Annotated in this window: 46 protein-coding genes, 3 tRNA genes, 1 pseudogene and 1 riboswitch (2 of these 51 cut by a window edge); of the genes and pseudogenes, 24 read left to right on the top strand and 26 right to left on the bottom strand. The window is 58.9% G+C overall.

Translation table 11 applies throughout. The features are described from left to right. The 4 genes in view from AB4O11_RS24795 to AB4O11_RS24780 are tightly spaced (each overlapping or abutting the next) and all read right to left on the bottom strand, a layout consistent with a single transcriptional unit that may run on beyond the window. Positions 1-96: the start of a sugar phosphate isomerase/epimerase family protein gene (locus tag AB4O11_RS24795; protein ID WP_099756449.1), read on the bottom strand. 822 nt of this gene lie to the left of the window's left edge; only the first 96 of its 918 coding nucleotides appear in the window; the start codon lies at positions 94-96; the stop codon falls past the left edge of the window. Then, the gene (locus tag AB4O11_RS24790) at positions 93-2,513 is read right to left on the bottom strand and encodes an ATP-grasp domain-containing protein (protein ID WP_460129040.1); all 2,421 of its coding nucleotides are present in this window, start codon (positions 2,511-2,513) and stop codon (positions 93-95) included. The genes AB4O11_RS24795 and AB4O11_RS24790 overlap by 4 nt, the downstream gene beginning before the upstream one ends. Then, entirely contained in the window at positions 2,510-3,790 is a 1,281-nt protein-coding gene (locus tag AB4O11_RS24785) for a hypothetical protein (RefSeq protein WP_460129038.1), read from the bottom strand. Before AB4O11_RS24785 ends, AB4O11_RS24790 begins: the two co-directional genes overlap by 4 nt. Continuing rightward, positions 3,790-4,542: a 2OG-Fe dioxygenase family protein gene (locus tag AB4O11_RS24780; RefSeq protein ID WP_186624549.1), complete on the bottom strand. Its 753-nt coding sequence runs from the start codon at positions 4,540-4,542 to the stop codon at positions 3,790-3,792. Before AB4O11_RS24780 ends, AB4O11_RS24785 begins: the two co-directional genes overlap by 1 nt. A 350-nt stretch (positions 4,543-4,892) precedes the next feature. Further along, positions 4,893-5,104, top strand: a riboswitch (cobalamin riboswitch). Positions 5,105-5,203: 99 nt separating this feature from the next. Between AB4O11_RS24780 and cobW the strand changes: the two genes are divergently transcribed. From cobW to AB4O11_RS24750, 6 genes are all read left to right on the top strand, one after another. Beyond that, complete coding sequence (cobW, locus tag AB4O11_RS24775) at positions 5,204-6,277, top strand: cobalamin biosynthesis protein CobW (protein ID WP_093430911.1); 1,074 nt, start codon at positions 5,204-5,206, stop codon at positions 6,275-6,277. 3 nt (positions 6,278-6,280) lie between these two features. After that, entirely contained in the window at positions 6,281-10,129 is a 3,849-nt protein-coding gene (cobN, locus tag AB4O11_RS24770; protein ID WP_460129036.1) for a cobaltochelatase subunit CobN, read from the top strand. 336 nt (positions 10,130-10,465) lie between these two features. Continuing rightward, positions 10,466-11,467 (top strand): ATP-binding protein, encoded by a 1,002-nt coding sequence (locus AB4O11_RS24765; protein WP_099756444.1) that lies wholly within the window; start codon positions 10,466-10,468, stop codon positions 11,465-11,467. Next, positions 11,449-12,132, top strand: coding sequence for a vWA domain-containing protein (locus AB4O11_RS24760; protein ID WP_460131154.1), 684 nt, complete (start codon positions 11,449-11,451; stop codon positions 12,130-12,132). Before AB4O11_RS24765 ends, AB4O11_RS24760 begins: the two co-directional genes overlap by 19 nt. Positions 12,133-12,307: 175 nt before the next feature. Next, complete coding sequence (locus AB4O11_RS24755; RefSeq protein ID WP_460129034.1) at positions 12,308-13,954, top strand: phospholipase D-like domain-containing protein; 1,647 nt, start codon at positions 12,308-12,310, stop codon at positions 13,952-13,954. Between the two features lie 377 nt (positions 13,955-14,331). Further along, on the top strand, positions 14,332-15,891 hold the full coding sequence (locus AB4O11_RS24750; RefSeq protein ID WP_460129032.1) for a TerC family protein: 1,560 nt from the start codon (positions 14,332-14,334) through the stop codon (positions 15,889-15,891). A gap of 247 nt (positions 15,892-16,138) precedes the next feature. Here the strand turns inward: AB4O11_RS24750 and AB4O11_RS24745 are convergent, their stop codons facing one another. Both AB4O11_RS24745 and AB4O11_RS24740 read right to left on the bottom strand, forming a co-directional pair. Further along, positions 16,139-16,576, bottom strand: a complete 438-nt coding sequence (locus AB4O11_RS24745) for a thioredoxin family protein (RefSeq protein WP_460129030.1) — start codon at positions 16,574-16,576, stop codon at positions 16,139-16,141. 83 nt (positions 16,577-16,659) lie between these two features. After that, positions 16,660-17,064 carry a hypothetical protein gene (locus AB4O11_RS24740; protein WP_460091170.1) on the bottom strand — a complete coding sequence of 135 codons (405 nt, stop codon included), beginning with the start codon at positions 17,062-17,064 and terminating at the stop codon, positions 16,660-16,662. Between the two features lie 424 nt (positions 17,065-17,488). Here AB4O11_RS24740 and AB4O11_RS24735 point away from each other — a divergent pair, with 424 nt between their 5' ends. The 8 genes and pseudogenes from AB4O11_RS24735 to kdgK all read left to right on the top strand — a co-directional run bounded on the left by AB4O11_RS24735 (position 17,489) and on the right by kdgK (position 24,177). Continuing rightward, positions 17,489-18,337 (top strand): transporter substrate-binding domain-containing protein, encoded by an 849-nt coding sequence (locus AB4O11_RS24735; RefSeq protein WP_265814311.1) that lies wholly within the window; start codon positions 17,489-17,491, stop codon positions 18,335-18,337. 51 nt (positions 18,338-18,388) lie between these two features. Beyond that, positions 18,389-19,051 (top strand): amino acid ABC transporter permease, encoded by a 663-nt coding sequence (locus AB4O11_RS24730; RefSeq protein WP_003225455.1) that lies wholly within the window; start codon positions 18,389-18,391, stop codon positions 19,049-19,051. A 9-nt stretch (positions 19,052-19,060) separates the two neighbouring features. After that, positions 19,061-19,723, top strand: a complete 663-nt coding sequence (locus AB4O11_RS24725) for an amino acid ABC transporter permease (RefSeq protein ID WP_460129028.1) — start codon at positions 19,061-19,063, stop codon at positions 19,721-19,723. Continuing rightward, positions 19,720-20,512: pseudogene (locus tag AB4O11_RS24720) on the top strand (amino acid ABC transporter ATP-binding protein). The gene AB4O11_RS24725 and the pseudogene AB4O11_RS24720 overlap by 4 nt, the downstream one beginning before the upstream one ends. A gap of 30 nt (positions 20,513-20,542) precedes the next feature. After that, positions 20,543-20,932: a RidA family protein gene (locus tag AB4O11_RS24715; protein WP_007912330.1), complete on the top strand. Its 390-nt coding sequence runs from the start codon at positions 20,543-20,545 to the stop codon at positions 20,930-20,932. 156 nt (positions 20,933-21,088) lie between these two features. Beyond that, positions 21,089-21,853: an IclR family transcriptional regulator gene (locus AB4O11_RS24710; protein ID WP_093430933.1), complete on the top strand. Its 765-nt coding sequence runs from the start codon at positions 21,089-21,091 to the stop codon at positions 21,851-21,853. A gap of 39 nt (positions 21,854-21,892) precedes the next feature. Then, positions 21,893-23,107 carry an amino acid deaminase gene (locus tag AB4O11_RS24705; RefSeq protein WP_460129026.1) on the top strand — a complete coding sequence of 405 codons (1,215 nt, stop codon included), beginning with the start codon at positions 21,893-21,895 and terminating at the stop codon, positions 23,105-23,107. A gap of 131 nt (positions 23,108-23,238) precedes the next feature. Continuing rightward, positions 23,239-24,177: a 2-dehydro-3-deoxygluconokinase gene (gene kdgK, locus AB4O11_RS24700; protein WP_460129024.1), complete on the top strand. Its 939-nt coding sequence runs from the start codon at positions 23,239-23,241 to the stop codon at positions 24,175-24,177. Between the two features lie 107 nt (positions 24,178-24,284). Here the strand turns inward: kdgK and AB4O11_RS24695 are convergent, their stop codons facing one another. Continuing rightward, positions 24,285-24,560, bottom strand: coding sequence for a peptidylprolyl isomerase (locus AB4O11_RS24695; protein WP_007912322.1), 276 nt, complete (start codon positions 24,558-24,560; stop codon positions 24,285-24,287). A gap of 51 nt (positions 24,561-24,611) precedes the next feature. Beyond that, entirely contained in the window at positions 24,612-27,149 is a 2,538-nt protein-coding gene (locus AB4O11_RS24690) for a hybrid sensor histidine kinase/response regulator (RefSeq protein WP_460129022.1), read from the bottom strand. Positions 27,150-27,262: 113 nt separating this feature from the next. Between AB4O11_RS24690 and AB4O11_RS24685 the strand changes: the two genes are divergently transcribed. Further along, the gene (locus tag AB4O11_RS24685) at positions 27,263-28,372 is read left to right on the top strand and encodes a PilT/PilU family type 4a pilus ATPase (RefSeq protein WP_257355301.1); all 1,110 of its coding nucleotides are present in this window, start codon (positions 27,263-27,265) and stop codon (positions 28,370-28,372) included. A gap of 133 nt (positions 28,373-28,505) precedes the next feature. Then, positions 28,506-32,270, top strand: coding sequence for a hypothetical protein (locus tag AB4O11_RS24680; protein ID WP_460129020.1), 3,765 nt, complete (start codon positions 28,506-28,508; stop codon positions 32,268-32,270). Between the two features lie 48 nt (positions 32,271-32,318). On the opposite strand, the gene AB4O11_RS24675 is transcribed toward AB4O11_RS24680, so the two are convergent. From AB4O11_RS24675 to AB4O11_RS24630, 10 genes are all read right to left on the bottom strand, one after another. Next, positions 32,319-34,274 (bottom strand): acetoacetate--CoA ligase, encoded by a 1,956-nt coding sequence (locus AB4O11_RS24675; protein WP_460129018.1) that lies wholly within the window; start codon positions 34,272-34,274, stop codon positions 32,319-32,321. A 153-nt stretch (positions 34,275-34,427) separates the two neighbouring features. After that, the gene (gene hbdH / locus AB4O11_RS24670; RefSeq protein ID WP_460129016.1) at positions 34,428-35,201 is read right to left on the bottom strand and encodes a 3-hydroxybutyrate dehydrogenase; all 774 of its coding nucleotides are present in this window, start codon (positions 35,199-35,201) and stop codon (positions 34,428-34,430) included. A 7-nt stretch (positions 35,202-35,208) separates the two neighbouring features. Beyond that, on the bottom strand, positions 35,209-36,600 hold the full coding sequence (locus AB4O11_RS24665) for a GntP family permease (RefSeq protein ID WP_093430962.1): 1,392 nt from the start codon (positions 36,598-36,600) through the stop codon (positions 35,209-35,211). A gap of 307 nt (positions 36,601-36,907) precedes the next feature. Then, positions 36,908-38,314: a sigma-54 interaction domain-containing protein gene (locus AB4O11_RS24660; protein WP_186621386.1), complete on the bottom strand. Its 1,407-nt coding sequence runs from the start codon at positions 38,312-38,314 to the stop codon at positions 36,908-36,910. 167 nt (positions 38,315-38,481) lie between these two features. Continuing rightward, complete coding sequence (locus AB4O11_RS24655; RefSeq protein ID WP_460129013.1) at positions 38,482-40,056, bottom strand: ABC transporter ATP-binding protein; 1,575 nt, start codon at positions 40,054-40,056, stop codon at positions 38,482-38,484. A gap of 9 nt (positions 40,057-40,065) precedes the next feature. Continuing rightward, the gene (locus tag AB4O11_RS24650; protein WP_427119673.1) at positions 40,066-41,088 is read right to left on the bottom strand and encodes an ABC transporter permease; all 1,023 of its coding nucleotides are present in this window, start codon (positions 41,086-41,088) and stop codon (positions 40,066-40,068) included. Further along, positions 41,088-42,149, bottom strand: coding sequence for a microcin C ABC transporter permease YejB (locus tag AB4O11_RS24645; protein WP_460129011.1), 1,062 nt, complete (start codon positions 42,147-42,149; stop codon positions 41,088-41,090). The genes AB4O11_RS24650 and AB4O11_RS24645 overlap by 1 nt, the downstream gene beginning before the upstream one ends. Further along, positions 42,149-44,017: an extracellular solute-binding protein gene (locus AB4O11_RS24640; RefSeq protein WP_460129009.1), complete on the bottom strand. Its 1,869-nt coding sequence runs from the start codon at positions 44,015-44,017 to the stop codon at positions 42,149-42,151. Before AB4O11_RS24640 ends, AB4O11_RS24645 begins: the two co-directional genes overlap by 1 nt. Positions 44,018-44,150: 133 nt before the next feature. Further along, positions 44,151-44,432: a peptidylprolyl isomerase gene (locus AB4O11_RS24635; protein ID WP_007912303.1), complete on the bottom strand. Its 282-nt coding sequence runs from the start codon at positions 44,430-44,432 to the stop codon at positions 44,151-44,153. A 98-nt stretch (positions 44,433-44,530) separates the two neighbouring features. Continuing rightward, on the bottom strand, positions 44,531-45,400 hold the full coding sequence (locus AB4O11_RS24630) for a lipase family alpha/beta hydrolase (protein WP_320337176.1): 870 nt from the start codon (positions 45,398-45,400) through the stop codon (positions 44,531-44,533). A gap of 335 nt (positions 45,401-45,735) precedes the next feature. Between AB4O11_RS24630 and AB4O11_RS24625 the strand changes: the two genes are divergently transcribed. Continuing rightward, positions 45,736-46,815: a hypothetical protein gene (locus tag AB4O11_RS24625; RefSeq protein WP_460129007.1), complete on the top strand. Its 1,080-nt coding sequence runs from the start codon at positions 45,736-45,738 to the stop codon at positions 46,813-46,815. Between the two features lie 54 nt (positions 46,816-46,869). On the opposite strand, the gene AB4O11_RS24620 is transcribed toward AB4O11_RS24625, so the two are convergent. Further along, positions 46,870-47,946 (bottom strand): 3-deoxy-7-phosphoheptulonate synthase, encoded by a 1,077-nt coding sequence (locus tag AB4O11_RS24620; protein ID WP_099756426.1) that lies wholly within the window; start codon positions 47,944-47,946, stop codon positions 46,870-46,872. A gap of 733 nt (positions 47,947-48,679) precedes the next feature. On the opposite strand from AB4O11_RS24620, the gene AB4O11_RS24615 reads away from it, so the two are divergent. The 7 genes from AB4O11_RS24615 (at position 48,680) to AB4O11_RS24585 (ending at position 52,851) form a co-directional block, all read left to right on the top strand. Further along, positions 48,680-49,123 (top strand): GNAT family N-acetyltransferase, encoded by a 444-nt coding sequence (locus AB4O11_RS24615; RefSeq protein WP_093430983.1) that lies wholly within the window; start codon positions 48,680-48,682, stop codon positions 49,121-49,123. A gap of 127 nt (positions 49,124-49,250) precedes the next feature. Continuing rightward, positions 49,251-49,892 (top strand): response regulator transcription factor GacA, encoded by a 642-nt coding sequence (gene gacA, locus AB4O11_RS24610; protein WP_016984198.1) that lies wholly within the window; start codon positions 49,251-49,253, stop codon positions 49,890-49,892. 2 nt (positions 49,893-49,894) lie between these two features. Beyond that, positions 49,895-51,718, top strand: a complete 1,824-nt coding sequence (gene uvrC / locus AB4O11_RS24605) for an excinuclease ABC subunit UvrC (RefSeq protein WP_093430986.1) — start codon at positions 49,895-49,897, stop codon at positions 51,716-51,718. Between the two features lie 32 nt (positions 51,719-51,750). Further along, entirely contained in the window at positions 51,751-52,311 is a 561-nt protein-coding gene (gene pgsA / locus AB4O11_RS24600) for a CDP-diacylglycerol--glycerol-3-phosphate 3-phosphatidyltransferase (RefSeq protein WP_007950102.1), read from the top strand. Between the two features lie 60 nt (positions 52,312-52,371). Continuing rightward, positions 52,372-52,447 (top strand) — tRNA-Gly (locus AB4O11_RS24595). Between the two features lie 47 nt (positions 52,448-52,494). Next, positions 52,495-52,568 (top strand) — tRNA-Cys (locus AB4O11_RS24590). A gap of 196 nt (positions 52,569-52,764) precedes the next feature. Next, a tRNA-Leu gene (locus AB4O11_RS24585) sits at positions 52,765-52,851 on the top strand. 423 nt (positions 52,852-53,274) lie between these two features. Here the strand turns inward: AB4O11_RS24585 and AB4O11_RS24580 are convergent. The 7 genes from AB4O11_RS24580 to AB4O11_RS24550 all read right to left on the bottom strand — a co-directional run. Continuing rightward, positions 53,275-53,436, bottom strand: a complete 162-nt coding sequence (locus tag AB4O11_RS24580) for a hypothetical protein (RefSeq protein ID WP_177413104.1) — start codon at positions 53,434-53,436, stop codon at positions 53,275-53,277. A gap of 324 nt (positions 53,437-53,760) precedes the next feature. Further along, on the bottom strand, positions 53,761-54,321 hold the full coding sequence (locus AB4O11_RS24575; RefSeq protein WP_099759294.1) for a fasciclin domain-containing protein: 561 nt from the start codon (positions 54,319-54,321) through the stop codon (positions 53,761-53,763). 235 nt (positions 54,322-54,556) lie between these two features. After that, on the bottom strand, positions 54,557-54,841 hold the full coding sequence (locus tag AB4O11_RS24570) for a hypothetical protein (protein ID WP_093431037.1): 285 nt from the start codon (positions 54,839-54,841) through the stop codon (positions 54,557-54,559). 258 nt (positions 54,842-55,099) lie between these two features. Next, a complete protein-coding gene (locus AB4O11_RS24565) occupies positions 55,100-55,330 on the bottom strand; it encodes a hypothetical protein (protein ID WP_008082703.1) in 231 nt (76 codons plus the stop codon). A gap of 118 nt (positions 55,331-55,448) precedes the next feature. After that, positions 55,449-55,679: a hypothetical protein gene (locus AB4O11_RS24560; protein WP_099759293.1), complete on the bottom strand. Its 231-nt coding sequence runs from the start codon at positions 55,677-55,679 to the stop codon at positions 55,449-55,451. A gap of 71 nt (positions 55,680-55,750) precedes the next feature. Then, complete coding sequence (locus tag AB4O11_RS24555; protein ID WP_460129005.1) at positions 55,751-57,388, bottom strand: ABC-F family ATP-binding cassette domain-containing protein; 1,638 nt, start codon at positions 57,386-57,388, stop codon at positions 55,751-55,753. A 143-nt stretch (positions 57,389-57,531) separates the two neighbouring features. Then, positions 57,532-57,671, bottom strand: the 3' portion of a protein-coding gene (locus tag AB4O11_RS24550) for a DNA topoisomerase IB (protein ID WP_257355279.1). It continues 898 nt past the right edge of the window; the window shows 140 of its 1,038 coding nt (coding positions 899-1,038); its start codon lies beyond the right edge, outside the window — the gene reads right to left on this strand; its stop codon occupies positions 57,532-57,534.

The raw sequence follows: 57,671 nt of genomic DNA, 5'->3' as shown, positions 1-57,671 counted from the left end.
TGCTGGGTTGTCGTAGACATTGGTGGAAAAGGAGATCATCGGGAAGTGAGCGCTGATCGGGCCTTCGATGTGATATAGCGGGTCTTTACGGGTCATTGCGCTGGTCCTTGCGTAGTGAACTCTGGGTGGGTGATCGCGGCGTTGAAGTCCGCCGGGTCGTCGGCGTCGCTGCAGCCCAGCAGCGTGTAGCCGTGGCGGTCTGCGGAACGGCTGATGCTCTGGCCGAACTTGTCGGGGTTGAGGTTCACGCGTAATGCAAACGGGTGTTGCAGCAGGCGTGTCTGGAGCTGTTGCGGATCGGCGGTCGGGGCCGCCTCGATGTAGCGGATCGCCATTTTGGCGTAGGTTTTCTCGGGCGTCGGCAGTGACGTGCCGGCCATCGCGGCGATGGTGCTGGCTGCCAAATGCACCCCTGTGGTTTTCCAGACCATTTCCCAGATCTGGTCACCGCCGAAGCGGGTCTGGGTTTCGATGAATTGCAGGCGTGAACCGTCCAGCTTGATTTCCGTGTGGGCCGGGCCCCAGCGGTTGCCCATTCGCCCGAGCAGCCACAGCACCGCTTCTTCGATCTGCGCGGCGGTTTTCTCGTCGAGCCCGGCAGGAAAGTCATGCCCGGTTTCGACATAACCGGGGGCACCGCTGGTGTATTTGCGCGTGATGCCGAGAATCCGGTGCTGGCCATCCAGGCTGAGGGATTCAACGCTGTATTCGTCGCCGCTGGCGAAGGCCTCGATCAGATTGTTTCCCTCCAGCGAGAGGTGTTCGACATCCTCGGGCCTGTCTATGGCATAGACGCCCTGACTGCCCGAACCGTTGACGGGTTTGACGATGGCCGGGCCATGGCGCAGCACGAAAGCGCGAGCCTCGGCACCATGGTTGATAGCGGCAGTGGGCAACTCGTAGCGACTGCCTTTGAGCAATTGGCGAAACAGCAGCTTGTCGCGACTGACTTCCACACTGCGCAGGTTGTTGTGGACGATGCCCAGACGTTCGCCCAAGCGTGACGCGGGCAGCAGGCCCAGTTCCGAAAACGAAACCACGGCATCGAATGGCGATTGCCGGTGCAGCCGTTCTACCATCGTGCTGTAGGCCGGCAGATCGGCGATGTCAGGCGTCAGCAGTAGCGTTGCGCGCTCGCGCTGATAGTCAGACAACTCGCCGGGTTGCTGGACGAGAGTAAATCGAAACTGCCGCGCAGTATCCCAATCCAGTCCCGAATCACGCCCGCCGATGAGCAGAATGTGTTTGGTGTTCGCCGCCGAGGGCTGCTCGCCATAGACATCAATGTCGCTGACGGCGAGCAAGGATTGTCGCAGGCGGGCGGTGTCGGGTTGCCTGAACTCGATGTACAGGTAGTTCTGAAAACCGTTGCTGACCGGCCCGATGGCTTCGCCCGGAGTGACGTAGGCGTACCAACGCTGGAAACCTGGCAAGCGGCAGATCCGGTCGGCGCCGTGCAGTCCGTCATAGAGCCGGTCTGTGCGGGCGAAAGGGGTGGCGATGCCGAACGCATCCGGTGCTTCGCTGGCGCTGGGCAGAGGCTCGGCGGACAGCGCGCGGTGGTAGCAGACATCCAGCGCCAGCCCCCAGGCTTGACGAATCACATGAATCCGGCTGCCGCCGGGGCGTGCGCCGACTTCGAGGACTCTTGGCCCGCGGGGGGTGAGAATGAACTCGACATGGGCAAACGTGCCTTTGAGCGCTAACGCTTTCACGGCGTCATGGGCCAGGCGATGGCAACGCTCCTTCAGCGCTGCGTCGGGCTCCAGCAGCGACGGCGTGTAGCGGGCGAAATGGTGAAAGTCGCCGCGATCGATATCGACGCCGGCAATCACATCGACGATCGGAAAACTGCTGATCGTGCCATCGGCGGCAATCGTGCAGTCGATGGAATGGTTGGAGCCCTGGAGAAATTCCTCCAGCAGCAGTTGATCGGTTTCGCGGCTTTTGCCCGCCACATAGCGCTGCAGCGCCGGCCATTCATGACGGGCGTAGTCGAGCAGATCCTGCTGATCGTCGATGCAGCGTACGAACAGGCTGCTGTAAAGGTTCGCTGGCTTCAGGATGAACGGGTAGGGCAGCTCGCCCGGGCGCGCCAGCAGGTCGTCGATACGAACCTGGCGAGAGAGCACGTGCAGATCCAGGTTGCGCGACTGTTGGAAGCATTGGCGTTGCAGCACCTTGTCCAGCGTGTTTTCCACGTTACGGTGCAAGTGGGCCAGCGCCGGCAGCGCCGCACACAGCCGCCCCGTGATCGCGACATAGCCTTCACGGAAATTCAGGACACTGGTGAAGCCATGCTCGTCCAGCAACTGCTGCGTCAGATGGATCAGATCCGCGGTCAGCCCTCTGGAAAAGTCGTACAGCGCCACCGGCGAGATCTGTTTCGCATCGGCGATCTTGCTGGTTTTGCGACTATCGGCAATCAGCAAAGGGGTGATGCCCTCGGCAATCAGGCCCTCGTATTCTCCGTCACGAATATTGCCGATGATCAGGCAGGCCGCTGCACTCATTCGTCAACCTCCTGATCGAAGCTGTAGTGGACCCGGTTCAGGCGCTGGCAAATGTGAGCCAGACGAATCCGGTCCACGCCGTTGGCGCCACCGCTCAAGACATTGCGAATGATGTGCGCCAAGGCATCCAGGTCTTCGCTGCTGATACCCAGACGAGTAATTTCCTGCAGGCCGAAGCGCAGGCAGTCGCGGCCATTGATCTGTTTATTGTTGATCCGGATCCCCAGTTCATTGAGCTGCTGCGCCGCTTGCCGGGCCCGTTCGCCTTCGAGCAACAGCAGGTGCGTGTCGGAGGGGTGCAGCGTCCAGCCCGGCAGGTCGGCGAGTGCGTCGTGCAACTGGCGAGTATTGGCGCACATGCGTTGGGCGTAGGCCTGGCCGTAGCGCTGGGTTTCCAGCAGGCTAACGAACAGTTGCAGCAGACCGGGCAGATTGGGCGAGGACACCAGCGCACCGCTGAGCGTTTGCTCGATCCGCTGGGCCAGATCGGCACGCCGGCAGACGATCAGTGCCCGGTGCGGACCTGCCAGGGATTTGTGGGTGTTGCCTTGAAGAATATCCGCCCCCTCGTCAAGCGGATTGGGAAAGACCTTCCCGGCGATGAGGCCCAGAGTGTGCGACGCATCGTAGATGATCAGTGTCCGCTCAAAGCCCCGGCGGTTCAGCAGCGCGCGCAGTGGTTTAAGGGCGATTGCCCGTGTGGTGAGACCATGGTCGAGCAGTACGGCTGCCGGTTGTACACCGCACGCCTGGAGTTGCCGATCAACGTCCCCGAGATCAATTTGTCCGTCAGCCGTCAGTTTCAAAAAGACGCTGTGCCGGCCCATCTTCTGCACCAGAGGCCCGGTTGCGAAATGCCCGCCACTTTCGGGCGCCAGTGATAATACGCAGTCGCCCGGCTCGGTCAGGGCGGCCAGCACGCTCAGCGTGCAGTGCACGCCGGAGAGCACACGGTATTCGACGAACGGCGCGTTGAACATTGCCTGCACGGCTTGGGTCGCCAAAGCCTTTAATGTTTCGACTTCGGGGAAGTGTTCGACCTGCATACCATTGAATTCGGCGGCATAGCATTGACCGTCAATGGCCTGTGCATTGAACAAGTAACGCTCGTAATGGCGATTCTGTCCTAGCGTGCGTGCAGTCTCGGACAATATGTTTTCATTGGCGGTCAGCGATAGTGTGGAAGTTCTTCGTGCGCACGCCTGTTGAAACTGTTCAATGATGAAGTTATGCGCGAGTGGGGTACTGACTGAAAGTGCATGAGTCGAATGATTCATTAGTAGTCCGCCAGGTCGAAGTCGATAATCAACATATCGCGACTGCCGCGATCCGAATTAATGCTCGATGTTTGCAGTGGGGAAACTTCATGCAGAAGTATTCGGTCATTCAAGACGACGGTTTCCAGATAGTCAGTCAAAGTTGCACTGAATACTTGGCCACCTTCTTCATCAAATATCCGGCTTTCGCCACCGATGACATGCTGACGTTGAATCAGGTGTTGAAAGACAAAATCGTGCCCGTCGCGATGTCGGCCCTCAGGAGTGGCCTGGCCAGCATTGCCTTGATCGCAGAGGATACGGAACTGATGGCAGGTCACGAGCCAGTCGCGCGGGCCCAGCGCCATGTCCAGCAGTGCCAGGTCGGCGGCCAGCAGTGTCTGTAGAATCGGGGAGTCAATGAACGTCGCCTCGCAGCGGGTGTAGGTGCGCTGCACCCCGCCCAACAGCGGGTTGTCGGTCTCGGCTTGAAAAAAGTGGCAGTCTTGCAGCGCCGTCCACTGGCGTTCCCGTTGGCGATACTGGAACTTGCAGATGCGTCGTTCGCGAAGACCGTTCTCTGCGCTGAGATACGCATCGGTATGCAAATGCTCCCAGGTCGCATTGAATGCCCTGCATGCTTCGCGTCCCAGCAGCGCAACATCCAATGCTGGATAGTGGGCACTGTGCGCATAGTGGCAATTGCGCAGTAGTTCGGAAAGTTCCTTTAGTCCGGCATCACTTGATAGCCGTAACGCGTTACCGGCACTCATGTTGTGGATACCCATGGGTGCAGGAAAGAAATAGGCAGGATCAAATACTGATAATAATCAGCCATGCAAGAAATCCTTTCTTGAGAGACTCATAGTCCTTGTGCGAACTCATCGTTCATATCTTGTATTGATTTATCAATTTGGTTTTTGTAAAGATATGTAATCGAATGCGCGCAGCCGCTCTATTTCAGGGTTTAACCCGGTGGTGGTTTTTTAATTTAACGGATAGGGCATGTAAGACATAACTTACAACTACTTCTTAAGTGAGAAGTGTTCGCGATCATTAGATGAAAAAGTTGCTGTCCTTATAACCACAATGATCCAGGCGTTGACCCGCCTGCCGTGCATGCGTAGCCTTGCGCATTCGAGGTTCTCCGGCGTGTGCCGGAGCTAAGAAGGGAACGCGGTCAATGCCGCGGCTGCCCCCGCAACTGTGAACGGTGATGTTCGCTGCCACGCCACTGCCAGCTCAACTTATGAGCCCGCGGGAAGGCGCAGCCAACGCCAGGCCCAGCGCCTGAACACCGTCAGCCAGGAGACCTGCCTCGTCACAGATTCTCACTACAACCGGGCGGGGTGATCCGGTGGCGAACTCTCCAGGCACGCACGCGCGTTGCCGGTTCTCGTCCCGTATGCCCGCCGCTTGCCAAAGGGCATACCGATGAAAACACTGGCCAAACTCCCCGTCACCATCGTCACCGGCTTCCTCGGCTCGGGCAAGACCACGCTGCTGCGGCACATGCTCGACAACGCTCAGGGCCGTCGTATCGCGGTGATCGTCAACGAGTTTGGCGAGTTGGGCATTGACGGTGAAATCCTCAAGCAATGCACCATCGGTTGCACCGAAGAAGAAGCCACCGGTCGCGTTTACGAACTGGCCAACGGCTGCCTGTGCTGCACCGTTCAGGAAGAGTTCTTCCCGGTGATGCGCGAACTGGTTGCCCGTCGCGGCGATCTCGACCATATCCTTATCGAAACCTCGGGCCTGGCCCTGCCAAAACCGCTGGTACAAGCCTTCCAGTGGCCGGAAATCCGCAGCGCCTGCACCGTTGATGCGGTGATCACCGTGGTCGACAGCCCGGCCGTCGCTGCTGGCACTTTCGCCGCGTTCCCGGATCAGGTTGATGCCCAGCGCAAACTCGATCCGAACCTCGACCACGAATCGCCACTGCACGAACTGTTCGCCGATCAACTGGCCAGCGCCGACCTGGTGATCCTCAACAAGGCCGACCAGACCAGCGCGGAAGATCTCGCTCGTGTCCGCGCTGAAGTCGCCGAAGAGCTGCCGCCAGCAGTGAAAATCATCGAAGCCAGCAACGGCCGTCTGCCGCTGGACGTGCTGATTGGCCTCGGCGCCGGCTCCGAGGAACACATCGACAGCCGCCACAGCCATCATGATCACCACCACGGTGAAGGCGATGACGACCACGATGACCACGATCACGACGCCTTCGATTCGATCTCCATCGAACTGCCACAAGCCGACGAAAGCCTGCTGCTCGACGCCCTGACGCAACTGGTGGTCAAGCACGGCATCCTGCGCGTCAAAGGTTTCGCCGCGATCCCGAACAAGCCAATGCGTCTGCTGATCCAGGGCGTGGGTACGCGTTTCGACAAGCATTTCGACCGTCAGTGGGGCGCTGATGAAGCGCGCGTCACGCGTCTGGTGTTGATCGGTCAGGAGCTCGACGCCGCGCAACTCGAAGCGCAACTGCGCGCTGCGCTCAGCGTTTAAGCCATGCACCTGCTCAGGACTCAGCCCGGCGGTTTCGTCTCCGATGACAACATTGCCGACCTTGGCCAAACCCCCGCCGAGCTGGTAATCCTGTGCAGCGGCGATTCCAGTCTGGCGCTGCTCGCCGAAGCCGCGCAGCAGTTGCCGGAAGATTACCCGAGCCTGCGTCTGGCCAACCCGATGCAGGTGCAGAATCACGCTTCGGTCGATTTGTACGTCGATGAAGTGCTGCGCCACGCCAAGGTGATTCTGATCTCGCTGCACGGCGGCATCGCCTATTGGCGCTACGGCGTCGAGCGTCTGATCGAACTGTCCGAGCGCGGTGTGCAGGTGATTCTGGTGCCGGGCGATGACCGTCCTGACCCGGAACTCAGCGACCTGAGCACCGTCAACGCTGTGGATCGTGATCGCCTCTGGCAATTCCTGCGCCAGGGCGGACTGGGCAATGCGCTGGACTTTTTCCGCTGCCTCGCCAACCGTTGGCTGGCTCGCGATTACGTCTGGGAAGAACCGCAGGCGCTGCCGCGCACGGCGATTTACCACCCGAATAAAACCAGCGCCGCACTGAGTGACTGGCAAGCCGATTGGCTGCCTGCACATCCGGTCGCGGCGGTGTTGTTTTACCGCTCGCATCTACAAGCGGCGAACACCGCGTTCATCGATGTGTTCTGCCAGCGCTTGCAAGCGGCGGGGCTGAATCCGCTGCCGATCGCGGTGGCCAGTCTGAAAGAACCCGGCTGCCTGACGGTGGTCGAGGACTGGCTGGACGAGGTTGAGGCAGGGGTGATTCTCAACACCACCGGGTTCGCTCAATCCAGCCCGGAAGCGCCGCATCTGCGACCGTTTCGCCGCAATATCCCGGTGATCCAGGCAATCTGCGCGCAGGACAACGAGCCCGGCTGGCGCGACAGCGAGCAAGGCCTGGGTCCACGGGATCTGGCCATGCACATTGCCTTGCCGGAACTCGACGGGCGCATCATCAGCCGACCGATCAGTTTCAAGGATCTGGCCTGGCGCAGTGAGCGCAGTCAGTCCGATGTCGTCTGCTACCGCGCGCAACCTGAGCGCATGGATTTCGTCGCTGAACTGGCGCGGCGCTGGATTGATCTGGCGCAAGTACCAAATGGCGAAAAACGCATCGCATTGATCCTCGCCAACTATCCGACCCGTGATGGGCGCATCGGCAACGGTGTCGGTCTCGACACGCCGGCGGCGGCGCTGAACATCCTGCGTGCATTGCAGGCTGAGGGATATCCGCTCACCGCTGAACTGCCGAATAGCGGCACCGAGTTGATCGAGCAATTGCTCGGTGGCGTCAGCAACGATCTCGACACCATTGATCTGCGTCCGTGCCAGCAAAGCCTGGCGATGGACGCTTATCTGACGATGTTCAACGCGCTGCCCGAGGCCAATCGCAGCGCTGTGATCGAACGCTGGGGCACGCCGCAAAACGACCCGATGTGCCGCGACGGGAGGATGATGATCGCCGGTCTGCGCTTCGGCCTGACCTTCGTCGGTATTCAGCCGGCGCGCGGTTATCAGGTCGACCCGAGCGCGGTCTATCACGACCCCGATCTGGTGCCGCCGCACGCTTATCTGGCGTTCTATTTCTGGTTGCGCAACACCTACGGCGCCCACGGCGTGATTCACGTTGGCAAACACGGCAACCTCGAATGGCTGCCGGGCAAAGGCGTCGGTCTTTCGGAGAACTGCTGGCCGGATGCGTTGCTCGGTCCGCTGCCGAATATCTATCCGTTTATCGTCAACGATCCGGGGGAGGGCGCGCAGGCCAAACGGCGCACGCAAGCGGTGATTATCGATCACCTGATGCCGCCGCTGACCCGTGCCGAAACCTACGGGCCGTTGCGCAATCTGGAGCTGCTGGCCGACGAGTATTACGAAGCGCAGCTGCTTGATCCGCGCCGCGCCCGTGAACTGCAGCGCGACATTCTGCTATTGGTCCGCGAGACGCAGATCGACCGCGAACTGCAACTCGATGCCGCGCTGGACAGTGATGCCGACGCGGCGATCTGGTTGCCGCGCCTGGATACGTATTTGTGTGATTTGAAGGAATCGCAGATTCGCGATGGTTTGCACATTTTTGGCGAGTCACCGACGGGGCGTCTGCGGATCGATACGTTGCTGGCGCTGCTACGGATTCCGCGCGGAGACGGGAAGGGCGCACAGTCGAGTCTGCTGAGAGCACTGGCCAAAGCATTCGAACTCGGTTTCGATCCGCTCGATTGCGCGCTAGCCGATCCATGGACCGGTCCTCGCCCGCCAGAGCTGCAATCGCAAAGCGATGAAGTCTGGCGTAGCGCCGGCGATACCCGCGAACGCCTCGAACTGTTTGCCACACAGCTGATTTCCCAAGCCCTGCACGATCCATGTGGGAGCGAGCTTGCTCGCGAAGGCGTCGTGTCAGCCAACACTTCATTCACTGACACACCGCTTTCGCGAGCAAGCTCGCTCCCACAAGGTCCGGGGTGGTCTGATGTGAATGCGATTATCCAGTCGCTGCGCGAAGTCGTCGCCCCACGCCTCGATGCCTGCGGCCCCGCCGAAATGCGCGGCCTGCTCGACGCCCTCAGCGGTCGCTTCGTCCCCGCGGGCCCCAGCGGTGCACCCAGCCGTGGTCGCCTTGACGTGCTGCCCACCGGCCGCAACTTCTACTCGGTCGACGTGCGCAACCTGCCGACCACCACCGCGTGGCGCATCGGTTTCCAGTCGGCGACGTTGATTCTGGAACGGCACCTGCAAGACCACGGCGATCACCTGCGCCAGCTCGGATTGTCCGTGTGGGGCACCGCGACCATGCGCACTGGTGGCGACGACATCGCCCAGGCCATGGCACTGATGGGCGTGCGTCCGGTGTGGGCCACTGGCAGTCAGCGCGTTGATGATTTCGAGATTCTGCCGCTGAGCCTGCTTGATCGTCCGCGCGTCGATGTCACGCTGCGAGTTTCCGGGTTTTTTCGGGATGCCTTCGCCAACCTGATTCGCCTGTTCGACGCCGCCGTGCAAGCAGTGGCAGCGCTGGACGAGCCGGACGACCTCAACCCGCTGGCCGCGAAAGTGCGTGCCGAGCGCGAGGCGCTGCGGCAATCGGGCCTCGATGAGGACACCGCGCGGCGTCAGGCCGGATGGCGGATCTTCGGCGCCAAACCCGGCGCGTACGGCGCAGGCGTGCAGGGCGCCATCGACGGTCGCTTGTGGCAGAGCCGTGAAGATCTCGCTGAGGTTTATCTGAACTGGGGCGCTTATGCTTACGGCGGTGCCGACGAAGGCACCGCTGCACGCGAGCAATTCGTTCAGCGCCTGAGTCAGGTACAAGCGGTGCTGCAGAATCAGGACAACCGCGAGCACGACCTGCTCGATTCCAATGATTACTACCAGTTCCAGGGCGGCATGCTCGCTGCCGTGGAAAGCTTGCGCGGTGAAGCGGCGGCGAGTTATCACGGCGATCACAGTCAACCGGATCTGCCAAAGATTCGCACCTTGAAAGAAGAGCTGAACCGGGTGATCCGCTCACGAGCGGTCAATCCGAAATGGATCGACGGGGTCAAGCGCCACGGCTATAAAGGCGCGTTCGAAATGGCTGCGACGGTTGATAACCTGTTCGCGTTCGATGCGACGACGCAGTTGATTGATGACCACCAGTACGCTTTGCTGGCCGATGCTTATCTGCTGGATCCGGCAACGCGGGAATTTGTTCGTGAGCATAATCCGCACGCGCTGCGGGATATGACCGAGCGGATGCTTGAGGCACAGCAGCGGGGGATGTGGCAGGAGCCTGGGGCTTATAAGGAAGCGCTGGAGAATCTGCTGCTGGATATTGAGGAAGATATGTAACCGGCCAAAAGCTACCCTCACCCCAGCCCTCTCCCGGTGGGAGAGGGAGCCGATTTGCGTTGCTGTCGAAGTCTGAGTTCGGCCCGACATATCAGGTCGACGGAATTCGAAAGAACACCTAGGTCAGTTCTCTCTCCCCAAGGGAGTAAGGGGGTAAGGGAGCCGATTTGCGTTGGCTTTGGAGTCTGAGTTCAACTCGATAATTCAGGTCGGCGCAACTTGCAAGAACACCGCAATCAGTTCCCTCTCCCCCTGGGAGAGGGCTAGGGTGAGGGCCACCCCGACTGACACACCACAACACTCAGCACACCAAAGACCACGACAGAGAAAACCCAAATGACCGACACCCCGCATTTCCCGCTCTCCGCCGTGGTCGGCGCCGATGACCTCAAGCTCGCCCTGTGCCTCACCGCCATCGACCCGAAAATCGGCGGCGTGCTGATCGAAGGCCCGCGCGGCATGGCCAAATCCACCCTGGCTAGGGGCCTGGCCGATCTGCTCGCCAGCGGTCAATTTGTCACCTTGCCGTTGGGCGCCACCGAAGAACGTCTGGTCGGCACCCTCGACCTTGACGCTGCCCTCAGCGAGGGCCGCGCACAATTCTCACCAGGTGTGCTGGCCAAGGCTGACGGCGGCGTGCTCTACGTCGATGAAGTCAATCTGCTGCCCGATCACCTCGTCGATCTGCTGCTCGACGTTGCCGCCAGCGGCACCAATCTGATCGAGCGTGACGGCATTTCCCATCGGCATTCGGCGAAGTTCGTGCTGATCGGCACGATGAACCCGGAAGAGGGCGAGTTGCGTCCGCAACTGCTTGACCGCTTTGGCCTGAACGTCGCCCTCAGTGGCCACACGGCACCGACCGAGCGCGGACAGATCATCCGTCGGCGACTGGATTTCGACAGCGACCCGCAAGCGTTCTGCGCACAGTGGCAAGCCGAGCAGCAAGCCTTGCGTGCACGTTGCGAAAACGCTCGTCGTGCCCTGGCCGATATTCCGCTGGATGATGCCGCACTGGCGCAGATCACCGAGCGTTGTTTCGCCGCCGGGGTTGATGGTCTGCGTGCCGACCTGGTCTGGTTGCGCGCCGCACGTGCCCACGCAGCGTGGCGCGGAGCTGAGGTGATTGGCGCAGAGGATATCGACGCTGTCGCCGAGTTTGCCCTGCGCCATCGGCGCCGTGAGCAAGCGCCATCGAATCCGCCGCAACCGGCCCAGTCGCCGGCCGCGACTCAGGCATCACCGAGTGAAGGGCAGGGCCAGTGGGGCGACATGCCGGCGCCTGCGCTCGCCACCGGCGCCCGCCGCGAAGTGCCGAGCTGGCCAAAAAAGCCTTAGGCATTCGCCCCCGATCCGACGCGGGGGCGAATGCCAGACCCCGCGCCGGTCGGCTGGACAACGGACGCCAAGGCAAGCGCCATAAGGCGCGCAGCGGTACGGTAAATTGGCCGGGCACGTTGCTCAATGGGCGTCCCCGGACGCGTGAAGATTTGCTGTTTCAACTGCGCACGCGCTCACCGCATGCATTGTGGCTTGTGATTGTCGATGCCTCCGCCTCGACCCGCCGCCATCAGGCCTTGAGCGATGCCAAAGGTTTGCTCGCGCAATTGTTCGATGATGCTTACCGGCAACGGGCACGACTCGCATTGTTGACGGCCAGTGGCTCGGTGCCGAAATGGCAGGTGCAGGGATTGAAGGCGTCCAGCGGCTTGCGGATGTGGCTGGACGCTTTGGGTGCAGGCGGTGGCACGCCGTTGCTGGCGGCGCTGGAGCAGGCCGGGCAGTGGCTGACGGTGCGGCGCAAGCGCTTTCCTGCCGAGCAGCAACGCTTGCTGGTGGTGACCGATGGGCGTCTGAAACAGTGGTCGGGATTACCCGCGCTGGGGTGTCCGGGGTTGCTGATCGACATCGAGCGTGGGCCGATCCGGTTGGGCCGGGCCAAGGATCTGGCGACGGAGCTGGATGCGCAGTATCAACATATCGATGAATTGATTTCCCTCTGATACTTTCTGTGTCTGGTCGGGCCTCATCGCGAGCAGGCTCACTCCTACAGGGGAACGCATTCCAAATGTAGGAGTGAGCCTGCTCGCGATTGCATCGACCCGGTCTAGAGCCGAACACTCAAAACCCGCATCACTGCTCTATGCTGCACCCAGCCCCAATCACAAGGAGTGAGCGATGCGCGTTCTGGTCAAAAACCCTCAAGACGACTTCCGCGTCAAAGCCTACGCCGGCACCAACGGCGTGCTGCTGGCCATGGACCTCGCCGAGTCCCGGCGCCAAGGCCTGCTCGGGTTTGCCATCGAAAAGCAGCAGGGCGCCAAACCCTGGTTGTTCCTGTTCAACAGCCTGACCTTCCCGAATAAGGCTCACACCTTTCCCCAGTTCCACGCCACCCCAAGCGATAAAGCCCCGCTGCAGAAATTTCGCTGGGCCGATTACGCGGTCAATCCGGGCATGACCCTTCACTATCGCGTGCATCTGGCCTACGGCACTGCGGATGCCGTGCAGTTGGGTGAGCCGCTGGAACTGACGATCACCTCCGATGACGGTCACCCGAGCAATCAAAGCGTGATATTCAACCGTGCGGTCGCCGCCAGTCAGGCATTCCAGCGCAAGTTTCCCGATCTGGACGCGCAGATCAGCGCCAACAAAAACATGCCCATCGAAGCCTGGCCCGATGCCGCGCGACAGTGGCTGGAAAACGGTTTGCTCGGGCGCTTGCTGGGGTTTATCGAGCGTGCGGTCGATGGTCAGTGGGCGCTGGACATCGCGATTTACGAGTATCAGTTGCAGGCAATCGTCGATGCGGTGAACGCGGCGTTCACGCGAGGCGTACAGGTGCGGGTGCTGTATCACGCCCGGCCCGATGATGAAGACACCACGCTCAACGAAGCGAGCCTGGCGGCACTGCCTCCTGCGAGCAAACGCGGGCGGGTGACCCACAACATCTTTCACAACAAATTCATGGTCCTGAGCCGCGTCGATGCCAGCGGCACTCATCAGCCTGAAGCGGTTTTGTGTGGTAGCACCAATTTCACCGCCAACGGGGTTTATCGTCAGGCCAACGTGGTGCATGTGCTGGACGATGCATCGATTGCCGCCAGTTATCTGCAGACGTTCGAGCAGATCTGGGCGCAGCCTGATGATATCGGCGTTACCCGTGACTGGATTACTGAACACAACCCGATGAATCCGCAGCAACCTGTGTTCGCCGGGTTCTCGCCGCGCACCGGCGGGGCCGATCTGCAGGCGTTCGTGCAGATCATCAGCGCGGCGAAAAAGGACGTGCTGTTCGTCACCGCGTTCTCGCTGCCGGACGCGATTCTTAACGCGTTACTCGGCCAGCCCCACGACGATGTTTTGCGTTATGGCCTGCAGAACACTGCCAGCCGAATCACCGGTTTTCACGCCGACCGCAGCGCCGAATTCGCCGCCACCGCATTGCTCAACACCGGGCTGGAAGGCTGGCTGCGCGAGAACATGAAAGGCCAGAAAGGCAATCTGCTGGTGCACACCAAAGCCGTGGTCACCGACTTCACCACGGACACACCAACGATCATCAGCGGCAGCCACAACCTCAGCGTTTCGGCGAGTAATGGCAACGATGAAAACTACCTGATCATTCGCGGCGACACCGATCTGGCGGATCGTTACGGGCTGGAGCTGCTGCGGTTTTATGAGCATTACCGCTTTCGTTATTTCGCCAAGAAGCTGGCGTTGAAGCAGGTGAGTCCGTTGGCGGTGGATGACCATTGGACGAATGACTATTACATCGAAGGGGATTTGCGGCAGTTGTCCCGGCTGCGTTTTGCCGGACGCTGACACCGTACTGTAGAAGCTGCCGAAGGCTGCGATCTTTTGACTTTCGAATTAGAAAACATGATCAAAGGATCGCAGCCTTCGGCAGCTCCTACAGTGGGTTTCGGTGTGGATTACAGATTTTGAAATGATTTGCCGCTGTAGGAAATGTTCCCAAAGCCTGTACGCTCCAAGGCCATTTTTCATTCAGGATTTGCATGAACACCCTCTCGGAGCCTCCCAGTCGCACCTTCCCCTCGCGCCATGGCGCGGTCTTGACGCACTCGCAGCATCCCGTTTTCCGACATCCGACTATCGTTGCTAACGCGGCCCCAGAGCCTTCGCGTTGCGCTTTGCCGTGTCCGGCAGCCTGAATTCATCGAGAGAGATAGAGACGTTTTATGGAATGGTTAGCGGATCCCACGGCCTGGTTAGGCTTGTTGACTTTGATCGTGCTGGAACTGGTGCTGGGTATCGACAACCTGGTGTTCATCGCAATTCTGGCAGACAAGCTGCCACCGCATCAGCGTGACCGCGCGCGGATTATTGGCCTGTCGCTGGCGCTGATCATGCGCCTTGGCCTGTTGGCGAGTATTTCCTGGCTGGTCACCCTCACGCAGCCATTGTTCGAGGTGTTCGACAAGAGTTTCTCTGGTCGCGACCTGATCATGTTGTTCGGTGGTGTGTTCCTGCTGTTCAAAGCGACGATGGAGTTGCATGAGCGATTGGAAGGCCACGTTGGCGAACGCTCGAGCAACACCGCCTATGCGCTGTTCTGGCCGATCGTTGCGCAAATTGTGGTGCTCGACGCGGTGTTCTCGCTGGATGCGGTGATCACGGCCGTCGGCATGGTCGATGAACTGGCGGTGATGATGATCGCGGTGATCATCTCGATTGGCTTGATGATTGTCGCCAGCAAACCGCTGACGCGCTTCGTCAACGCGCACCCGACGGTGATCATGCTGTGTCTGGGCTTCCTGATGATGATTGGTTTTGCCCTGACGGCTGAAGGTCTGGGCTTCCACATTCCGAAAGGTTATCTGTACGCCGCCATTGGCTTCTCGATTCTGATCGAGGTGTTCAACCAGATCGCCCGGGCTCGGCGCAAGCGTTCGATGCAGGGTTTGCGGCCGATCCGCGAGCGCACGGCTCACGCGGTCATGCGCTTGCTGGGTGGGCGTAAACTGGCGGCGGAAGAGGTGGGCGAGGAAATTGCCGACCTGCTCGACGACGGTGACGCGCCAAGCGCGGAACTGTTCGACCGTCGCGAACGGGTGATGATCAGCGGCGTGCTGCAACTCGCCGAACGCCCGATTCGCGGGCTGATGACCGTGCGCGCCGATGTCGACACGCTTGATCTGGCCGATGATCGTGAAGCGATTCGGGCTCGCTTGATGCACTCGTCCTACTCGCGTCTGCCGTTGATTCGTAACGGTGCGGTGGATGAGCCGTTGGGCTTCGTGCACAAGAAAGAATTGCTCAAGGAGTACCTGGGCGGCGCCGAGCCGAACCTGGAACACCTGGCGCGCAAGACCATCAATTTGCTCGACAGCTATTCGATCCTCAACGCGCTGGAGCAAATGCGCGCCGCCTCGACGCACATTGCTTTTGTGGTCAACGAGTTCGGTGATTTCGTTGGTGTGTTGACCATGACCGACATCCTCGAATCGATTGCCGGTGAGTTGCCCGATGCCAGCGAAATCGAAGGCCCGGATGTGGTCGAGGAGCAGGGCGGGTTTATCGTCAGTGGTGCGTTGAATCTGTCGCGAGTGCGCCAGCGCACCGGGTTTGGTGCGCAGCCGACCGAGGACTATCAGACGATGGCCGGGCTGGTCATGAGCCTTCTTGATCGTCTCCCGGTCATTGGTGATCGTCTGGAACTTGAAGGCTGGCAGATGACGGTCAAAGCGGTGGAAGAGCGGCGGGTGACGCGAGTGCTTTTGGAGCGCGCGCCAGCGTAATCCTTGAGTTCTCTACTAACTGTGCCGGCCTCTTCGCGAGCAAGCTCGCTCCCACCTTGGAACGCGTTTCAAATGTTGGAGCGAGCCTGCTCGCGAATGCTTGGGTTCAGGCACCGCAGTATTCACTGATGAAAAGTGTAGCGATCCTTCCCGATATGCTTTGACGCAAACAACGCCCCTTACGCCTTGAGCGCCGCCTGATTCAGCGAATCGCAATCCTCGACCCGGGTCTCACCGATACTGGTGGTCACCGGTCGAGGAATTTCCGCAGGCGAGCACGTGCAACAGTGCGCAGAGTACGAAGTGTCTGACGCAGCCAAGGCAGATCATGCGTTTGTTTGCGGACGGCAACGGGTGCTTTGGTCTTGCCGACATGCTCTGCGAAATCCCGTGCGAGGGTTTCTTCGGTGCCGATGCCTTTGAGTTTTTTCACCAGTCTACCGTTCTTGTAAAACAGCACGGTGGGCGTGCCGGTGACCAGCGGATGGCGCGGGGACTCGCTGGTATTGAGCATGTAGATATTGGCGCGATATCGGTATGGCTCGGCCGTCTGGCGAAAAATCGGTCCGGCCCATTCGCAGGCGGGGCAGTGTTCGTTGGCGAAATACAGAATCACCGGGCGCCAGGTTTTCACTGTTTTTCGATAGGTGGCCGGCAAGGCTGCGAAAGGGGTTGTCGAGTTCATTGGAAACTCCCTTTTCGGAATGCAGTGGTTCACGGAAAAAGCGAGCCGTCACGAGATGAAAGCTCGCTTTCAAGAGTATTGGCTCAGAGCAACTTGGATAGCGTTAAATCGCTGAAATAAGAGCCAAGTTCATCAAACGTACCGTCATTTGACTCTGCCTTCACCGTGAATTTGAGTGTCGCAAGAGGTGCTTCGAACTCTTGGAACTTGATCGTCCAGTTCTGACCTCCAGAGACGTCAAGTTTAACCAGGTCGCCTGTCGGAAGTGGTTGCACAGTGACGCGGCCAGCATAGCCAGGCAGTGTTTTCATTCTTGCCGAGATCATGAATTTACCGCCGCCCTCGCTACCCAGGAGAACGTCCTGACTAATGGAGTCAGGAGTCGCGATTATGCAGTGACCATTCACATAACTGACGTTTTCTTTATTTGTTGCGGTCCAGTGGTCGCCTTGATTGGCGAAATCACCGTTTTTTATCAGGTTGGCCATTTCAAAAGTCCTTATTGAGATTTTGAGTTCGATTCCTGACCCGTTCGGTCCAAACCAGTAGGCCTATCAATTCACCGGTCAACAACTGTCAACTCTGACAGGTCAAGCCGCAAATCCGATGAACGGTCACCCGTGCTCAGTCCATTTTTCAAGTCCGATTCATTGCTCTATGTGTGCATCAATTGGTCGCGCACATGCCCTTGAATGTGACGTTACTTCCCAATTGGTTGCCCTCAGTAGCGACGGTCAAACTTCTACTGGCAATAGTCGCGTGTAGATACGCGGGCTAACTTGTTGAACCGATTAATGTTTCCGAGGACCTGGGTTTTATTGCCAAAGCTATGGCACACTTTCTGCTGTCTATTCCGTAGTAACAAACCGTGTTCCGGTACAGCGGAATAAACACCATCCTGGAGTGCTTGCCATGCATCGCCGTCCTTCGTTGTTCAAAGCGTGTGTTTTTGTTCTTGCGGCTTCGTCCGCTGTCATGGGTATGGCCCAGGCAGCCGACAGCAAGCTCGACAGTGTTCTGGCCCGTGGCAAGTTGATCGTGGGCACTGGCAGCACCAATGCGCCGTGGCACTTTCAGGGCGCGGACGGCAAGTTGCAGGGGTTTGATATCGACATCGCCAGGATGGTGGCCAAAGGTCTGTTCAACGACCCGAGCAAGGTCGAATTCGTCGTGCAGTCGTCCGATGCGCGGATTCCCAATCTGCTCACCGACAAGGTCGACATGAGTTGCCAGTTCATCACCGTCACCGCCAGCCGTGCGCAGCAGGTGGCGTTCACCCTGCCGTACTACCGCGAAGGCGTCGGCCTGCTGCTGCCGAACAACAGCAAGTACAAGGAAATCGAAGACCTGCAAGCCGCCGGCGACAGCGTCACCGTGGCCGTGCTGCAAAACGTCTACGCCGAAGAGCTGGTGCATCAAGCATTGCCAAAAGCCAAGGTCGATCAGTACGACAGCGTCGACCTGATGTACCAGGCCGTGAACTCCGGCCGCGCCGATGCCGCCGCCACTGACCAGTCTTCGGTCAAATACCTGATGGTGCAGAACCCTGGCCGCTACCGCAGCCCGACCTATGCGTGGAGCCCACAGACTTACGCGTGCGCAGTCAAACGCGGCGATCAGGATTGGCTGAACTTCGTTAACACCGCACTGCATGAAGCGATGACCGGCGTTGAATTCCCGACTTATGCGGCGTCGTTCAAACAATGGTTCGGCGTTGACTTGCCTTCACCAGCCATCGGTTTCCCAGTCGAATTCAAATGATCCCGTGAGAGTGGGGCGATTAAAGTCGCCCCGCTCAAGGTACTGCTGACCATGAACTATCAGTTGAACTTTGCCGCCGTGTGGCGCGATTTCGACACCTTGCTGGCGGGGCTCGGTCTGGGCCTTGAACTGGCCTTGGTGTCGATCGCCATCGGCTGCGTGATCGGCCTGCTGATGGCGTTCGCCTTGCTCTCGAAGCATCGCGCCTTGCGCGTGCTGGCCTCGGTGTACGTCACGGTGGTGCGTAACACGCCGATTCTGGTGTTGATTCTGTTGATCTACTTTGCGCTGCCAAGCCTGGGCATTCGTCTGGACAAGATTCCGTCGTTCATCATCACCCTGTCGTTGTATGCCGGGGCGTACCTGACCGAAGTGTTCCGTGGTGGCTTGCTGAGTATCCCCAAAGGCCAGCGCGAGGCCGGGCTGGCCATCGGACTCGGTGAATGGCAGGTCAAGGCCTACGTCACCGTGCCGGTGATGTTGCGCAATGTGCTGCCGGCGCTGTCGAACAATTTCATTTCGCTGTTCAAGGACACCTCGCTGGCCGCCGCAATTGCGGTGCCGGAGCTGACCTATTACGCGCGCAAGATCAACGTCGAGAGCTACCGGGTGATTGAAACCTGGCTGGTGACCACGGCGTTGTATGTCGCGGCCTGTTACCTCATTGCCATGTTGCTGCGTTACCTCGAGCAGCGTCTGGCGATCCGCCGATAGGAGGCTGCGATGTACGAATCTCCCAGTTGGTTACATGAATTGTGGGTCGCGCGTGAGCCGTTGTGGCAGGGTTTTCTGACCAGCGTGCAAGTGTCGGCACTGGCGATTCTGCTCGGCACGATGCTCGGCGTGGTCACCGGTCTGGTGCTGACCTACGGCAAATTCTGGATGCGCGCGCCGTTTCGTTTTTACGTCGACCTGATTCGTGGCACGCCGGTGTTTGTGCTGGTGCTGGCCTGCTTCTACATGGCGCCGGCACTCGGTTGGCAGATCAGCGCATTTCAGGCCGGGGCCTTGGGCCTGACGCTGTTTTGCGGTTCCCACGTCGCCGAGATTGTTCGCGGTGCATTGCAAGCCTTGCCGCGCGGGCAGATGGAAGCGAGCAAGGCCATCGGCCTGACGTTCTACCAATCGCTCGGCTACGTGCTGTTGCCTCAGGCGCTGCGGCAGATCCTGCCGACCTGGGTCAACTCGTCCACGGAAATCGTCAAGGCGTCGACCTTGCTTTCGGTGATCAGCGTCGCCGAATTGCTCCTCAGCACGCAACAGATCATCGCCCGGAACTTCATGACCCTGGAGTTCTACCTGTTCGCCGGTTTTCTGTTCTTCGTCATCAACTACGGCATCGAATTACTCGGCCGGCACATTGAAAAGCGGGTGGCCTTGCCATGACTCAAGCTCAAGTTTCCCCACAGAATCAGGCGTTGCTGGACATCCGTGGCCTGCACAAACAGTACGGCGCAGTCGAAGTGCTCAAAGGTGTCGATCTGAGCATGCAGCGCGGCAACGTGGTCACGCTGATCGGCTCCAGCGGCTCGGGTAAAACCACGCTGCTGCGTTGCGTGAACATGCTCGAAGAATTCCAGTGGTGGGCAGATCCTGCTCGACGGTGAATCCATCGGCTATGACGAGGTCAACGGCAAGCGTGTGCGGCATGCGGAAAAACTCATCGCCCGCCATCGTGCGATGACCGGCATGGCGTTCCAGCAATTCAACCTGTTCCCGCATCTGACCGCATTGCAGAACGTCACCCTGGGCCTGCTCAAGGTGAAGAAAATGCATAAGGATGAAGCTGTGGCGCTCGCCGAAAAATGGCTGGAGCGCGTCGGCTTGCTGGAGCGACGCAATCACTTTCCCGGTCAGTTGTCCGGCGGTCAGCAACAGCGTGTGGCGATTGCCCGGGCGATTGCGATGAACCCGAGCCTGATGCTCTTCGATGAGGTCACTTCGGCTCTCGACCCGGAGCTGGTTGGTGAAGTGCTCAACGTGATCAAGGGCCTGGCCGAAGACGGCATGACCATGCTGCTGGTGACGCACGAGATGCGTTTCGCCTTCGAGGTCTCGGACAAAATCGTTTTCATGAATCAGGGGCGGATCGAAGAGCAGGGGCCTCCCAAGGAACTGTTCGAACGTCCGCAATCGCCGCGTCTGGCTGAGTTTCTGAAAAATACGCGGTTTTAATCTTACGTTTTCACATCAGGAGAAACACCCATGAGCATTACGCGTTACGGCACCGGCAGCACCGCCGCTGGCGGCCAGCCACGTCCCTTCGCTCGCGCCGTTGAAGCGGATGGCTGGCTGCATGTGTCCGGCCAGGTGCCGGCGGTGGATGGCGAAATCATTGTTGGCGGCATCGTCGAGCAGACCCACCAGACCATGAAGAACCTGATCGCGATTCTCGAAGAGGCCGGGTATGGCCTCGAAGACGTGGTGCGTGCCGGCGTGTGGCTGGATGATCCGCGGGATTTCAGCAGTTTCAACAAGGTTTTTGGCGAGTACTTCAAGCCTGAGCACGCCCCGGCGCGGGCCTGCGTGCAGGCGAGCATGATGGTGGATTGCAAGGTCGAGATCGACTGCATCGCGTACAAGAAGAAGGCCTGAACTACACATCATCGTTCCCACGCTCTGCGTGGGAACGCCTCACGGAACGCTCCGCGTTCCAAGGGACGCAGAGCGTCCCGGGCTGCGTTCCCACGCGGAGCATGGGAACGATCATTAGCGGTAAACTCCCGGCGACTTTGAATGGGAACCACTGAAATGACCGAAGACACCATCAAACGCCGGGCTCGCGGTCTGGACCGGGCGTTCGATATTCTCGATTTCCTCAAGGAGATCGGCCAGCCGCTGCGCCCCAACGACATCGCCAACGGCATCGGCAGCCCGAAATCCACGGTCTACGAACTGGTTGCATCGTTGCTGGAGCGGCGGATTCTGGAACCGGTGGGCAAGGACGGTCATGTCTACCTTGGTCGGCAGCTGTACTTCCTCGGTCAGGCGCATTTGCGTCATTTCGACCTCAGCCGCGAGGCTGATCATGCCTTGCAGGAAATCGTCAGCCAGACCCGTGAAACCGCGCAGATGTGCCTGCTCAACGGGCGTAAATACACCGTGGCACTGATGAAGGAGGGCGAGCGGCATTTCCGCATTTCCTCCGACATCGGTGAAAACGCGCCCATCCCGTGGACCGCTTCCGGGCGCCTGCTGCTTGCGCATTTAAGCGATCAACAGATCATCGACCTGATCGACGAAAACGACTTCATCCTGCCCGACGGCGAGCGCCTGCCGCTGGAGCGTTTTCTGGCGGAAATCCGTCAGGCCGGCATCGATGGTTTCTTCTCCTTCGACAGTGTTGCCGACACCTTTACCCATTGCTTCGCCGCGCCGGTCAAAGACGCGCAAGGCGTGGCCATTTGCACCTTGTGCATCGTCGCGCCACGGGCCGATGCGAAAAACAATTACAACGACTATCGCCGGGTGCTGATCGAGAGCGCCAACAGCCTCGCCCGGCGGATCAACGAATAACCGCGGCTGGCTGCAGCCGCGAATGTGAGGAGTTCGACCATGACCACTGCCATCAATACTGCTGGAGAAAAGGGCGACGCTGCCATCGGCGCGCACCTGGTACGTGACGTCAGCTTGCCGGCGCTGGTGCTGCATCGCGCAGCGCTGGAGCACAACATCCACTGGATGCAGAAATTCGTCAGCGACAGCGGCGCGGAACTGGCGCCCCACGGCAAAACCAGCATGACCCCGGCACTGTTCAAGCGTCAGCTCGACGCCGGCGCGTGGGGCATCACCCTCGCCAGCGCGACCCAGACCCGGGCGGCTTATGCCCATGGCGTGCGTCGGGTGCTGATGGCCAACCAATTGGTCGGCACGCCGAACATGGCGTTGATTGCCGACCTGCTCGCCGATCCGTCGTTCGATTTCTATTGCATGGTCGATCACCCGGACAACGTCGCTGATCTCGGCGCGTACTTCGCCTCGCGCGGGGTGAAGCTCAACGTGATGATCGAGTACGGCGTGGTCGGCGGGCGTTGCGGTTGCCGCAGCGAGCAGGAAGTCATTGAGCTGGCCAAGGCGATCAGCGCGCAACCGGCGCTGGCCCTGACCGGCATCGAAGGTTACGAAGGGGTGATCCACGGCGATCACGCCGTCAGCGGCATTCGTGAATTTGCCGCGTCGCTGGTGCGCCTTGCGGTGCAGTTGCAGGACAGCGGCGCATTCGCCATCGGCAAGCCGATCATCACCGCCTCGGGTTCGGCCTGGTATGACCTGATTGCCGAGTCGTTCGAAGCGCAAAACGCCGCTGGGCGTTTCCTCAGCGTGTTGCGTCCGGGCAGCTACGTGGCGCACGACCATGGCATCTACAAAGAGGCGCAGTGCTGCGTGCTCGACCGCCGTAGTGACCTGCACGAAGGTTTGCGTCCGGCGCTGGAAGTCTGGGCGCACGTGCAGTCGCTGCCCGAGCCGGGTTTTGCGGTGATCGCACTGGGCAAGCGTGATGTTGCGTTCGATGCCGGTTTGCCGGTGCCGTTGCTGCGTTACAAGGCGGGTGTGGTGCCGGCGCTGGGCGAGGATATCGGTGCGTGCAAGGTCACGGCGGTGATGGATCAGCATGCGTTCATGACGCTGGCGCCGGGCGTTGAGTTGCGCGTGGGCGACATCATTTCCTTTGGTACGTCGCACCCGTGCCTGACGTTCGACAAGTGGCGTGTGGGGTTGTTGGTGGATGAGCAGTTGTCGGTGATCGAGCGCATGGAGACCTGTTTCTAAGACTTGAAACCGAGTCGCGGCCATTCGCGAGCAAGCTCGCTCCCACAGGGGAATGCATTCCAAGTGTGGGAGCGAGCCTGCTCGCGAAGGCGCCAGTCCAGACACCACCGATCAACCAGAGACAGCACAAGATGAACACCCTCAGCCCCTTGGGCCCGAACATTCCACGCATCGCCCTGATCGGCGAATGCATGATCGAACTGCAGCAACGCGCCGACGGTAGCCTGCAACAAAGCTTCGGCGGCGACACCCTGAACACCGCGGTGTATCTGTCCCGCGCCATGGGCGACAAGGCGCAGGTCGATTACGTCACCGCACTGGGCGATGACAGCTTCAGCGACGCCATGTGCCAGATCTGGACCAGCGAAGGCATCGGCCTGGATCTGGTGCAGCGTCTGCCGGGGCGTTTACCGGGCCTGTATTGCATCCAGACCGATGCCAGCGGTGAGCGGCGTTTTCTCTACTGGCGCAACGAAGCGGCAGTTCGCGACTGTTTCACCACCCCGGCCGCCGCGCCGATTCTGGCGGCGTTGCCGGATTACGATGTGCTGTATTTCAGCGGCATTACCCTGGCTGTGCTCGGTGCGTTGGGCCGGGAAAAACTTATCCAGACTTTGATCGAAGCGCGGCAGCGGGATGCGCGCATCGTCTTCGATAACAATTACCGGCCACGCCTGTGGGCCTCGGTCGAAGACGCGCGGGCGGCTTATCGCAACGTGTTGCCGTACGTTGATCTGGCGTTGCTGACGGTGGATGACGAACAGGCGCTGTTTGGTTTCGCTGATTGCGAAGCGGTGTTTGCTGCTTACGCGCAGTTCGGCACGCTGGAAGTGGTGCTCAAGCGTGGCGCCGAAGCCTGTTTGATTCAGTGTGATGGTGAAGCGTTCGAAGTGCCGGCGCAGAAGGTCGAGAAAGTGGTGGATACCACGGCGGCGGGGGATTCGTTCAGTGCGGCGTATCTGGCCAGTCGATTGCTGGGCGGAAGTCCGACGGAGGCTGCCGAGGCCGGGCATCTGCTGGCCAGCAAGGTGATTCAGGTGCCGGGGGCATTGATTCCGAAACAGGCTTGAATGGCCGCTTGCTGCGCAATCGGTTCGCGAGCAGGCTCGCTCCCACAGGGGAATGCATTCCAAATGTGGGAGCGAGCCTGCTCGCGAAGAGGCCCTGGAGCCAAGCACTAATCGCGGTAAAACACCTGCACCAGGTGATACCCGAACTTGCTCTTGATCGGCCCATGCACGGTGCGCAGCGGCTTTTTGAAAATCACCGCATCAATCGCCCCGACCATCTGCCCCGGCCGCACTTCACCCAGATCACCGCCGCGCTTGCCGGACGGGCAGGTCGAGAATTTCTTCGCCAGCACATCGAACGCTTCACCCTTGGCGATGCGTTGTTTGAGCTGTTCGGCCTCTTCGGCGGTTTTCACCAGAATGTGGCGGGCTTGGGCTTTCATCGTGCGATACCTGATAACGGGGTGACGGCGGGGCGCGGATTATGCCTCAAGTCACAGGGTTTGGCTGATCATCGTGCGGATCTTGCTGGCCAGCAGCTCAATGGCAAAGGGTTTGGCAACCATGTCCATGCCATCCTCAAGAAATCCCTGACGCTCGGCGGCTTTCTGCGCATAACCGGTCATGAACAACACCTTGAGGCCCGGCCGATGCTGGCGGGCGATCTCCGCCAGTTGCCTGCCGTTCATGCCCGGCAGGCCGACGTCGGTGACCAGCAGATCGACGCGTAGATCGGACTCCAGCAGGGGCAGGGCGGTCTTGGCATCTTCGGCTTCGTGGGCCTGATAACCCAACTCCCGGAGCAGATCGAGCACCAGCATGCGCACCGCCGGGTCGTCCTCAACCACCATCACGGTTTCACCGGTCGCCGTCGCCGACGGTTGTTCAACGGCGACGATGGCCGGCCGTTCCGGTTCGACGCCATACAAGCGCGGCAGGTACAAGCGCACGCAAGTACCCCGGCCCGGCAGGCTGTCGAGGCTGACATGACCACCCGACTGCTGGGCAAACCCATAAATCATCGACAGCCCCAGCCCGGTGCCCTGGCCGATGGGCTTGGTGGTGAAGAATGGATCGAAGGCCTTGGAACGCACCGAGGGCGTCATGCCGGTGCCGTTGTCGCTGACCGCCAGCATCAGGTAATCGCCGGCCTTGACCGGTTCGAGCGTGGTGATGTCGCTGCCGTCGAGGTAGACGTTGGCCGTTTCGATCACCAGTTCACCGCCCTCGGGCATCGCATCACGGGCATTGATGACCAGGTTGAGCAAGGCGTTTTCCAGCTGACTGACGTCGGTACTGACCGGCCACACGTTCTCGGCCAGACGCAGGGTCAGTTCGATCGGATCGCCCTTGGTACGGCGGATCAGATCTTCCAGCGAATGCACCAGTTGATTGGCATCGAGGGTTTTGCGATCCAGCGACTGGCGCCGCGAGAACGCCAGCAATCGATGGGTCAGCGCTGCCGCACGGTTGGCCGATGACACGGCGGCTTCGGTAAAACGGCCAATTTCGTCAGCCCGGCCGTTGGCGATGTAGCGCTGCATCAAATCGAGGCTGCCGATGATCCCGGTGAGCATGTTGTTGAAGTCGTGGGCGATACCGCCGGTGAGCTGGCCGACAGCCTCCATCTTCTGCGCGTGGCGCAAGGCATCTTCGGCACGCTCGCGTTCGAACATCTCGTTCTGCAAACGCTGGTTGGCCTGGGCCAACTGTTCGGTGCGGGCGCTGACCCGTTCTTCCAGGGTTTCGTTGAGATTGCGCAAGGCTTCTTCGGTTTTCTTGCGCTCGGTCTCATCGATCACGAAGATATAGAAACCACTGATCGCGCCGTCGGCGGCGTAACGCGGCAGGTAATTCATCAGCGCGTGGCGATTGCTGCCATCGCGGTGCGGGGTATACAGGCTGAATGAGCACGGTCTGCCGGCCAGCGCCTCGGCAATGTAGGGCCGGCGCAGGAAATACGCTTCTTCACCGATGACTTCGCGAATCGTGCGCCCGTAGAGTTCCTGTGGCGTGAGGCCGTACCAGTCCAGATAGGCCGCGTTGTTGAGGCGAAAGCGCTCTTCACAGTCGACATAACTGATCAGGATCGGCATGGCGTTGATGATCAATTGCAGTTCGGTCTGGCTCTGGCGTAACGCCTGTTCGGTGTGTTTGCGCTCGGTCAGGTCCAGCGCCGCGCCGAGAAAACGCATGGGCCGGCCATGATGATCCTTGTAGCAGCGCCCGCGGGCGAACACCCAGCGCACCTCGCCATCGCCTTGCTGCAAGCGATATTCCTCAGCGTATTCGGTGCCGTGGGTGATGCAGTGCTTGATGCTGCGCGCAATCATGGCGCGGTCTTCCGGGTGCACGCCTTGCAAGTAGTCGCTGATCGGCAACCGGCCGGCGAGGCTGGGGTCGACGCCATGCAATTGGGCGAAATGCGCATCGGCGATAAAGCGGTCTTCGCCGATGTCCCAATCCCAGGTGCCGACAGCATCGGTCGCAGCCAGGGCCAGTTGCAGGCGCTCCTCGGTTTCCCGTTGGGCTTTGAGGCTTTCTTCCGAGCGTCGCTGCAGCTCCAGAGCGATGCGGCGGCGTTCGTTGGTTTCGATGGCGGTGACGAGGATTCCGGCAACTTGCGCGGTCTCATCACGAATCGGGCTATAGGTCAGATCCAGCCAGAAGTCGGATTCTCTGCCGTCTCGTTGCAGGGTGAAGCGTCTTTCGCTGTAGGTGCGAACCTGGCCCTGTAGGACGGCGCTGTAAATAGGGTCGGTAAAGTCGCGAAGTTCCGGCCAGATCTGGTGCGCAGGCTGTCCGAAAGCGTGCGGATGCTTGTGGCCGGCAAGCAGGGCGAAACCGTTGTTGTAGATCTGCGTGAGCTGCGGCCCCCACAACAACAGCATCGGCATCGGCGAGTGAATCACGATGTCCACCGCGGTGCGCAGGCTCTGCGGCCAGTTGCCGGCAGCGCCCAGGGGGCTGCGGCTCCAGTCGGTACGGGCGATCAGTGCCTGTGCGTCGTCGGTGTTCGGTACAGCATTCATTACATCAATCCTGAGCGTGGTTCGTTGAGGCGACGTCTATCATTGTTGCAGTTGATCTGCGCCAGGCGCAGGCCGTTGTCTGTTCATTGAATGCTTCGCGGGTGCTTTTTGCCATGGAAATCGATGCGCTGTTGTCAATTTTGTCCAATAAAAACGGTTCGGACCTGTTCCTCTCCACGGGCGCACCGCCCAGTGCGCGCATTGACGGCGTGCTCACAGTGTTGAGCGAACGCCCGTTCAAGAACGGTGAAACCGCCGCCATCGGCGCCTCCCTGATGGACGCCGAGCAACGACGGGAGTTCGACCGGGATCTGGAAATGAACCTGGCGATTTCGCGAGCGGGCATCGGGCGTTTTCGCGTCAATATCTTTAAGCAGCGCAACGATGTATCGATCGTCATTCGCAATGTCAAACTCGACATCCCGCGTTTTGCCGATCTGAAATTGCCGACAGTACTGCTCGACACCGTCATGCTCAAGCAGGGGTTGATCCTCTTTGTCGGGGCCACCGATTCGGGCAAGTCGACCTCGCTGGCCGCGCTGATCGATCACCGCAACCGCCATAGCAGTGGGCACATCATCACCATCGAGGACCCGATCGAGTACATCCATCGCCACCAGCGCTCGATCATCAATCAACGGGAAGTCGGGGTCGATACACGCAGCTTCCACGCGGCCCTGAAAAACACCCTGCGCCAGGCACCGGACGTGGTGCTGATCGGCGAAATCCGTGACCGCGAAACCATGGAACATGCCTTGGCGTTTGCCGATACCGGGCATCTGGTGCTCTCGACGTTGCACGCGCACAACGCCAATCAGGCACTGGATCGGATTATCAATATGTTCCCGGAAGAACGGCGACCGCAGTTGTTGCATACGCTGGGAAACAACCTGAAAGCATTTATCTCGCAACGCTTAGTGCGCACCGTCGATGGGCAACGCAGGGCGGCTGTCGAGGTGCTGTTGGGCACGCCAACCATTGCAGATCTGGTTCGGCGCGGACAGTTCGAGGAGCTGAAACCGATAATGGAAAAATCCCCCGAACTGGGTATGCAGACATTTGATGCGGCGCTGTACGCATTAGTCGCTGAAGGTGCAATCAGTGCACAGGAAGCTTTAAAGAATGCAGATTCGGTGAATAATCTGAAGTTACGGATGAAACTTTCTGAGGAGGCAAATGCTGGTAACGATACAGCGTCCGAAGAATGGGGTTTGATCGATTAATATTTTCTTGATTGTTTGTGTGTGGGTGCCAGGAAACAGTTATTCATGTTTTTTAGATGGATTGGTCGTATCAAAGAAAGTAGAACGTCATCGCGCTGAAGTTGTCAGCTAATTAACTTGATGAGGTTCTAATATGAATGATAAGACCCGGAATAAAACCTTCTGGTCTTCGCCTGTTGCTCTTTCCGAATGGAAGAGCAGGGATGAAGCCGATGCCGTTGAGCGTCAATTGGTTTTGGCTCAACTAGAGGGGGCGTTAAGCCAATACACGGATGATCAAAAGATCAATTGGTATGGGCATGAAGTAGAGTTGCAAACCGGATCGTCGTTGTTCGAGATCTATAATCCCGGCAGTCTTTTGCTTAATGAGTTGCTTGCTACCGGCCCGGTATTCGGTGCGATTGCCAGGGAAGGCGCAAGCGATCATGACGGACTTCTGCGTGTTACGCCCGACGGCAAGATGGAAGTCCGTGCGGTCAGGGGGTGGGTGGATCTGGTCGCGGCGCGGCACTTTGAATACAGTGTTCCGACACAATCTGCACTGACGTTGATTTCGGATATAGCAAAAGTGGCCGGTGGTTATATATGGCCTGATAACGCTATAACCCTCGATCAATGGTTCCGCTTTCATGACATAAACTTGCCCGACAACAAGGCAAAGGTCAGGAATTTGATCGATTTATTCGAGTTTGATCCGCCAGTGCCAGAGCCGGGCAACTACTGGGAGCATTTTCAAACCGAAGATCCGGCATTGGTCGTATTAAGCGAGGAACAGTTTTCAGCTATTCGTAATGCGACTGCCAAGTTGATGCCCAACAGAAAACTTCTCACGGCCCTCTACAATGTTACCGGTCGCGCCGCCGTCACACATGAACGTGCGGCTCAACGGGTCATTGAACTCGTCAATCATCCGATTGCTCTGAATCTCGCCGGTGACTACCTGAAAGAACTGGACTGGTTCGGTGTGAACGAGGGACAGCAGGCTTCCGATGACATTCTCCGGCAATTGCTGATGACGGCGATATTGCTCGACCTTGATCCATCGATTGGTCACGGCATACAGCGTAATCGCGTGGTCGGACTTGATCTGTATGCGCCGAAAAATGTTGATTGTCACCCCTCGGTCATACTTGAGGCGCTGACGGCTGTGCTGCGAACCCGACAATGGGTTGAGGCTGGTCTGGAGCTGTTGGTTGCCCACTTGCTGTTGGCACGCAACGCACCCGAGTTTCTGGTCAGGGAGATTCCCTCGTCGGTTACCTTGGGTTCGATTGGATGGATCAATTTCTGTCGCGCCGTCATGCTGGTCGAGACACTGAAATCCGGTGCGACGCGTGGCATGACCTATGCGCAGGTCATGGCGTATGGCGAACTTGAACCGGTCAGTGAGTCGCAGAAACACAAGCGTGACCTGGCCATGATTGACCCGATCGTCGATTGGGCATTGATCAACCAGATTGTGACCGCCGCTGAACTCGAGCAGGCCGAGCAAACCACTACCCGACGTGCAATTGACGCATTCGAGCGCCACTCGGAAACGTTCGCTCAAATCGCCAAGGCATTTTCGACGCCGTTACCCGACAGAGCGAAGATTGCCCGATCCGCTTTGCAAGTCGCCGCGCCAGGTTGCGACAGCCTGGACGAAAAAGCACTGTCCGAGAAAGGCGGACAGCTAGTCATGTCGATGGTCGACTTGCATCAATCAGGTGATCTGGTCACTGGCCAGTGGGATAGGCGTACCGTGCGCCTGGTCACTAACGGTGTCCTCAGGCCGGCCATCAACTACAACCCGTCCGGTGTCAGCCTTTACGCGCGTTACCCGAACCTGTTGAAGCTAGGATCCTGTGACGAGGAGATGGATCGTCAGCTGGCTGTGCATTTCGATGATTTGAACAGCGCCATGTTGTCTAGCGTGAAACTGGCTTTGGCGCAGATGCCAGAGGCGGATTTGCACGTCTTCATGAATGCCGATATTCACTTCCTGACCGTACGCGAGTCCGCTATTTATTCTAAATCGCGCGGCCTGGGCGGGCCCCTGAAAATCGATCTTGACCAGGAAACAATGCAAAGCAGAGATGCCGCCACGGGACGTTTTGGCATTGTGATGTATGCGTCTCACGAGAATGCGGACATCTGCTACGAACTGTTCACATCGCGCGCCGAGACTCGAAAAAATGACGCCTTGGCGGCGTTCATCAAGCGAGAGCGAAAACTGCGACAACGTTCAAGAATGAGTGCCAGTGCGGATCTAACGTTTCCACTGAGCATCACCGCGACGCAACTCCTGCCGCTCGATGTAAAACGCTATACCCATGCGGCTGCCGAGGACTCTTCGATCACCAGCAGCATGGCCATTATCGATAATTTTGGCCTGCTGAACGCACCGCAAGCATCGTCGACGCCAAAGTCAGGGTTCTATCAAAAATTCAACGACGCGAATATCGAACGTATCGCCACGTTTCTGGTTAAAAATCGACCTTATCTGAACAAGAACGAGCTGAGAGAACTGGTACGCGTCCCGACTCCGCTTGAACTTTCCAGGGAGGAGGGCGAGCGATTGCTGACTTATTTCATCGACCTGGTGGTGCCTTTCAAAAAGTGCATCGAGGATATTGCCTCGGGTGAACATGACAAGGTCGTCGACGGAGTTTACGGATGTCTGATGGATGGCATCGGCCTGGTGGGCACGGTGGCAGGAGCCACCTCCAAAGTCTTGAGCATATCGGCGAAGGCTATTTCAACCACATCCAGGGCGGCGCGTTTTACCCGATTGGCATTCACCTCGGCCGTTTCCCTTTTCAACCCGCTGGATGGGGTGCCCTCTGGCATTCAGGCGGGCGGAAAACTGGTGAATAAGGGCTTGTTGCGATTTAGCAAAAACAGCCATGAACTGGTTGCCAGGGCCAACAGCCAATTGCACAAACTCAGTGGTCGTCGGCAGTCCTATGATTTGCTCGGTGCGTCGCAAAGTACCCATTTGGGGTTGGGTCACTGGCAACCGCGCGGCACGCCTGGCAACGTTGTTGTTCTGGCGGCCCGCAGTGGCAACCAATGGTACGCCTTGAACCGCCGTGGCAAGTTGTGGGGTCAACCGCTAAGCGGCTTCGCCTATCAAACGCCCTTGCAGTTGCCGTATTCGACCAAGACACTTCCCGCGAGCTACACGCGCAACTTCATCGAAACAAGCCTGCCTCGCGCTCGGGCGAAGATTGACAACGCTATTGCTGTGATCAGCCGACATGAGTTCAAGCGAGACGGCGATCTGCTGATGAAGGCACTGTTCGGTAGCACGCCGCAGGTAGCGACTGATCGACTGGTGAATTATCTGCGCTTGATTCGCTTTGATTTCGCTGGCTTCTCGGTGAGCAACACGCTTCTCGATGCAGTGAAGCATAACGAGACACTCGCCTCTTTTGATGTGAACAACTACAAGCGATGGAAAAGTGCCAGCTCCAACGACGCATCGGGTATTGCGTTTATCGAGATTTATACTCAAAACCTGAACAAACACTTCGTCAATCTGGGCTTCAACCATGACGTGGTGGCCGATGACCTGATCCATGAACTGTTCCATGGCAGTGCGCAGACCGTGGATGTCGGCTACGCCACGGACACAGAGCATGCAAGCCACAGCGGGCAGCGACTGGATGTAGCGCAGTTGCTGGATCTTGCGTCCGGCAACCTCCTTGTCGGCGACTCGATCGCTGGCAATCATGCGGTATCCAAGGCCTTTGAGAATGCCGACTCGCTGGCAATTGCCACTTCGTTACTGAGTCAAATGGCTACGGACAAAACGACATTCGACCGCAACATGACGATCATTCGCAGGGCACTCGATGCCAGTGGCGGTAGAGCGATTGGTCAGCCGGTTGTGATTACGCTGAACAAACCCCGCTGACGCCAGGCACCGTCGCCAACGCTTGCCGTAAGCGTATCAGCGCCGGGTTCAAATGCTCAGTTCCAGCCGATCCCGAAACTGCTCCAGCGCTTCGGGATTGGCCAACGCATCGGTGTTTTTCACCCGCCTGCCGTGCACCACCTCGCGCACTGCAAGTTCGACAATCTTGCCGCTGATGGTGCGCGGAATGTCCGTCACCGCAACGATCTTCGCCGGTACATGCCTTGGGGTGGTATTGGCGCGGATCTCCTGACGAATGCGTTGCTCCAATGCGTCATCCAGAGCCAGCCCTTCGCGCAACTTCACAAACAGCACAACCCGCACGTCATCCTGCCACTGCTGACCGATAGCGACGCTGTCCAGCACTTCGCTGACTTTCTCGACCTGCCGATAGATCTCCGCTGTGCCAATGCGCACGCCACCCGGGTTGAGCACTGCGTCAGAGCGACCATGGATCAGCATCCCGCCGTGAGGCCGTTGCTCGGCGTAATCGCCCTGTGCCCAGACCCCGGGAAACAGGCTGAAATACGATTGCCGCAATTTTGCGCCGTCCGGGTCATTCCACAGGCCAATCGGCATGGCCGGGAAATGCCGGGTGCAGACCAGTTCACCTTTTTCACCAAGCACCGGTTGGCCGGCGTCATTCCAGACTTCGACCGCCATGCCCAGGCTCTTGCCCATGATCTCGCCGCGCCGCACCGAGGACAGCGGATTGGCGTTGACGAAGCACGAAACAATATCAGTGCCGCCCGACATCGACGCCAGGCATACATCCGCTTTCAAGTCGCGATAGACGAAGTCATAGCTTTGCGGCGATAACGCTGAGCCCGTGCACAGCAGCGTCTTCAGGCTGCTCAGATCATGACTTTCCCGGGGCTTGGCGCCGCTGCTTTCCAGGGTGGCGAGAAACTTGGGGCTGGTGCCGAACACACTGATGCGCTCGTCGTCGATCAAGTCGAGCAAACGCTGGTTGTCCGGGTGGAACGGCGAGCCGTCGTACAGCACCACGGCGCTGCCGACCGCGAGCGCCGAGACCAGCCAGTTCCACATCATCCAGCCGCAGGTGGTGTAGTAGAAAAGTCGATCGCCGGGGCCGAGATCGCAATGCAGGCCGTGTTCCTTGACATGTTGCAGCAACACGCCGCCGGTGCTGTGAACGATACATTTCGGCACGCCGGTGGTGCCGCTGGAATACAGCACGTACAGCGGATGATGGAACGGCACCGGGACAAAGTCCGGTTCGCCGCCGACCTGATAAAAGTCATCCCACACAGTCACTTCGGCGGGAGTCTTGTATGCCTCGACACGGGCCTGCGGCTGGGCGTAAGGCACGATGATCAACTGCCTCAGGGTTGGCAGTTGCTCGAGTATTCCGTTGATTTTGTCGGTCTGCTCGATGACTTTGCCGGCATAGCGATAACCGGCGCAGGTGAGCAGCACCTTGGGTTCGATCTGGCCGAAGCGATCGATCACCCCATGGGTGCCGAAATCCGGTGAGGAGCACGACCAGATCGCACCGAGGCTGGTGGTGGCGAGCATCGCCACCGGGGTCTGCCAGGTATTGGGCATGCAGGCGGCGACGCGATCGCCAAGACCAACACCGGCGGCGCGCAAACCGGCTTGAAATCCGGCGACATGCTCGGCGAGTTCGGCCCAGGTCAACTGCTCGCGTTGACCGTTTTCCGCCACGCTGATCACCGCCACGGCATCGTCACGCCGCCGCAGCAGGTGTTCGGCGAAGTTCAGCGTGGCGCCTGGAAACCACTCGGCGTCGGGCATCTTTGAGCCTTCGCGCAGCACGGCATCGGGTTGCGTGTGGAAGCGGATATCGAAGAAATCGACAATCGCCTGCCAGAATTCCGCGCGCTGCTCGACGCTCCATTGGTGCAGGGCAGGGTAATCGTCGACTTTCAGTGAATGGCGTTGATTGACCGCACGACGGAAGGTGTCCATGCGCGACTGGGCGATACGGTTGGCGTCGGGTTGCCAGAGGATGTCGGACATTGTTTGCCTCTTGTTTTATTCATGCACAAAGCTTGGGCGGTTCACCTATCCCCGGTAGGAGTGAGCCTGCTCGCGATAGCGGTGTGCCAGAACCGTAAAAGTTAACTGACACAAAGCTATCGCGAGCAGGCTCACTCCTACAGGGACGCAGCATTACTGCGCCAACCACCCACCATCAATATTCCACGCCGCGCCGCGCACCTGGCTGCCAGCCTCGCTGCACAAAAACAACACCAGTTCGCCCAGATGCTGCGGCGTCACGAATTCCAGCGATGGTTGCTTCTCGGCCAGCAAATCATGCTGTGCCTGCTGCGGATCGACCCCCTTGGCCGCACGGTCATCGATCTGCTTCTGCACCAGTGGCGTGAGCACCCAGCCCGGGCAGATCGCGTTGCAGGTGACATTGCTGGTCGCGGTTTCCAGGCCGACCACTTTGGTCAAGCCGATCACACCGTGCTTGGCGGCGACATACGCCGCTTTGCCGGTCGAACCGACCCGGCCATGCACGGAGGCGATATTGATGATCCGCCCCCAGCCTTTGGCGCGCATTCCCGGCAAGCTCAGGCGCGTACTGTGAAACACCGAGGACAGGTTGATGGCAATGATCGAGTCCCAGCGCTCGACGGGAAAATCCTCCACGGCGGCGACGTGTTGGATGCCGGCGTTGTTGATCAGAATGTCGACACCGCCGAATTCGCGCTCGGCGTAATTGATCATGTCGGCGATCTGCGCCGGATCACTGACATCGGCCGGATGATGGCCGACCTTGCCGCCGAACCGGGCGACTTCGGCGATGACTTTCGACGCATCGCCAAAACCATTGAGAATCAGATTCGCGCCAGCCTTGGCCAGGCTCAGTGCGATGCCCAGACCAATGCCGCTGGTGGAACCAGTCACCAGCGCGGTCTTGCCGGAAAGAGTCGTCATGAATACCTCACACAATGCCAGTGGCGTAGAAAGTGCCGATCACTACGAAAACCGCCAGGGTCTTGATCAGCGTAATACAGAAAATGTCTTTGTAGGCTTCGCGATGGGTCAGGCCCGTCACCGCGAGCAAGGTGATGACCGCGCCGTTGTGCGGCAGGGTGTCCATGCCGCCACTGGCCATCGCGGCGACGCGGTGCAGTACTTCCAGCGGAATATTCGCGGCGTGGGCTGCACTGATGAACTGCTCGGACATCGCCGCCAGCGCAATGCTCATGCCGCCCGACGCGGAGCCGGTGATACCGGCCAAAAGGGTCACGGTGATGGCTTCGTTAACCAGCGGATTGGGAATCTGCTTGAGCCAGTCCGCCAGCACCAAAAAGCCTGGCAGCGACGCGATCACCGCGCCGAAGCCATACTCCGAGGCGGTGTTCATCGCCGCCAGTAACGCGCCGCTTACGGCACTTTTGCTGCCTTCGGCGAGCTTGCTGCGAATCGCCTGAAAGCCAAACGCCAGCACCATCAGAATGCCGACCAGCAAAGCCGCCTGCACGGCCCAGATCGCCGTCAGTTTGGCGATCTCGGTGGTCACCGGAGCCGCCATGCCCGGCAGCGCGAGACTGTGGGTCTTGCCGTACCACTGCGGAATCCATTGGGTGAACAGCAGGTTCATGATGCCCACCGCCAGCAATGGCGACAGGGCAAGCCATGGGTTTGGCAGTTTCAGATCTTCAGCGGTTTCCGGCTCGTTGCGCAATTCAGTGCCGTAGCCTTCGCCAGCACGTTGCGCCTTGTTGCGTTGCCGCTGCAAAAACAGCATGCCGGTGCAGAACACGAAAATCGTGCCGATCACCCCCAGCCACGGCGCCGCCCATGCGGTGGTGTTGAAAAAGGTGCTGGGGATGATGTTCTGGATCTGCGGCGTGCCCGGCAGGGCGTCCATGGTGAACGAGAAAGCGCCGAGAGCGATGGTGGCCGGGATCAGCCGCTTGGGGATATTGCTCTGGCGGAACATCTCGGCAGCAAACGGATAGACCGCGAAGACCACCACGAACAGCGACACGCCGCCGTAAGTAAGCAGAGCGCAGACCAGCACGATCACCAGCATCGCTTGCTTGGTGCCGAGCAAGCGAATGGCCGCCGCGACAATCGAACGGGAGAAGCCCGACAGTTCGATCAACTTCCCGAACACGGCGCCGAGCAGGAATACAGGGAAATACAGTTTGATGAAGCCGACCATTTTCTCCATGAACACCCCGGTGAACGCAGGGGCGACGGCGGAAGGGTCGGTGAGCAGAACCGCGCCGAGGGCGGCAATCGGGGCGAAGAGGATAACGCTGTAGCCACGGTAGGCGGCCAGCATTAGCAGCGCCAGGGCTGCCAAGGCAATGATCACACTCATGGTGTGTCTCTCCAGAATTGTTATTTTTGTGGGTAGAACGGGTGTGGGAGAGGTGTTAGCGAGATCTGTGCCAGATACGTAAGCAATTGAAATATATGAAGTTAATCTGAGTGATTGAGTGGCGAATGAGTTGTTTGTCTCTGTTTTGAGATAGTGTTGATCGATTTGGCGTCATCGCGAGCAGGCTCACTCCTACAGGGGGGATGTGTACACCGGTAAAACTGTAGGAGTGAGCCTGCTCGCGATGAGTGCGAAGCACTCCTTTATGCATATCTACATATAGAGATTAACGTCTCTATATAGAGATTCAGGCGATTCCCAACGCCACCATTTTCTTGTACAACGTCGACCGCCCAAGCCCCAGTCGAGCCGCCGCTTCCGGCACGTTTCCCGCGCATTGCACAAGGGTCGACTGAATCAGTTGCCGGTCGAAACGCGCCCGCGCCTCGGTGAACGTCTCAGACACCGACGCTTCAGCCATTGGCGTCAGCGCACGCTCGACCGGCGTCAACGTGCCAATCGCCGCACGAATATCCTGCTCGGTCAGCATCAAGTCATCACTGAGCAACGCCGCCCGTTCGAGCACATTACGCAGTTCGCGAATGTTCCCCGGCCAGGCATGCTGGCCGAGCAACGCCAGCGCATCCCGGTGCAGTTCGTGTTGGCTGCGCAGTTCTTCCAGAATCGCTTCACTGAGTGCCGGTAAATCATCAAGGCGTTCACGCAATGGCGGCACCTGAATCGGCAACACATTCAGGCGATAGTACAAATCGGCACGGAACTCGCCGCGCTTGATCGCCGCTTGCAGATCGGTCGAGGTGGCAGCAATCACGCGCACGTCGCTCTGAATCACCTCGTTGGAGCCGACCGGTTCGAACTCCTTTTCCTGCAACACGCGCAGCAGTTTGCTTTGCAGGGGCAGCGGCATGTCGCCGATCTCGTCGAGGAATAACGTGCCGCCCTGGGCGATCTGCAACTTGCCGGTGCGACCCTTGCGGTCGGCGCCGGTGAACGCGCCCGGTGCCGTGCCGAAAAATTCCGCCTCCAGCAGTGCCTCGGGAATTGCCGCGCTGTTAATGCTGACGAATGCTTTGTGCGCCCGTGGCGAGGCACTGTGAATCGCTTGGGCCAGCAGCTCTTTGCCGGTGCCGGTCTCACCGAGCAGCAACACCGGTGACTCGGCGCTGGCACTGCGCCGGGCGCGGCGTTTGACTTCGAGGCTGGCGGCGCTGGTGCCGATGAAATGGGCGAAGTTGTATTTGGTCTGCCGGGCGCGCAGCAGAGAACGGGTCGAGGCCAGTTCTTCCTGCATGCTCAAGTAGCGTTTGAGCATCGGTGACAACGTGCGCAACTCGTCGAACAGGGCAAAACCGATCGCGCCGATGACCGTGCCGGCGTCATCGTGGATCGGCAGGCGCATCACCACCAAAGGCTCCTTCGGCGTGTCCTGCATGTCCAGAAGAATAGGGCGACCGGTGCGCACGACTTCGCGCAACAGGCTGCCGGGAATCACGCTTTCACAGGGTTTGCCGATCGCGCCTGCAGCCGATTCAAGACCGAAACGCCGAGCATAACGTTCGTTCATCCAGACGATGTTGGCATCGCGGTCGACAATCACCGTGCCTTCGCTGGACTGCTCGATGATCTCGAACAGCGAACGGATCGCCAAGGTGCGCACCCGTTGGTAGTCCTTGAGGCTTTCGGTGGTGTTCATGGAGGCTGATCCTGATTGTATGTTGCCTGTTCCGGCCCTTTCGCGAGCAAGCTCGCTCCCACAGTGAACCGGGTTGTTCACAAATGTTGTAAACGACCGTGAACCTTGTGGGAGCGAGCTTGCTCGCGAAAGCCGTGACCCGGTTTCAGGTCGAGCACAGATTATGCCTACCCCGGATGCGCCGCCGCCAACAGCTCTTTGGTGTACGGATGCTGCGGCGCATCAAACACCTCATGGCTGGCGCCACGCTCGACCACTTTGCCGTCCTTGATCACGATCATGTCGTGGGCGAGGGCGCGCACCACCGCCAGATCGTGGCTGATGAACAGATAGGTCAGACCGTGTTTTTCCTGAAGCTGGCGGAGCAGGGCGACCACTTGTTTCTGCACCGTGCGATCCAGCGCCGACGTCGGCTCATCAAGCAGGATCAGCGCCGGTTTCAGCACCAGAGCTCGGGCGATAGCGATGCGTTGGCGCTGGCCACCGGAGAATTCGTGGGGATAGCGATGGCGACTTTGCGGGTCGAGACCGACCTCTTTGAGTACACGGATCACTTGCTCATCGCATTCATCAGCCGTCGACTCGCAGTGCACTTCCAGGCCTTCGCTGATGATCTGCGCGACTGACATGCGCGGGCTGAGGCTGCCGAACGGATCCTGAAACACCACCTGCATCTGGCGGCGCCATGGGCGCATTTGCTTCTGATTGAGACCGTCCAGTGCCTCGCCCTGAAAGCGGATACTGCCTTCGGAGTCGAGCAGACGCAGGATCGCCTGACCCAGCGTCGACTTGCCCGAACCCGACTCGCCGACGATGCCCAGCGTCTTGCCACGCTGGATGCTCAGGCTGATGCCATCCACCGCGCGCAGGTACTGCTTGCGCTGGAACAGACCGCCACCGACGACAAACTCAACCTTGAGATCGTCAACTTCCAGCACGTTTTCGCGCTCATCCCGAGGCAGTGCTTCGCCTTCGGGCTCGGCGTTGAGCAGCACGCAGCTGTAAGGATGCTTCGGTTCGGTAAACAGGGTTTCGCAGGGTGCCTGCTCGACGATTTCCCCGGCCTTCATCACGCACACGCGTTGCGCAATGCTGCGCACCAGATTGAGGTCATGGCTGATCAGCAGCAGCGACATGCCCAGGCGCTGTTGCAGGGATTTGAGCAGCAGCAGGATCTTGCGCTGCACGGTCACGTCAAGCGCGGTGGTCGGTTCGTCGGCGATCAACAGCTCCGGTTCGCAGGCCGGGGCCATGGCGATCATCACCCGTTGGCGTTGTCCGCCGGAAAGTTGATGCGGGTAAGCCTTGAGGCGTTCCTTGGGTTTCTGGATGCCCACCAGTCCGAGCAGTTCGAGGATCCGCGCCTGCGCCGCTTTGCCGCCGAGGCCACGGTGTAGCAGCAGGGTTTCGCCGATCTGTTTTTCGATGGTGTGCAGCGGATTCAGCGAGGTCATCGGTTCCTGAAAAATCATGGCGATGCGGTTGCCACGCAGTTCGCGCAAGACTTTGGGATCGGCGCCGATCAGTTCCTGTCCGCGATAGCGAATGCTGCCAGTGGTTTGCGCTTCGCTTTCGGGCAGCAATTGCAGAATCGAATGGGCAGTCACCGATTTGCCTGAACCCGACTCGCCAACCAGGGCCAGACACTCACCGGGGCGAATGTCCAGGCACAGGTCGCGCACCACGCTCTGGTCATGGAAGGCAACGTTGAGGTTACGGATTTCAATCAGGTTGTCAGTCATGGCCACGCTTCAGGATCGAGGGTCGAACGCGTCACGCAACGCTTCGCCGATGAACACCAATAAAGAAAGAATCAGCGCCAGGGTGAAAAACGCCGTCAACCCGAGCCAAGGTGCTTGCAGATTCTGTTTGCCCTGACCGATCAACTCACCCAGCGAGGCGCTGCCGGCGGGCATGCCGAAACCGAGAAAATCCAGCGCGGTGAGGGTGGAAATCGCCCCGGTCAGAATGAACGGCAAGTAGCTCAATGTTGCATTCATGGCGTTGGGCAGAATGTGCCGGAAGATCACCTTGCGATCGCTCAGGCCCAGCGCGCGGGCGGCTTTGACGTACTCCAGATTACGTCCGCGCAGGAACTCGGCGCGCACCACATCCACCAGCGCCAGCCATGAGAACAGCGCCATGATCCCCAGCAGCCACCAGAAATTCGGCTCGACGAAACCGGAGAGGATGATCAACAGGTACAACACCGGCAGCCCCGACCAGACTTCCAGCAAGCGCTGCCCGAGCAAATCGACCCAGCCACCGTAGTAGCCCTGCAATGCCCCGGCGGCGATGCCGATCAGAGCGCTGACAAAGGTCAGCATCAAGGCAAACAGAATCGACACCCGAGCACCGAAAATCACCCGCGCGAGCACGTCTCGCGCCTGATCATCAGTGCCCAGCCAGTTGACCGCCGTCGGCGGGCTCGGCGCCGGTTTGTTGAGGTCGTAGTTCGGCGTGTCATCGCTGAACGGAATCGGCGGGAACAGCAGCCAGCCACCGTCTTTGCGAATCAGGTTCTGCACATAGTCGCTGCGGTAATCGGCCTGGAACGGCAGTTGTCCGCCGAACTCCTGCTCGGTGTGGCGCTTGAACACCGGGAAGTACCACTGGTCCTGATAGCTGACGACCAGAGGCTTGTCATTGGCGATCAACTCACCACCCAGTGTCACCACAAACAGGCCGATAAACAGCCATAGCGACCACCAGCCACGACGGTTTTTCTTGAAGCGCTCGAAGCGCCGACGCCCTAGAGGGGAGAGCTCGAACATCAGGCGTTCCTCGCGGCGAAGTCGATGCGCGGGTCGACCAGCGTGTAGCACAGGTCACCCACCAGTTTTATCAGCAGGCCGAAGAGGGTAAAGATGAACAGCGAACCAAACACCACCGGATAGTCTCGCGAAACTGCTGCTTCGTAGCTCATGCGCCCAAGACCATCGAGGGAGAAGATCACTTCGATCAGCAAGGAGCCGGCGAAGAACACACTGATGAACGCCTGCGGGATGCCGGACACCACCAGCAGCATCGCGTTGCGGAACACATGGCCGTACAGCACGCGACGCTCGCTCAGGCCTTTGGCGCGAGCGGTCACCACATATTGGCGGGTGATTTCATTGAGAAACGAGTTCTTGGTCAGGATGGTCAGCGTGGCGAAACCGCCGATCACCAGCGCCGTGACCGGCAGCACCAGGTGCCAGAAGTAGTCAGCGATTTTGCCGAGGGTCGACAGCGATTCGAAGTTGTCCGACACCAGGCCACGCACCGGAAACCAGTTCAATGACGTGCCGCCGGCAAACACCACGATCAGGAACATCGCAAACAGAAACGCCGGCATCGCGTAGCCGATGATGATCGCCGTGCTGCTCCAGATATCGAAATGACTGCCATGGTGCACGGCCTTGCGGATCCCCAGCGGGATCGACACCAGATAGGTGATCAGTGTCGCCCATAGCCCGAGGGAAATGGTCACCGGCATTTTTTCCAGGATCAGGTCGGTGACTGTCGCGCCACGGAAAAAGCTTTTGCCGAAATCCAGTTGCGCGTAGTTCTTCAACATCAGCCACAAACGTTCATGGGCCGGTTTGTCGAAGCCGTACTGTTTTTCGATGTCCTTGATCAGTTGCGGATCGAGGCCGCGACTGGCGCGGGAAGTACCGCTCATGGTTTCGCTGGCGCCGCCGCCGACACTGGCGCCGCCGATCCCTTGCAGGTGAGCGATGGCCTGTTCCACCGGACCGCCGGGCGCGGCCCGGATAATCACGAAATTGACCAGCAGGATGATCACCAGCGTCGGGATGATCAGCAGCAGGCGCCGCAGTATGTAACCCCACATCAGTGCGGCCCTCCGGGTCTGCCACGGGCAATTTTTTCCGCGGTCATCTGCTGATTGGTCAGCGGTGTGCTGCTGATTTCCCACCAGCTCTCGATGGCTTCGTCATTGCTGGCTTGCACCGACGGAATGCCGAAACGGTTCCACCACACGGTCGAGGTGCCCGGTGGATAGTAGTTGGGAATCCAGTAGTAATTCCATTGCAGGACCCGGTCCAGGGCGTGCGCGTAATGCAGCATGTCGGACTGGGTGGAGGCGCGGATCAGGCCGTTGATCAACGTATCCACGGCAGGATTTTTCAACACCATGTAGTTGTTCGCGCCCGGGTCGTTGGCCGATGCGGAGGCGAAGTAATTGAGCAATTCGCCCCCCGGCGAGGTGCTGACCGGGTAGCCGGTGACGATCATGTCGTAGTCGCGGCTCATCAGGCGATTGACGTATTGCGAGGAGTCGATACGGCGGATGTTCAGATCGATGCCGATCTGTTTCAGCGTGCGCTTGTACGGCAGCAGCAAGCGATCCATGCCGTTCTGGCTGACCAGGAAGGTGAAGCTCAGTGGTTCGCCCTGGGCGTTCACCAACTGATCGCCATCCGGTTTCCAGCCCGCCTGTTCGAGCAGTTCGAGGGCCTGCAACTGTTTGTCACGGATGACACCGCTGCCATCGGTTTTCGGCGCCTCGAAGACTTTAGTGAAAACCTCTTCGGGAACCTGGTCGCGCAGCGGTTCGAGGATTTTCAGTTCCTGCGCATCGGGCAGTTCGCTTGCCGCCAGTTGTGTGTTGGAAAAGTAGCTCTGCTGGCGGATATACATACCGCGCATCATCTGCCGGTTGCTCCACTCGAAATCCCAAAGCATGGCCAAGGCCTGGCGTACGCGGCGATCGGCGAACATGGGTTTCTGCAGGTTGAACACAAAACCCTGGGCTGACTGTGGCGCCTCGGTGGCCAGATGCGCCTTTTGCAGGCGTCCGTCGCTCAGTGCCGGGCTGTCATAGCCGATCGAGTAGCCAGTGGCCGAAAACTCGCGGTTGTAGTCATAGGCGCCACCGCGCAGCACTTGGCGGGCGACGTCGGTATCACCGAAGTACTCGATGCTGAAATGATCGAAATTGTACAAGCCACGACTGACCGGCAGATCCTTGCCCCACCAGTCGGCGTTGCGTTCAAACGTGATACTGCGCCCCGAATCGACCTTGCCGACTCGATACGGGCCGCTGCCCAAGGGGGCTTCATAACCGCCGCCGCCGGCGAAATCGCGACGCTTCCACCAATGCTCGGGGAATACCGGCAGGGTCGCGACGTCCAGTGGCAGGGTGCGGTTTTCATTACTCTTGAAATCGAAGCGCACGGTTAGCGGCGCTTCGACTTCGACGCCTTTGACGTCGGCAAACTGGGTGCGATAACGCAGGCTGCCCTGGGTCATCAATAAATCGTAGGTGTAACGCACGTCTTCGGCGGTGATCGCTTTGCCGTCGGCGAAGCGTGCCTTGGGATTGATGTAGAAGCGCAGCGACAGACCATCGTCCGAGCGTTCCATCTTTTGCGCGACCAGACCGTAGACCGTGTAAGGCTCGTCGAGCGAACGCTGGGCTAGCGGCGAATAGAGCAAGCCATCGATCTGAGTGACGCCGATGCCTTTGTCTATATAAGGAAGGACATGGTCGAAGTGGCCGATCTCGATGGCCGAGCGACGCATTGTCCCGCCCTTTGGCGCTTGCAGGTTGGTGTAGTCGAAATGACTGAAACCGGCAGGATACTTGGCAGGTTCGCCATAAACGGTCAACGCGTGTTGCGGTGCAGCGTTTGCGCCGGTGGCGCCCGTCAACAGGGCGAGGGCGGTGAGCATCAATGTGGGGAAAACCAGTCGCATTGTCAGCCTTGGAACCGGGAAATCGATAAGCGCAAGTTGTACGCTACAGGCGCGTCAGTCGCCAGCCGTATATGTAACTGAAACACAACGGCCCACCAGAAGGCGGGCCGTTGGCAAGCAATCAGGCGACGGATCAGTCCTGACGGCTGGTGACTTCCAGCAGGTGATAACCGAACTGGGTTTTTACCGGACCTTGCACGACGTTGATTGGCGCGCTGAAGACCACGGTGTCGAATTCCTTGACCATCTGGCCAGGACCGAACGAACCCAGATCACCGCCCTGACGGCTCGATGGGCAGGTGGAGTTGGCCTTGGCAACTTCGGCGAAATCAGCGCCACCTTCGATCTGGGCCTTGAGTTCGTTGCACTTGTCTTCGCTGGAAACCAGGATGTGGCGGGCAGTGGCTTTAGCCATGGGGAAACTCTCCAATCTATTTCAGTAAAAGTGTGGAGCCTACCGGATTCAGTGGGCGAATTCTCGGCAAAGTTCCGTTCGATTGTCCGTGGCCTTGATCAGAGATTCGCGGCTCGCAAACGTTCAGCATGTTCGACGTACAGCTCAATCGGGTCGAGCAGTGCGGTTGCCGTGCTGGCCGTGCGGCGCAGGCTGCCCAGATGGTCCAGCGGGTAGTCGGAGCGGATCACTTGCCCCAAGTGAGAACTGAAGCGGCCAACGAAGCCGTCATTCTGCTGCGTTTCGGTCATGAAGTACTGCGATAACGCGTGGCAAATGCTTTGGGTTGGATCGAGTGTCGACGGGCTGTTGGCCGGCAGGACGCCGCTCCATGAGTAATAGCGTACGCCGTTGACCTGTTCCGGGCCTTGTCCGCCCCAAGTGCTGGGCAATCCCTGCGGAAACTTGTCGTTGAACTCGCCTACGCCTTCGGTCGTCAGTGCATTGAGCGCCGCCAGTGCGTTCTGCGGCAAGGTGACACTGCCACTGAGCAACGATAGAAAATCGGCAAATAGCGTCGCTATATTTTGGGCGACGACCTCCGGCAGTCGCCCGGGTATCAGGGCCTTACGCAGAAAGTCGGCCAGTTCCGAACCGTGATTCGGGCCGCTGACGGAGGTTACGGAAGCGACGGCGTGTGGCGCGAGCGCCGCAGCGTATCGAGCAGCCAGTGCTCCCTGACTGTGTCCTATGAGGTTGACTTTGTCTGCACCTGTGCCTCGCAAGACACGATCAATCTGTGCAAGTAATTGTTCACCCCTGGTTTCGTTTTTATGGGTGGCAGAAAGGTGCGGAACAAACACTCGGCTGCCGGCCGTTTTCAGAGCGTCCTTTACGTCATGGAACAGCTCGAAGTGACCGATGCGCTCGAATCCGAACAGGCCATGTACCAACAGGACGGGATAGCGAGTTGAAGCATTCCGTTGCATGTTCTTACCTTTTTCGCAGAAGTTCATCGGGGAATCCGGAGGCCACTCTAAAACACTCATCCCGTTGAAGAAGTAAGAAGGGGCTTCTCTTGGCCGTTGAATCTGGACTAGTGGCTGTACGAATTTTCAGATACTTATGAAATCCGAATCGGAAGTTGAGGACATCTTTCGCTCGGTTGATGGCGTTTTTGCGTAGTTTGCCTACCCGGTGGGAGGCCTTTGCCGGGTGTTCGCGGCGGCTGAGGCTGACATCGAAAGTGTGCGCAATAGCGTTCAATGTTGGCTGTCGACGCCGCCCATGAAAGCGGCGTTCTTTCCAAGGAATGGAGCCACTAATGCACACGCACGAAGTCGAGTTTTGCTACCGGATGCGCCACCCCGTCAGCCCCTGTGTTTCGAACGAACTGCTGCCAGCGGCAATCGTTGATAGTCTGAAGGGGGCGGTGCTTGATCCATCGCTGGGCAAGGTCGTTGTCCGTATTGCTCCTTATGCAAACATGAGCTGCGGCGATCAGTTGCTCTTGAGTTGGGACGGTCTGGACATAGAGGGCTTTGCTTATCAGCATGAAATGGTTCGCTATATCAGCGAAGCCCAGGTCGGCAAAGACATCGTTTTCGTGATCAAAGGCCTGCACATCGCTGCACTGGATGGCGGTTCGCTGGCGGTCTACTGGAAACTGCTCAGTGCGCGCTCGGCTGAACCGGCGGTGTCTGCCCGTGTGCATTTGTCCGTGGGTGATGTCCGGCAACAATTGCTTGCACCGATTGTCGAGGGGGCCATCGGAGGGGCGCTGGATCCGGCGCGGGTGCCGGACGGCACGCTTATCGTGCTCCAGCCTTATGCCCGAATGGCGGCGGGGGATCGAGTCACGTTGCTGTGGGGCGCTGACGCATTGTCCGCAACGTTCAGCGACAGCTTGAAGGTCGAAGCCTTTGCTGTCGCAGACGTACTGTCATTCTGGGTTGAAGGGGCGCACATCGCTGCTCATCTCGGCGGCGAGGTGGTGGTGCGCTATCAGGTCGAGCAGGCGGGCGGAGTCATTCGCGAGTCCGAGGCGGCAAGAATTCTCGTTACCCCGTTCCTGCGGGGAGAGCTTGAGGCTCCCGATGTACTTGAAGCTGAAGACGGCGTGCTGTTGAAAGAGGACTCCGTCGATGGCGTCACCATCGTGATCGGTAATGCCCGGACGCAGGAAGGCGAGTTGGTCTATCTCAAGTGCGACGGGGAACTGTTCAATCATCGGGATGACCGTGAAATCACTCGGGAGACGGCGGGGAAGCCGCTGATCTTCATTGTGCCGCACCGATTCTGGCGTGAGCACCATGGCACGACCGTGCGGGTGGCCTACACGGTTGAACGTCTGGACGATGTCAGTCAGACGTCTGCGGCCACACAGGTGCGAGTGGAGGGGTAACGCGGCGTGACCAGCCCTGCGGTTTGCAATAAATCCGCGGGGCTGGCCGGATAATCAGCCTTTTGTCTGTGTACTGAGGCGTTGAGATGCGTCCAGCAGCAAACGCTCCGTTGCGCTGAAACCGAGGCAGCCATCGGTAATCGAAACCCCGTAACGCAGGGATTCGCTCAGCGGCTGGCAGCCCTCGAACAGGTGAGACTCGATCATCATGCCGATCAGAGAACGGTCACCTTGCAGGCGTTGCTCAAGCACTTCGTTGAAGACGCCAGGCTGGCGTAGCGGGTCCTTGCCACTGTTGGCGTGGCTGCAATCGACCATGATCCGGCTCGGAATCTTCAGGCGATCCAGGTCGGCATGGATTTTGGCCACACTCTCGCGATCATGGTTCGGCCCTTTATGGCCGCCGCGCAGAACCAGGTGGGTGTCGGGGTTGCCTGGCGTTTGAATGATGGCTGGATGGCCCTGACTATCGACGCCGAAATGCCGGTGCGGATGGGCTGCCGAACGCATGGCGTCAACTGCAATGGCGGCACCGCCGTCGGTGCCGTTCTTGAAGCCGACGGGCATGCCCAATCCGCTGGCCATCTCCCGATGGATCTGCGATTCAGTGGTACGCGCGCCAATGGCCACCCAGCTCAACAGATCATCGAAGTAACCGGCAGCCATGGGTTGCAGCAGCTCGGTGGCCACCGGCAGGCCGAGGCGGATCATTTCCAGCATCAGCTCACGCGAAAGCGTAAGGCCGCCAGCCATGTCATCACTGCCATCCAGATGCGGGTCGTAGGCCAGACCTTTCCAGCCGACCGTGGTGCGCGGTTTTTCGACATAGGCTCGCATCACCAACAGCATTTCGCCGCTGACTTCCTCAGCCAGTCGAGCGAGCTTGCCAGCGTATTCGAGTGCGGATTGCGGATCATGGATAGAGCAGGGCCCGACGATGACCAGCAGGCGCTGATCCTGACCGTTGAGAATGGCGCGAACCGCCTGACGGTGGGCGGTGACTTGCTGACTCAAGGCATTGCTCAGGGGCAATTGCTGTTTGAGTTGCAACGAGCTGGGCAGACGCAGAGTCAATGCTTCGTTGGCAGGATTCAGAGTGGACAGCGGCAGAGCAGAAACGGACGAGTTCATATTCGGTCTTCCTGGGCTGGCGGCGGGTTCTCCCGCTCGCTCGGCCCTACTGGGGTGTTCGACAATTGGCCGTATTGGCTACGTGTGTGTGCTTGCCACCTGTAGGTGACCGATCGGAGGCGGCAGGCTGTCCCGAGCGGAAGCTGGTAAATCGCCAGGCGTTAAAGCTGTCGTAACGGTAATAAGTGGCGTAGTTCATTTCGTGAATCCTCAAAGTGTCTGGTGTGTTGCTTAAAAGGTTGGGGCTGAAAAAACAAAACCCCCGGTCGGGAGGCCGACCGGGGGTTGAGAATTCTCTGGTAGGCGACCCGTTGTTATGGGCGCCGTTTGGGTATCAGGCGCGCCAGTGGCTAAACCAATACCCAAAATAAAAGCTGACCGGAGCGCAAACGTCATTCACCCGGGCAGCCGCAACCGAGCGCAAGGCGCTGGCGGTACGAAGCTGTGAGAGGGCGTTGAACATGGTCTGTCTCCAATGAATGGGCCGAGCTTACTAGAGGGCGATACGCCTCAGCAATCAGAAATTGCTATCGCGTAATCAACAAAACATCTATTGCTAGCGTCGCGCTGGAGTTGTGACATTCTGCACTTCGCTTGATGACCAAGGATGAACCGTGTCGACACAAAACATTGCTGCTGCTCAGTCTCTGCTCATTGCCGATGATCTGTTGGTCAAGGCCGAGCGCGTCGTGGGTGCGTGGCTGGGGCGAATTGTTCCTGTTGTGCAAGCCTGATGACATTCCACTTACGATTGGCGGTTCCAGAAGATCTGGCGTTTGCCCGTGATCTTACCTGTCAGAACATGCTGCGCTACTACATTCGCCATGACCTGCTATGGCAGGACGAAGCGTTCGACGTGGCATGGTTGGGGCGGCAAAACTGGCTGATAGTGAAGGGTGATGTGCCAGTGGGCTTTCTCAGTCTCAGTCGGGATATGCGCGCGCTGTACATTCGTGAACTGCAAATTGCTGAAACGTATCAGGGGCAGGGTGCTGGTTCTTGGGCGATCGATCAGGTTATCGACATGGTCCGCAAAGAAAGACGCCCGGCTCTACGCCTGACCGTATTTGAAAATAATCCGGCGAGAAACTTGTATGAGAGAAAAGGACTACAGGTTCAGGGCGCGGACGAGTGTTTTCTGCGAATGCAGCTTGATATAAGTACACATGTGCTCTGAAACCCACGGCCGGCAAGCCTTCAATGATGAATTGAAACTTTTTAAATGACGCTTTCCGCTAGGTCTGCGTGGCACTTTTTGCTAAGGTGTCCGGCATCCCAATATGACCATATCGCGAGGTGTCTGCTTGATTAGGGTGCTAGTGGTCGATGACCATGATCTCGTTCGTACAGGCATTACACGTATGCTGGCCGATATCGATGGCTTGCAGGTGGTTGGCCAGGCCGAATCCGGGGAAGAGTCCCTGATCAAGGCCCGAGAGTTGAAGCCCGATGTGGTGCTGATGGACGTCAAGATGCCTGGCATCGGCGGCCTGGAAGCCACGCGCAAACTGTTGCGCAGTCATCCGGATATCAAGGTGGTCGCGGTCACGGTGTGTGAGGAGGATCCTTTCCCGACACGCTTGTTGCAGGCCGGTGCTGCGGGTTATCTGACCAAGGGCGCGGGTTTGCCGGAAATGGTCCAGGCGATTCGCCTGGTATTTGCCGGCCAACGCTATATCAGTCCGCAGATTGCCCAGCAATTGGCGATCAAATCCTTCCAGCCCTCCAACGACTCTCCCTTCGATGCCTTGTCCGAGCGCGAAATTCAGATCGCCTTGATGATTGTCGGCTGTCAGAAGGTTCAGATCATTTCCGACAAATTGTGCCTGTCGCCGAAAACCGTGAACACCTACCGCTATCGTATTTTCGAGAAGCTTTCGATCAGCAGCGATGTCGAGTTGACCCTGTTGGCGGTTCGTCACGGCATGGTTGATGCCAGCCTCTGACCATGACTGAAACATTCGATTCCGGCGCGTTTCTGTCGACAGTCAGCGGGCGCCCAGGCGTCTATCGCATGTTCGACAGCGATGCACGCCTGTTGTACGTGGGCAAGGCCAAGAACCTGAAAAAACGCCTGGCCAGCTACTTTCGCAAAACCGGCCTGGCGCCGAAGACTGCCGCGTTGGTGGGGCGCATTGCGCAGGTCGAAACGACCATCACCGCCAACGAAACCGAAGCGCTGCTGCTTGAGCAGACGCTGATCAAGGAGTGGCGACCGCCGTACAATATCCTGCTGCGCGACGACAAATCCTATCCCTATGTGTTTCTGTCCGACGGCCAGTTTCCGCGCCTGAGCATTCATCGCGGGGCCAAAAAGGCCAAGGGCAAGTACTTCGGTCCCTATCCGAGTGCCGGCGCCATACGTGAAAGCCTGAGTCTGCTGCAAAAGACCTTCTTCGTTCGGCAGTGTGAAGACAGCTACTACAAGAACCGTACCCGTCCATGTCTGCAGTATCAGATCAAGCGCTGCAAGGCGCCTTGCGTGGGGCTGGTCGAGCCTGACGTGTATGCCGAAGACGTGCGCCACTCGGTCATGTTTCTTGAGGGGCGCAGTCACGCGCTGACCAACGAGCTGTCCACGGCGATGGAGGAGGCGGCGATCAACCTGGAGTTCGAACGAGCCGCCGAGTTGCGTGACCAGATCGCGCTGCTGCGCAGGGTTCAGGATCAACAAAGCATGGAAGGCGGCACAGGGGACATCGATGTCATCGCGGCATTCGTCAACCCGGGTGGCGCCTGCGTGCACCTGATCAGTGTGCGTGGCGGGCGCGTGTTGGGGAGCAAGAATTTCTTTCCGCAAGTCGGCATCGAGGAGGACGTGTCGGAAGTCATGGCCGCGTTTCTTGGCCAGTATTTCATCAGCAGCCCTGAGCGCGATTTGCCGAGCGAACTGATCGTCAACGTGGTGCATGAAGATTTTCCAACGTTGATCGAAGCGATCCATGAGTTGCGTGGTCGCGAGCTTGCCATCAGTCACCGGGTGCGCGGTACGCGGGCACGCTGGCAGCAACTGGCCGTCACCAACGCCGAGCAGGCGTTGGGCGCACGCCTGGCCAACCGCCAACACACCGCCGCGCGCTTTGAAGCCTTGGCCGAAGTGTTGAATCTCGATGAACCGCCGCAGCGCCTGGAATGCTACGACATCAGCCATTCCAGCGGTGAGGCGACGGTTGCTTCCTGTGTGGTCTTTGGCCCGGAAGGCGCGATCAAGTCGGACTACCGGCGCTATAACATCGAAGGGGTCACGGCGGGTGACGACTATGCCGCCATGCATCAGGCCTTGACGCGACGCTTCAGCAAACTCAAGGAAGGCGAGGGCAAGTTGCCAGACATCTTGCTGGTGGACGGTGGCAAGGGCCAGCTGTCGATGGCTCGCGATGTTCTCAACGAGTTGGCCGTACCAGATCTGATTCTGCTCGGTGTTGCCAAAGGCGCTACTCGCAAGGCGGGCTTCGAAACGTTGTATCTGAATGATGCGGCGCATGAGTTCACCTTGCGTGGCGACTCGCCGGCGCTGCACTTGATTCAACAGATTCGCGATGAGGCGCACCGCTTCGCGATTACCGGACACCGCGCACGCCGAGGCAAAACCCGCCGTACGTCAACGCTGGAAGGCGTTGCCGGCGTTGGGCCGACCCGACGTCGCGACTTGTTGAAACATTTTGGTGGATTGCAGGAGCTGACTCGTGCAAGCATCGAAGAGATCGCCAAAGCCCCGGGGATCAGTAAAAAGCTCGCAGAGTCGATTTATGCGAACCTGCATAGCGAGTAGAATGCCCCTTCACCTCGTAGCCAGTTGTGCCGATGAATATCCCTAATCTGATTACCGTTCTACGCGTCCTGCTCATTCCGATCTTCATTTTGCTGTTCTATCTGCCTTATCAGTGGAGTTACATGGCCTCCGCCTCGGTGTTTGCCTTTGCGGCAGCGACGGATTGGCTGGACGGTTATCTGGCTCGCCGTCTGGAGCAAAGCACTCCGTTCGGGGCGTTTCTCGATCCGGTAGCCGACAAGCTCATGGTTGCGGTGGCACTGGTGCTGCTGGTTCAAGAGCACGGCAATCTCTGGCTCACTCTGCCGGCTGCTGTCATCATTGGTCGCGAGATCGTGGTGTCGGCATTGCGTGAATGGATGGCCGAGCTTGGTGCTCGTGCCCACGTAGCCGTTTCAAATCTGGGCAAGTGGAAAACCGCGGCGCAGATGCTTGCGCTGGTCATTCTGTTGGCCAACCCGAAGGACTTCAGTTTCTGGGTTATCTTGGGTTATGCCTTGCTGATGGTCTCTGCCGGCCTGACCTTGTGGTCGATGGTGCAGTACCTGCGCGCCGCCTGGCCGCACCTGAAGACTGATGTTGAAAAGAAATAAAACTTTTTTGAATCAAGGGGTTGACGGAGCTTCTTAATTCTATAGAATGCGCATCACCAAGCGGGAATAGCTCAGTTGGTAGAGCACGACCTTGCCAAGGTCGGGGTCGCGAGTTCGAGTCTCGTTTCCCGCTCCAAGTTTGTACAGTGTTTGTTGTTGTGCTACTGACAGCAGATACTTTGAGGCCGAGTAGCAAAATGGTTATGCAGTGGATTGCAAATCCACCTACGCCGGTTCGATTCCGACCTCGGCCTCCACTATAAACAAGCTCCGTAGATCCATGATTTACGGAGCTTTTTTATTTGCAAGGTACCGCAAGATTTAGTCTTGAAAAACGCTCATTGCAAACTTGCTTCACCGGGAAGTGATGTATATATTTCCCGCACTGTTGTTCAAGGCTGGATCCTGTCAGGATCGCGACTGGGCAGCAGAAGACAGCAGCACCGCGCTACCGCCCGAATGGCGAAACTGGTAGACGCATGGGACTTAAAATCCCCCGCTCGTAAGGGCGTGCCGGTTCGATTCCGGCTTCGGGCACCATCTTAAATCAAGGGTTTGCGGGCGAAAGCTGATGCAAGCCCTTGTTTGTTTCTGGTCCACAATCATTTGGTTGGCATTGCTGTTTGCCCTTGCAATCCCTGATGTATGGCTCGGTCATTATCACGGTCGTACATTCAAGTTGATTCCCCGCCTGCAAAATCTCACGCTTGACTCTGCCTTGTCTGTACCTGCCTAGGCGCGCAAATCTTGCCTCTGAAACTCAGCCTTAAGCCATCCGTTCCGCTGGTTGCCGTTGGGCGCGGAGGGGAGTGCATTCAGGTGGTGTGCCAGCGGTTTGATACGAGGCGGTTGTCATAGCTCGCAGTTTCATCCCAATCTCTCGATTGCCCAGCGGCTAATATCTGCAAGCTGCATGGCGTTACGAAAAGATGCCCGGACGTAGCCGGGCTTTTAGGGAAGAGTTCAGCGCGAATCCGCTTCTTTCGGAGAACGAGACGAAGTTTTTTCACTTCGTCTCCGAAGCCAGCTAAAGAACGCGTGTACCGGATGCAGGAAGGCCACAAGCACGCCGATGAGCATGATGATGAAGATGGACACAAGCGGGATGCTTTCGTGCGAGAACATGGTGGGTTACTCCTGTAGTCACTATGTCGGAACCCGCAGCCTAGACGCATCGAACCATGTTATCGATGAACGTATATTCATCCTTCAGCGCCTCGGTTGTGCTACAGCCAGGCTCACCAGTCAGGCGGTATCTGGAGATCAGCGAGCAACCAAAAGACCCTCCCGAGTTGGCTGGGTTATTTGAAATTTGGTTCGTAAAACATTCGCTGTATCGCCGCGCAACCGCCAGACAAAACCATTTGCTCAATGCTAAACCCGCTTGTGAAGTGCCTGTTCGGGTATTAGCACCCGGCAAACTGTGCGTCCGCCGGGAACCAGGCGCGTTTAAGGCATCAAGACAGAGTCGACAACGTGGATCACGCCGTTTGACTGCATCACGTCTGCGATGCTGATACTTGCCTTACCACCTTTGGCGTCCACCACCCATAGCTTGCCTTCGTACAGCTTGATACTCAGCGACTCACCTTGAACGGTTTTCAGCATAACGGTGCCGCCGTTCTTTTTGGCCTCGGCCATTATTTGTGTGGATGTGTGAGTGCCGGGCACAACATGGTAGGTCAGGATTTTGGTCAGATCGGCTTTGTGTTCAGGCTTTACCAGCGTGTCGACGGTGCCTGCCGGAAGCTTCGCAAACGCTTCGTTTGTCGGAGCGAAGACGGTGAATGGACCTTTGCTGTTGAGCGTATCAACCAGCCCGGCAGCCTTGACCGCCGCTACAAGTGTCGTGTGATCCTTCGAGTTGACTGCGTTCTCAACGATGGTTTTAGTGGGGTACATTGCTGCGCCTCCGACCATCACCGAGTCGGCGGCAAAGCTGAGCGTTGCAGTTACGCAGAGAATGGCGAAGCAGGCTGCTGCAGCAATTTTTTTGTAAAAGGCATGCATGATGTATCTCCTTGGCTCTTGTGCCCTCCGAGTGAGGGTATTGGATCTACGAGCCAGCGATCAAAATGGATGCATCGGTTGTTGAAATGATTTTGTGAGTGCTGCCCGTGTCAGGCTTTTGCCACTAGTGCTAGTGGCTGCTCATAAAGGCGTACCGGTTCGGCCACCCTGAATAGCAAAGGCCTGCATGAGTTTCCTCATGCAGGCCTTTTTTGTGCCTTGCTTACACGCACTGCTAGACGAATGCTTGCCCGCTAAAGCCGCGAGGCAAGCGCTGAAGACCGGCCATTGCAGTCAGGCGCTCGATCCACTCTGCGCGCCAGTTGGTTGCACCGTGGGAGGTTTTGGCCTGACGGGCCATCCGGCGGGTGGCGTTGCGCTGATCCTTTCGCGCCTGTTTGTAGGCATCGGTATTGCGGCAACTGCGGCACTTCACGCGATTGAGTTCGCGGCTTGCCGACAGTTGTTTGCCTTTATGGCCGCAGGCCAGATGCCCGTCGACGTTGAAATGGATAACCATAACTGTCTCCTTTGCGACATGTATAAGTTATGACAACTCACGCACGGCAACCGTTCGCCATTTGGGCGCTGGCCAAAAAAACACCCACATGCGGGCGGGAGAGGGCGTTACTTTGCAAAGGAGTGATTTCACTGTCGTCGCGCAGATGCAGTCGTCACGTGAAAAACTGGAAAAATAGACATTACGGGCAGACACAAGCGCGGTGACTCCTGTGTCACCGCTAATGAGCAAATTCCTGACACCCTGGCCGGGTCGAAGTCATCTGAACCGAGGCAGTGGCCGATCGACAGGCTTTAGCGCCGACAGCGTGTTGCGAATCAGCGGAGCATCCTTCTCGATGTCGTTCAGCCGGTCTCGAATGCGCAGGGCGGTGGGGTGTCCACCTTGGTGATCGACCCAGTCGGCGATCTCTTTGCAAGCGGCGGCGAGGCGCGCTTGTCGAGCGTCGAGCAGGGTGAGGAGGGTGGTGATGGACTCTTTTTCGGACATGGAACACCTCCGTTCTATGAAACCTGAGCTGCAGCAAAAAGCCCGCGTGTTGCGAGCCTTCTGCCGTGGGGCGCTGCTCCTTCAGCTGGTTTCAGTATAGACCCGCTTCTGATCGGCATCAGCCTGAAGACTGGCGGGCCGCTGATGGGGAACTCGCTGCGTTGAGGCGTCTGCATTCACGTCCTGCTTCACCCTCCGTGTCGTAGCCATCGCCGATGAAACCGCCAGTACGTGTGTCGCAGATGCGAAACCAGCTAGTGGCTTTCGCGGGATCATGCTGGCTGTCTTCGGCACGTCGGCCGTAAATAATGATCTTGTTGCAACGCTTCACGACGAAAATGTCTTCCATGGCGTCACCGCAGCTGATTCGTGTCAGATCAACTATAGAAGCCCTCGGCAATCGTGCAAAAAATAGGCAGGTCAGCTCGTCGGTTGCCAGCGCCAGCCTTCGGGGTGCCAGGTCAAACAATGGCTTGGGTTTAACGCCTGTAAAAACGCTTGATCGTGGGAAACCGCGACAATCGCTCCGGGAAATGCCTGCAAGGCGTGTTCGAAAGCGTGCACCGACGCCAGGTCGAGATGATTGGTCGGCTCATCCAGCAGCAGTAATTGTGCGGGGGTCTGGCGCCACAACGCCAGCGCAAGGGCTGCTTTCAAGCGTTCGCCGCCACTGAGTGAGGCGCACGGGCGGTTAACGCGTTGTGCGTCGAGTTGCAGATGAGCGAGAAAGCTGCGCAACTCACCTTCGCTCAAAAGTGTTTGCTGTGCCTGCAACTGATCGACAATCGATGTGTGCTCATCCAGCAGCTTCAGTTGTTGGTCGAGAAAGGCAAAAGGTACGTGCGTGATGCACTCGCCACTTACCGGCGCCCATTCACCTGCCAGCAATTTCAACAGCGTCGATTTGCCACAACCGTTGTGACCGCTGACAGCGATGCGCATCGGCCCTTGAATGGCGAGGTCAAGGCGGGTGGTGGGCGCATCTGCCGGTAACCATGGCAAGCACGCGTCGATCAGCGTGCACACCCGCCGATTGCTCGGCACCACGCTGCCCGGCAGATTGATCAGCACGCCGTCGGCGGGCAGGACGTTTTCGTACGCCTCGCGAACACGCTGATCCAGATCGGCCTTGCGTGCCTGGTGGCCGACTTTTACCTGCCCCATGATGTCCCGCGCAGCGGCTTTCAACGCTGCCCGCTCGAAGCCCGAAACGTTGGCACTTTGTGCGTGGCGACGGCTGCCGGCCGCGTGGCGCTGGATCGTGTCGTGCTCGCGTTGCAGCCGCGTACGTTCGTGCTGACGTTCGATACGGGCCTGATCGAGCTGTGCCTGCGCCGCCTGTTGATGGATCCTGCGTTGCTCGGTGAAATCCGAAAACCTTCCGCTGAAAACTGTTACTCCCAACGCCGTGAGTTCGACAATTCGCTGCATCTGCTCCAGAAGCTGGCGGTCGTGACTGACGATAATCAGGCCGCCACGCCAGCGCTCAAGCAGGCTCATCAGCCATTGCCGACCGGCGCTGTCGAGGTGATTGGTGGGCTCGTCGAGCACCAGCAATGGCGCCTGACTCAGCAGTGCGCCGATCAAAGCGATTCTGGCTTGCTGGCCACCGCTGAGGTGCTCCGTCAGATCCGACCCGGTGAGGTCGGTCAGCCCGGCCCCATCGAGCATCTGGCGCAAGCGCTCGGCCAGATCCCAGCGTTCATCGATGAGGTCGAAGTCGTGCGCAGTGGCACCACCGCATCTTAGTCGCTCCAGGGCGCTGAGCGCCGGGGCCGTCCCCGTTGCATCGGCGACGGTTTGCCCGGGTGTGGCGATGAACGTTTGTGCGACGTAATGCACGCAAACCGAGCGTGCCACGCTGCCGGTGCCGGGTTGTAATTGCCCGGCAATCAAACGTGCAAGCACGCTTTTGCCAACACCATTGCGCCCGACGATCGCAGTCGGTTGATGATCGAAAGTCAGGTTCAGGTCTTCGAACAGTGTTGCGCCATTGGCGAACTGAAAGCCCAGTTGATTCAGGGAAACGAGTGCGGGTGTACGCGAGACGTGAGTCATCGGCACCTCCAAAAAATGTCGTGAAAACTGACAAGCGCCGAGAACGGCGTGTCGCGATTACATTTTTAGAAGGCTGGATTGTTCACTGCTGCGGTCGTCCGAAGGAGGAGAGGTCGCTAGCCTAGATGACGCTCCCTTGCGGATCAAGATGCATCGGTCATCTCGCTCATTCGCTCGAGAAACATCGCCAGTGCCACTTCCTCCGCACGCAGGCCTTTGCGCACGCGCGGGCGAGGCAGTTCAGCGAGGGCGCCGAGCATGAATTTCTCCACCACGGCGGGGT

This window comes from Pseudomonas sp. H1_D05 (genome assembly GCF_054682705.1).
Note: the sequence above shows the minus strand (reverse complement) of the source record. Positions and strands in the feature narration are given on the sequence as shown.

What these genes read in the sequence shown, in the direction of transcription:
- AB4O11_RS24755 (WP_460129034.1), top strand. Translation starts at nt 12,308, where the DNA reads ATGCGCGTTCTGGTCAAAAACCCTCAAGACGACTTCCGCGTCAAAGCC.
- pgsA (WP_007950102.1), top strand. Translation starts at nt 51,751, where the DNA reads ATGAATATCCCTAATCTGATTACCGTTCTACGCGTCCTGCTCATTCCG.
- uvrC (WP_093430986.1), top strand. Translation starts at nt 49,895, where the DNA reads ATGACTGAAACATTCGATTCCGGCGCGTTTCTGTCGACAGTCAGCGGG.
- AB4O11_RS24680 (WP_460129020.1), top strand. Translation starts at nt 28,506, where the DNA reads ATGAATGATAAGACCCGGAATAAAACCTTCTGGTCTTCGCCTGTTGCT.
- AB4O11_RS24655 (WP_460129013.1), bottom strand. Translation starts at nt 40,056, where the DNA reads ATGACTGACAACCTGATTGAAATCCGTAACCTCAACGTTGCCTTCCAT.
- AB4O11_RS24745 (WP_460129030.1), bottom strand. Translation starts at nt 16,576, where the DNA reads ATGAACTCGACAACCCCTTTCGCAGCCTTGCCGGCCACCTATCGAAAA.
- AB4O11_RS24735 (WP_265814311.1), top strand. Translation starts at nt 17,489, where the DNA reads ATGCATCGCCGTCCTTCGTTGTTCAAAGCGTGTGTTTTTGTTCTTGCG.
- AB4O11_RS24705 (WP_460129026.1), top strand. Translation starts at nt 21,893, where the DNA reads ATGACCACTGCCATCAATACTGCTGGAGAAAAGGGCGACGCTGCCATC.
- hbdH (WP_460129016.1), bottom strand. Translation starts at nt 35,201, where the DNA reads ATGACGACTCTTTCCGGCAAGACCGCGCTGGTGACTGGTTCCACCAGC.
- AB4O11_RS24565 (WP_008082703.1), bottom strand. Translation starts at nt 55,330, where the DNA reads ATGTCCGAAAAAGAGTCCATCACCACCCTCCTCACCCTGCTCGACGCT.
- AB4O11_RS24750 (WP_460129032.1), top strand. Translation starts at nt 14,332, where the DNA reads ATGGAATGGTTAGCGGATCCCACGGCCTGGTTAGGCTTGTTGACTTTG.
- AB4O11_RS24660 (WP_186621386.1), bottom strand. Translation starts at nt 38,314, where the DNA reads ATGAACACCACCGAAAGCCTCAAGGACTACCAACGGGTGCGCACCTTG.
- AB4O11_RS24790 (WP_460129040.1), bottom strand. Translation starts at nt 2,513, where the DNA reads ATGAGTGCAGCGGCCTGCCTGATCATCGGCAATATTCGTGACGGAGAA.
- AB4O11_RS24560 (WP_099759293.1), bottom strand. Translation starts at nt 55,679, where the DNA reads ATGGAAGACATTTTCGTCGTGAAGCGTTGCAACAAGATCATTATTTAC.
- AB4O11_RS24675 (WP_460129018.1), bottom strand. Translation starts at nt 34,274, where the DNA reads ATGTCCGACATCCTCTGGCAACCCGACGCCAACCGTATCGCCCAGTCG.
- kdgK (WP_460129024.1), top strand. Translation starts at nt 23,239, where the DNA reads ATGAACACCCTCAGCCCCTTGGGCCCGAACATTCCACGCATCGCCCTG.
- AB4O11_RS24635 (WP_007912303.1), bottom strand. Translation starts at nt 44,432, where the DNA reads ATGGCTAAAGCCACTGCCCGCCACATCCTGGTTTCCAGCGAAGACAAG.
- AB4O11_RS24725 (WP_460129028.1), top strand. Translation starts at nt 19,061, where the DNA reads ATGTACGAATCTCCCAGTTGGTTACATGAATTGTGGGTCGCGCGTGAG.
- AB4O11_RS24650 (WP_427119673.1), bottom strand. Translation starts at nt 41,088, where the DNA reads ATGTTCGAGCTCTCCCCTCTAGGGCGTCGGCGCTTCGAGCGCTTCAAG.
- AB4O11_RS24785 (WP_460129038.1), bottom strand. Translation starts at nt 3,790, where the DNA reads ATGAATCATTCGACTCATGCACTTTCAGTCAGTACCCCACTCGCGCAT.
- AB4O11_RS24715 (WP_007912330.1), top strand. Translation starts at nt 20,543, where the DNA reads ATGAGCATTACGCGTTACGGCACCGGCAGCACCGCCGCTGGCGGCCAG.
- AB4O11_RS24575 (WP_099759294.1), bottom strand. Translation starts at nt 54,321, where the DNA reads ATGCATGCCTTTTACAAAAAAATTGCTGCAGCAGCCTGCTTCGCCATT.
- AB4O11_RS24640 (WP_460129009.1), bottom strand. Translation starts at nt 44,017, where the DNA reads ATGCGACTGGTTTTCCCCACATTGATGCTCACCGCCCTCGCCCTGTTG.
- AB4O11_RS24645 (WP_460129011.1), bottom strand. Translation starts at nt 42,149, where the DNA reads ATGTGGGGTTACATACTGCGGCGCCTGCTGCTGATCATCCCGACGCTG.
- AB4O11_RS24630 (WP_320337176.1), bottom strand. Translation starts at nt 45,400, where the DNA reads ATGCAACGGAATGCTTCAACTCGCTATCCCGTCCTGTTGGTACATGGC.
- cobW (WP_093430911.1), top strand. Translation starts at nt 5,204, where the DNA reads ATGAAAACACTGGCCAAACTCCCCGTCACCATCGTCACCGGCTTCCTC.
- AB4O11_RS24555 (WP_460129005.1), bottom strand. Translation starts at nt 57,388, where the DNA reads ATGACTCACGTCTCGCGTACACCCGCACTCGTTTCCCTGAATCAACTG.
- AB4O11_RS24580 (WP_177413104.1), bottom strand. Translation starts at nt 53,436, where the DNA reads ATGTTCTCGCACGAAAGCATCCCGCTTGTGTCCATCTTCATCATCATG.
- AB4O11_RS24690 (WP_460129022.1), bottom strand. Translation starts at nt 27,149, where the DNA reads ATGAATGCTGTACCGAACACCGACGACGCACAGGCACTGATCGCCCGT.
- AB4O11_RS24740 (WP_460091170.1), bottom strand. Translation starts at nt 17,064, where the DNA reads ATGGCCAACCTGATAAAAAACGGTGATTTCGCCAATCAAGGCGACCAC.
- AB4O11_RS24780 (WP_186624549.1), bottom strand. Translation starts at nt 4,542, where the DNA reads ATGAGTGCCGGTAACGCGTTACGGCTATCAAGTGATGCCGGACTAAAG.
- AB4O11_RS24625 (WP_460129007.1), top strand. Translation starts at nt 45,736, where the DNA reads ATGCACACGCACGAAGTCGAGTTTTGCTACCGGATGCGCCACCCCGTC.
- AB4O11_RS24570 (WP_093431037.1), bottom strand. Translation starts at nt 54,841, where the DNA reads ATGGTTATCCATTTCAACGTCGACGGGCATCTGGCCTGCGGCCATAAA.
- AB4O11_RS24730 (WP_003225455.1), top strand. Translation starts at nt 18,389, where the DNA reads ATGAACTATCAGTTGAACTTTGCCGCCGTGTGGCGCGATTTCGACACC.
- cobN (WP_460129036.1), top strand. Translation starts at nt 6,281, where the DNA reads ATGCACCTGCTCAGGACTCAGCCCGGCGGTTTCGTCTCCGATGACAAC.
- AB4O11_RS24620 (WP_099756426.1), bottom strand. Translation starts at nt 47,946, where the DNA reads ATGAACTCGTCCGTTTCTGCTCTGCCGCTGTCCACTCTGAATCCTGCC.
- AB4O11_RS24765 (WP_099756444.1), top strand. Translation starts at nt 10,466, where the DNA reads ATGACCGACACCCCGCATTTCCCGCTCTCCGCCGTGGTCGGCGCCGAT.
- AB4O11_RS24665 (WP_093430962.1), bottom strand. Translation starts at nt 36,600, where the DNA reads ATGAGTGTGATCATTGCCTTGGCAGCCCTGGCGCTGCTAATGCTGGCC.
- AB4O11_RS24710 (WP_093430933.1), top strand. Translation starts at nt 21,089, where the DNA reads ATGACCGAAGACACCATCAAACGCCGGGCTCGCGGTCTGGACCGGGCG.
- AB4O11_RS24615 (WP_093430983.1), top strand. Translation starts at nt 48,680, where the DNA reads ATGACATTCCACTTACGATTGGCGGTTCCAGAAGATCTGGCGTTTGCC.
- AB4O11_RS24695 (WP_007912322.1), bottom strand. Translation starts at nt 24,560, where the DNA reads ATGAAAGCCCAAGCCCGCCACATTCTGGTGAAAACCGCCGAAGAGGCC.
- AB4O11_RS24685 (WP_257355301.1), top strand. Translation starts at nt 27,263, where the DNA reads ATGGAAATCGATGCGCTGTTGTCAATTTTGTCCAATAAAAACGGTTCG.